The following is a 57,671-nucleotide window of genomic DNA, read 5'->3' as shown; positions in this document are numbered from 1 at the left end:
TTCGGGCGCAGGCTATCCGCCGCCGCCGCCGGAACTGCCGATTTCAAGGCCTGTCGGCAAGATCCTGCCGCATCACGTGCTCAACATCAGCTTTTATCATGCGGTCCAGCCCTTTGGCCGTTTGATGTTCCCGCACTATCGCCACTATTACACCGCTTCGCCGTGGAGGCAGTGCGTGGGCCATGTGCGGCGATATCTGGCCCTCGCCGTATCAGGCGCCCAGGCCAAGGATGTGGGGCGCCTTCAGGCCAAGGGCGATTTCTTCATCGCCTGTCTGCAGCGGGACGGCGACGCCCAACTGCTGCGCTACTCCGAGATTCACGACAATCTGTCCTTCCTGGATCGGGTGATGGCCAGCTTCGCCCGCTCGGCGCCTGCGTCGATGCGGCTGCTTGTCAAAAACCATCCGCTGGATCCCGGCGTGATCAACCTGGGCCGTGAGACGCGACGCCTTGCGGCCAGGCATGGCCTGACTGGCCGTGTCGACTTCATCGACGGGGGCAATCTGGCTCAGCTGTGCCGGGCTTCGCGCGGCATGGTGGTCAATAACTCTAGTGCGGCCCTGTCGGCGCTTGGTTTCGGTACGCCGGTCAAGGTGCTGGGGCAGGCGTTCTTTGATTTCGAGGGGCTCACCGATCAGAAGTCCCTGGACGCCTTCTGGGGCGCGCCCACGCCTGCGGATCGCAGCCTGTTCACGGCCTTCCGCGCCTATGTGATCAGTCGGACCCAGATCAACGGCAACTATCATGAGCCCCGTGCGCTGGACGCGACCGCCGAACGCGTGGCGGACGCCCTGGCCACACGCCTAGCCTAGGTCGCCAACCGCCCTCTGTACGGTGTGGCTCTCAGGTCACCCTTGGGCGCTGTCATCGTTCTGTCATCCAGTTGTCGTCCGAGCGTCCGATGGGGGGCCTAAAGCCGCCTCATCAATGACCGCGCTGATTGTCGTTCTGGCAAATGCGTCGAAAAGGATCACAGCACCCATGTTGAACCGCAACCTCGCCTATGGGGTTTCCGCCGCCGCTATCCTGTTGGCGACCTCCAGCGCCGCCTTCGCCCAGGAAACCACGGGCGGCATCCGGGGCGTGATCACGGACGCGGCCGGCGCGCCGGTGGCCAATACGGCCGTCGTCGTCACCCACATTCCGTCGGGCACCAGCACCACGACGGTCACCAATGAAGACGGCCTGTACACCGCCCGCAACCTGCGCGTCGGCGGCCCGTACTCGGTGACGGTCATGGTGGACGGCCAGACCGAGACGGCTCAACTGGGCAGCGTCGGCATCGGCGCCCCGACCGTGTTCGACGTCACCGTCTCGGCCATGGCGGCCGACACGGGCGCGACCGAAGTGGCTGAAGTGGTCGTGCGCGGCGTGCGTGCTGTGCGCACCTCGCCGACGGCTCGCCTGAACCTGGAAGACATCGAGACGCTGCCGTCCATCAGCCGCGACATCAAGGACATCGTGCGCACGACCCCGTTCGCCACGGTGGACCCGACGAACAACGACGCCCTGTCGATCGGCGGCCAGAACACCCGCTACAACGCCATGCTGATCGACGGGATCAAGCAGGGCGACGACTTCGGCCTGAACGGCAACGGCTATCCGACCCTGCGTTCGCCGATCTCGCGTTCGGTGCTGCAAGCGGTCAGCGTCGACGTGGCTCCCTACGGCGTCCAGTACGGCAGCTTCACCGGCGGCGTGATCAACTCGGTCACCAAGTCGGGCGGCAATGAGTTCCACGGCGAAGCCTTCTGGGAAGTCACCAACGACAGCCTGCGCGGCGACAGCTTCAGCTATAAGGACTTCGTCTCGGGCGAGCGTCAGAACCGCTCGCTGACCGGCGAGTTCGAAGAGAAGACCTGGGGCGCGACCCTCAGCGGCCCGATCATCAAGGACCGCCTGTTCTTCCTGCTGAACTACGAAAAATATGAGTCGACCCAACCGGTCCTGTCCGGTCCGGAAGGCTCGGGCGCCGTCAACCAGGTGCCGGGCATCACCCAGGCCCAGGTTGACCAGGTCCGCAACATCGCCAAGAGCGTCTACGGCTACGATCCGCTCGACTGGTCGGCCGACGCCCTGACCGTTCAGGACGAGAAATACTTCGCCAAGCTGGACTGGAACATCAACGACCAGCACCGCGCGGTCTTCTCGTACCAGCAGACCAAGGGCAGCGATCTGCGCCTGAACAACACGGTCACCAGCGGCAACTACGTCAGCGTCGGTCTGCTGTCGTCGGCCTATCAGATCGACCAGAACCTGACGGCCTACAAGGCCCAGCTGTTCTCCGACTGGACCGACACCTTCTCGACCGAGTTCTCGGTCAGCCGCAAGGAAACCGAAGGTCTGTCGACCGGCCTGGGCGGCAACGACTTCGCCGCCATGCAGGTCTATCTGGATGATCCGACCGGTCCGAACACCGGCGTGCGTCGTTCGATCCGCTTCGGTCCCGAGCGTTCGCGTCACGCCAATATGCTGACGGTCGACACGATGCAGTATCGCCTGGTCGGCAACTGGGAAGCCGGCTTCGGTCACCGCTTCACCGGCGGCTATGAGCGCGAAGAACAGGACATCTTCAACCTGTTTGTCCAGGTCGCCAACGCTGAATACGAGTTCGCGTCTCTGGCCGATTTCGAAGCCCGCAGGGCGTCCTCGGTCGGCTACACCAACGCCGCCAGCAACAACAAGAACGACGGCGGCGCCAGCTTCAGCTACGCGCTGAACACCTTGTTCCTGCAGGACGAATGGTCGGTCAGCCCCAACCTGACCCTGACGGCCGGCCTGCGCTACGACTGGTACACCTCGGACGACAAGCCGAAGTACAACCAGGCTTTCTATGACCGCTTCGGCTTCGGCAACGACACCAACCTGGACGGCATCAGCATCCTGCAGCCGCGCTTCGGCTTCAACTGGCGCCCGGATCCCAGCCTGACCGTCTACGGCGGTTTCGGTCGCTTCCAGGGCGGTTCGCCCAACGTCTGGATTTCGAACTCCTACTCGAACCCCGGCAACCTGACGGGCTCGTTCCAGTGCAAGTCGGCCGCTGACTACCAGTCGCAGTTCGCCGGCGGCTTCGGCGTCTGCCCGGACGGCTCGTATCTGACCAACGTCGATGGCCTGAATCCGAACCAGCAGCTCAAGGACAAGGTCACCGAGAGCGCTGAACTCGGCACCGGCAACATCAACCTGATCAGCCCGGCGTTCAAGACGCCGTCGATCTGGAAGACCTCGCTGGGCGTCAACAAGATCTTCGATCTGAGCCGCTTCAACATGGGCTCGGGCTGGAGCGTGACGGCCGAGTACGTCCACTCGGAACTGGAGAACGCCATCGGCTGGGTCGACCTCAGCATGGCTCAGACCCAGAACGGCACGGCGCCTGACGGTCGCCCGATCTTTGGGCCGAACCCGGTCCGTCGCGGTCAGCAGGTGCTGATGCTGACCAACCTGAATGGCGGCAAGACCGACCAGTTCGCTATCGGTCTGGATAAGGCCTGGTACGACGGCTGGCTGGACGGCGCGGGCTTCAACCTGTCCTACACCTATCTGGACAGCACGGACCGTTCGCCGGCGACCTCGTCGACGGCCAGCTCGAACTTCGGCAACATCGCCCTGTCGGACCCTAACGACCCGACCCTGGCGGACTCGAACTATGAGATCGAGCATGCGCTGAAGCTGAACCTGACCTACTCGCGCGCCTTCTTCGGCGACTACCGCACGCGCTTCAACCTGTACGCCCAGCGTCGTTCGGGCCTGCCCTACAGCTATACCTTCGGCACCAGCCCGGCGAACCTGTACGGCGAACACGTCACGACCCAGCGTCAGCTGCTGTACGTGCCGGCGGCCGACTCGGCCGGGAACGTCACGGCGACCAGCGATCCGCTGGTCACCTATGGCCCGAACTTCAACGTCGGCGCCTTCAACGACTTCCTGCACTCGACGGGCCTGATCAAATATGCTGGCGAAATCTCGCCGCGTAACGCCTTCAAGTCGCCTTATGTGACGACGGTCGACCTGCACATCTCGCAGGAACTGCCCGCCTTCTTCCCGGGCGGCGCGAAGCTGGAAGGCTATGTCGACGTCAAGAACCTCGGCAACCTGATCAACGACGAGTGGGGCACGATCCAACAGATCGGCTTCCCCTACACCTCGAACAACGTCGCGGCCTCGATCGTCGACGGCAAGTACAACTACACGGGCTTCTCGACTCGCAGCCCGAGCACCTTCGGCACCGAGTCGGTGTGGCAGGTGAAGGTCGGCGTCCGCTATCGCTTCTAAGCGACGCTGAACGAAGACTAGGGGAGGGCGGTCCGGCGACGGGCCGCCCTTTCTTTTTGGTGGCCTACCGCGCATTCGCGCTGCTTGAGGCCATTCTAGGTCGCCTATCGCGCGGTCGCGCTGCTTGAGGCGAGTTGAGCAGGCCTGCTGCGTTGAAGCGGCTGACCCGCCGAGGCCCGCCGCCATTGAACCCGAGGCCTTCAGGGCCTATCTCGCCCCCTTCGTGCTTCATCCCTTTTATGTGGACGTTTTCGGCCCATGACTTCGCCCATGATCCCGCCTATCCCTGCTGAATGGACGCCGCATCGCGCGATGTGGGTCGGCTGGCCCAGTCACGCCGATCTGTGGGAGGACAACCTCGAACCTGCCCAGGCCGAGGTTGAGGCTCTGGTGCGCGCCCTGGCCGGGCCGGGCCGCGAACAGGTCAAGCTGATGGTCGGCAATGACGAGGCCCTGGCCAACGCTCAGGCGCGCTTCGCTGACGTGGCCGGCGTCATCGTCGTGGCCGGGCGTTTCGGCGACATCTGGCTGCGCGACACGGGGCCGATCTTCGGCGCCGGATCGGCGTCGGCCCAGGCCTTCGTCTTCAACGGCTGGGGCGGCAAGTACGACCTGCCGCACGATGATGAGGTCGCCGACCAGATCGGCCAACAGACGGGCGTCGCCCTGACCCGCCATGACTTCATTCTGGAAGGCGGCGCCGTGGATCATGACGGCGAGGGCACGGTGCTGACCACGCGCCAGTGCGTGCTGAACCGCAACCGCAACACCGGCTGGACCGAAGAAACGGCCGAAGCCGCCTTCGCCGATGCCCTGGGCGCCAGGAAGGTGCTGTGGCTGGGCGACGGCCTGCTGAACGACCATACCGACGGCCACGTCGACAACCTGGCCCGCTTCGTCGCGCCCGGCGTCGTCGCCTGCCCGATCGGTTTCGGCCCCAAGGATCCCAATGCCGACGTCTATGACGAGACGGCCCAGGCCCTGTCCGCCATGACCGACGCCGCCGGTCGCCCGATCCGGGTGCTGCGCATCCCGTCGCCGGGCCTGACCCTGGACGAGGACGAACGCCCGGTCCCGGCCAGCCACATGAACTTCCTGATCGCGGACGGCGCCGTCATCGTGCCGACCTACGGCAACGACATGGCCGCCCGTCTGGCCTGCGAGGCCCTGGCCACTGTCTTCACCGATCGCGAGATCATCCCCCTGCCGTCGATCGCCATCCTGTCGGGCGGCGGTTCCTTCCACTGCATCAGCCAGCAGGAGCCCGCGTGATGACCCGTCAAATCACTCTCGCCGCCATCCAGACCTCGTACGGCGAGGACATGCAGGCGAACATCGACAAGACCATCGGTTTCATTCGCGACGCCGCAGCCAAGGGCGCCCAGGTCATCCTGGCGCCGGAGTTGTTCCAGGGGCCGTACTTTTGCGTCTCTCAGGAAGAGAAGTGGTTCGGCGCCGCCTATCCGTGGCGTGAGCACCCGGCCGTGACCCAGCTCCAGCCGGTAGCCAGGGAACTGGGCGTCGTCCTGCCCGTCTCCATCTTCGAGCGCGAGGGACCGCACTACTTCAACAGCCTGGTGATGATCGACGCCGACGGCGAGCTGATGGGCGTCTATCGCAAGAGTCACATCCCCGACGGCCCCGGCTATCAGGAGAAGTACTATTTCCGCCCCGGCGACACCGGCTTCAAGGTCTGGGACACGCGCTTCGGCCGCATCGGCGTCGGTATCTGCTGGGATCAGTGGTACCCGGAAACGGCGCGGGCGATGATGCTGCAGGGCGCCGAGGTGCTGCTGTATCCTACCGCCATCGGCACCGAGCCGCATGACGATACGCTGGACACCGCCGCTCCGTGGCGGCGGGCCATGCAGGGTCACGCCGTGTCCAATGTCGTGCCGGTCGTCGGCGCCAACCGCATCGGCCACGAGCAGGTGACGGACGCAGGCCAGACCTACTACGGCCACTCCTTCATCGCCGACCATCGCGGCGATCTGGTCGAGAGCCTGGATCGGGAGGAGGGCGTGCTGGTCCACACCTTCGATCTGGACTTCCTGGATCGCCACCGCGCAGCCTGGGGTTTCTTCCGCGATCGCAGGACGGATCTTTACGGCGCCCTGGCCACGGGACGCCCGGCCTGATCCGGTCTTCGTAAAAATCCGATCCCAAAAGAAAAGAGGCGGAAGACCGGGGTCTTCCGCCTCTCTCATTTTATGCGTTGAACGCTATCAGAACTTCAGCGTGGCGCCGAAGGTGAAGTAGCGACCGATCGCATCGTAGGTCTGCGGGAAGGTGTTCCCGTTGTTCGCAGCCGTGGTGCCGATCTGCGAGCCGACGATCGGCGGCGACTTGTCGAACAGGTTGTTGATCGTCGCCGTCAGACGCACCGTCTGGGTGATGTCCCAGCGGCCGCTCAGGTCGAAGTAGTCGTAGCTGTCGATCTGGGCGTAGTCCGGGAACCACTTGGTGGCGCTCGGCTCGACTTCAACGCCGGACAGGTGACGCCAGTTCAGCGAGGCCGAATAGTCGCCCAGCGTCCAGGTCGCGCGGCTGTTCCAGCGTTGCTTGACCTTGGGCTCGCCGCACGACACCGAGTAGTAGCCGACGCAGTCACGCAGCACGGAGGCCGGGGTGGCCTGGGTTTCGTGCTTGGTGAGGATGCTGCCGTTGACGCTCAGGTCGAGGCGGCCGATGTCGCCCCAGCCGAAGTCCGACAGTTCGACGCGGTAGTTGGCCGCGATGTCGAAGCCCGAGACGCGCTCGTTGCCGGCGTTGGTCGACGGGCGGATGACGCCCTTGGCGTCGACGCCGTTCAGAGAGCCGTTGGCGGTGCTGCGCTGGATGGCCTTACAGCTGTCGTTGAACGCCAGCGTCGGGTTCAGGGCCTTGTCGTAGCAGCCGTTCATGACATCAGCCAGGCTGGGGCTGTTGATCGTCTTGTCGATCTTGATGTCGTAGTAGTCCAGGCTCAGACGCAGGCTCGGCACGAAGGCCGGTTGCCAGACGGCGCCGATGGTCCAGGTGTCGGCTTCTTCCGGACCCAGGTTCGGGTTGCCGCCGGTCTGCTGGTTGACTTGGCCCGAGTTCGGCGCAGCCACATAGCCGATCGCGCCTTCCGGCACGCCGGTCAGACGGCACAGGTTGCTCAGCGTGCCGGCCGTATTGGCGTCAGCCGAGTTGATCAGGTTCAACTGACACGGATCGATCGCCATATTGCCCAGGCCGGTGACCTGCGGGTTGAACAATTCGCCGATGTTCGGGGCGCGGGTGGCGCGCTGATACATGGCGCGGACGCGGACGTCCTCGATCGGCGACCAGTCGCCGCCGATCTTGTAGCTGCCGTAGTTGGTCTTGGAGCTGCCGGCCTTGAACTCGGTCTGGCGATAGCCGGCTTCCAGGTTCAGGCTGTGGATGAACGGCAGGTTCTCGATCACCGGCACCGCCAGTTCGGCGAAGGCTTCACGCATTTCGAACTGACCGTTGCGATCCGGAACCGGCGCGCCGGTGCCCAGGATTTCGCCGTTGGTCTGCGAAGCCGCGTCGCCGCGCGTCGAGGCGCCCGACCGACGCCATTCGGCGCCGAAGGCGACAGCGATCTGGCGCTCGCTCCACGGGCTGGACAGATGCTCCGGCAGCAGGCCCGAGATCGAGCCCGAGGCCACGTCCTGCTTGATGGTGGTTTTGCTCATCGACGACAGGTTGATGTAGTCGATCATTTCCTGGGTGATCGTGCCTTCGGGCCCGAAGACGTTGATCGGCACGCAGCCTGCGACGGCGGTGGTGGCGCCCGGAACCAGGCACTCGGTCGCCGAGACCGTATTCAGGGCGTTGCGCAGCTTGGACAGCGAACCCCAGTTACGGCGCGTCAGCAGTTGCTGGGTCTCGCCGTGCGAGATGTAGGCGTCGTAGTTCCAGTCGGCGTTGATGTCGCCACGGACGCCAGCCAGCAGCTGGACCGTTTTGTTCTCGATGTCGACCGGACGGGTGCCCATTTCGGTGAAGCGACGGTTGATGGTCAGGTCCATCATGGTGTCGCCGCCGGCGCCGGCGACGCACTTGGCCGGATCGATCAGCAGGGCGCCGCAGAATTGCTGGCGCATGGCGTCCGGGATGAACGGGTTGCCGATCGGCACCTGATAGGTGTTGCCGAAGGTGCCGCTCGACGCGTTGTCCAGCGAAACATCGCTCTGGACATAGGTCAGGTGGCTGTAGACTTCAGCGGCCGAGTTGATCTTGAAGCTGCCCAGACCGTTGATCTGATAGCGGCTCAGCGGCGTCTGATACAGGTTGTACGGGTTGTAGTTGTAACCGGCCGAGTTGTAGTTCGGGTGGTTCGAGCCGATCAGAGCGCCCGTGGTGGGATCCAACTCTGCGCCCTGCGGCAGAGCCGTGCCCTGACGGATGATGTTGCCGTCGGCGTCTCTAATCGTGGCGGGGGTCAGGTCGAAGCGACCGGGAACCGAGGTGCCCGAGCCCAGCGGGTTGCCGGTGGTCGAGGAAAGAGCGACCTCGCCCCACGGACGACGCACTTGGTACAGCGGGTCGGTCTTGGTGTAGCCGAAGCTGACGACGGCGTTGCCGCGGTCATCGGCGAAGTTGCCGCCCAGGGTGACGTCGAACTTGCGACGCACGGCGTCGTCTTCACCTGAGAAGCCGTAGGAGGAGTTGACCTCGACGCCTTCGAAGTTGTTCTTCAGAATGAAGTTGACCACGCCGGCGACGGCGTCAGCGCCGTACACGGCCGAGGCGCCGCCGGTGACGGTGTCGACACGCTCGACCAGCGCCAGCGGGATGGTGTTGGTGTCGACCACGCCTTCGAGGTTGAACGGCACCACGCGGCGGCCGTTGATCAGCACCAGCGTACGGTTGGTGCCCAGGCCGCGCAGGTTGATGGTCGCGCCGCCGCCCGAACCGTTGTTGGTGGCCGAACCGACAGCCGGCACGGCGGCCGGCAGGTCCTTGACCAGCTCTTCAACAGCCACCGGCTGCGACATCGCGATCGCTTCAGAGCTCAGCGACGTGATGGGGCTGGAGGCCTCGTAGCCGGGCTGGCGGATGCGCGAGCCGGTGACGACGATGGAAGCGACTTCTGCAACATCTTCATCGGCCGACTGGGCGAACGCCGGGGTGGCGGCCATGAAGCTGAGGGCGGCGCCCCCGATAATGGTCGAAGCGAGCAAGGACTCGCGAACAATTCTCTTTTTCAAAAGAGACCCTCTCCTGAACAAAACAAGCCGCCGTCGGCCCTTGAACGAAGAGACCGATCGACAGCTCGCGGCACATCAGGGCCGTTCGCCCTGCGGTGGGGACATTACGGCGAGGCCTGCCACAAGCAAGTCGGAATTACGTCAATAATGGCACAGTGCAGAAAAAAATACTGACAAATGAAGAAAATTCGGGATGAGGCGCAAAAAATACGCTCAATTCCCAAAACTGTAACGAACGACGTTGTGCGAGGAGCCGTCCCGATCATCGGCGCTGCTGCCCCAGGGGTAGCCCTTGTCGTCGCCGCAATATGAACGTCGGCCCTGGCGAGCGTTCTCCACCACTAGGCGAGGGCGCAGTCGGGCTGCGCCGCTGAAGAGGTTGTCGGTGATGGTGTTGTAGGATGGCGTCTGGTGGCGGATGACGCCGCGCTCGCCGCAGTTGCGATAAAGGAAGACGCCGGGCCGCCCGCCCAGTTCGAAGCGGTTGCCGATGATGCGATTGCGGGCCGAACCGTCGATCGCGATCATCTCGCGCTGCGTTCGGGTGCGGATCAGATTGTCCTCGATCCGGTTATCGGCGCTTTCGGCGTCCAGATAGATGGCGGTCGAGACGCTGTCGCCGTCCAGGGTCGAACCCAGCAGGCTCAGCCGGGTGACGCCGGGTCCGACATAGAGGGGGATCGTCCCGGCGGCGCGGATGGTCACCTGTTCCAGCGTCACATGACTGGGCGCCGTCGCCTGAAGGCGGTCGGTGTGATCCTTTGTGCGCGAAGAGGCGCGCAGGTCGTCATAGCTTCCATCGGCGCCCATGCCCCAGACCCGCACGGCGCCGTTGATCCGGCAATTGCGGATGCGGACATCGGTCGGACGGCTCCAGAGGGCGGCGTCGATACGGCGTGACCAGATGGCGATGGTCGGCGCTGAGGCCGCGACCGGAACGTCCGGGCGGCCGACCGTGCCGCCGCCGCAGTCCAACTGGGCGCCTGAAGCTTCTGCGCCGATGATGCGCACGGGGCGGACGATCGTCTGGTCAGGCGTCAGCGTCGCGCGGCAGGCCAGCAGATAGGGCGTATCGGCGTCGGCGGTCAGGGCGGCGATGTCCTGCGCGTCGCAGGGGCGGGCGGCGGGCAGGGACCAGGCCTCGGCGGAGAGCAGCAGGAAGGTCGCCAGAACGCTCATCGCACCGTCGTCATCAGGGCGCGGCCATCAGGGCAGAGGCGTGGCCAGCGCTTGCGCCTCGGCCGCGCAGCCGGGGTTGCCTGCGCCCGTCGCTCGAACGGCGGCCAATTCCGCACGGGCGGCGATCAGATCGGCCTGGAAAGCGGGCTGGGCGGCAGCGGCCTGAAACACGGCGCGGCCCAGGGCGTCGCCGGCGGCCACATCGCGCGGATAGTGCATGGCGCAGACCAGTCGGCTGCGGCCCAGTTCGTCGCCCATGCGGCGGGCGGCCTCGGCGCGCGTTGGATCAAGGGCGGCGAAGGCTTCGCCATAGACGGCGCCGACCGTCGAACTGCCGGATGGATAGGAGGCGCTGCGTCGGCCCGCCTCGGTCAGCCGCTGGCAGGCGTTGCGCTGAAGATCGTCGCCGACGGGGCGCGAGCGATGGGCGCGGGCCTTGACCCGCTCGGCGGCGCTGTCGGCGTCATGAAACAGCCGCTGCATCAGCCGGGTCAGTTGCGGAATGGCGGCCGGATCCAGGCGCGCGTCCAGGGCGCAGTCGAAATGCTGCAGCGCCAGCGGCGGGCGCAACTCGGCATGAGCCGTGGCCAGCAGCCAGCGGTCGGTGTCTTCCAGGGCGATGAAGCGGGCGGAACGGGCCTTGTCGTCCAGATCTTCGGCCGAGCCGGGCGCAGGCGGCGGAGGGACGGCGTCGGCCAGGGCGGCCACGACGGTTTCGTCCAGATAGCCCGCCACGACAGGCGCGCGGGCGGCGTCGGGCCGCAGGGCGGCGGGGGTTCCGGCGCAGGCGCTCAACAGGACGGCCAGGACGGCCGCCGTCGTTATGGCGCGCGGGCCGCCCGGCGCGCGCATCAGGCCCCGGCGCTCCAGGACAACTGTACTGAGGTCAGACCGTCTTCGCCCGGCGAGGCGACGACCTGAAGGCTGGCGCCGCGATCGCCGGATGCGGCGGCGCCATAGGCGCGGGCCTCGCCCTGATTCATGGCCATGATCGAGGCCAGCCCGGCCTTCTCCGCCCGATGACGATAAAAGGCGACGACGGTTTCCGGGTCTGCATCGGTGCTGAAGGTGATCAGTCCGCCGGGCCCGCTCGGCCCATTGGCGGCGATCGGCGCGCCGTCAGCCTCGGCGCCGGGATAGAGGGCGGCGAAGGTCGGGGCACCGTGGATGACGGCTGCCGAAGCTTCTGCGGCGCTGTCGCCCGTAGCCGCCTCCGCGCCCGCTTCGACCGATGGGATCGCAGCCGCTTCGCCCTGGGACGCGGCGGGACTGTCGCACGCCGCCAGCCCGATGCTGAACGCCAGGACCCCGATCGCCACGCAACGCCTCATTCCCACTACATCCTTAATGTCTCTACTTGGATGCACCGTGGCCTATCCGTGCGGCGGCAGCAAGGCGGTTCAACCGGTAGGGGCGTCAACGTCGTCGCCGGGCTGGCCGGTGGACTTGCGCGCCTGTTCAGGTCCGCCGGCGGGGCGGGTGGCGGCGTCACGCGCGGCCAGGCCTTCGCGGGCGAGCGCGTCGTTGATGACGTCCTGGTCCGGATCGATCTCGGAGCCCGACGCCGACCCGCCGCGCAGGGAGCCGGCGCGGGTGTCAGAGCCCGAATCGGTGCCCTCCAGCGCCTTGTTGAGGGCGTCGCGAAGGTGGCCGCGATCGGTCTTCTCGCCCATGGCGGCGGCTTCGCGGCTTTCGTCGTTTTCGGTCTTGGGGTCGGTCATGGAGCTCTCCCTTGGCTGGACTAGAAACAATCGACAGGAGGGCGGCCCGGTTCCGTGCGCGGGCGCCGCTGATGCAGTCCGGGCATGAAAAAAGGCCGGAAGCGTGCGCTTCCGGCCCTTGATGCGTCCGGCGAACCGAAGGCCTCTTCTTACTTGCCGAACAGCTTGGCCCACTGGCGCGGCTCGCGCTTCTTCCACGAGTCGCGGTGATAGGCGTCTGAACCGATCAGCGGCACGACGGTGGTGGCTTCGGCGTAGACCATCTGTTCGTAGGTGGTCGAAACCTTGCCCCACGAAGCGGCTTCCTGCAGCGTCGAGGACGAGCAGGCGCCGTCGCGCACGTCGGCGACGGTGATCTGCACGGCGTATTTGTGCATCTCGGCGTCTTCACCGAGGATTTCGGCGCAGACGACGGTGTCCTGGGCGAAGTTCTTGGGCACGCCGCCGCCGACCATGAACAGGGCCGTGGTGCCGGCCGCGATCTTGATGTCGGTCAGTTCGCGGAAGTCCGCGACGGCGTCGATCATCATGTACGGCTTGCCGGCCTTGGCGCGTTCCTTCTGGTGCTTGACCAGACCGAAACCGGCCGAGCTGTCGACGAAGGCCGGGCAGAAGATCGGCACGCCCTTCTCATAGGCGGTCTGGATCAGCGAGCCGGGCTTCTTGGCGTTGCCTTCCGACAGCCACTTGCCCATTTCCCAGATGAACTCGCGCGAGGAATAGCCGCGCGGCTCCAGGCGATTGGCGATCTCATAGATCGCGTTGTCGCAGTCCTGCAGTTCTTCTTCGTCGATGTAGGTGTCGTAGATGCGGTCGATGTAGTTGTCGCGCAGGATGTTGTCGTCGACCGGGCCCGCAGCCTGATAGTGCTTGTAACCAAGGGCTTCGAAGAAATCCATGTCGACGATGGAGGCGCCGGTGGCGACCACGGCGTCGATCATGTTGAACTGAACCATGTCGCGATAGACGTGCATGCAGCCGCCGGCTGAGGTCGAACCGGCCAGGATCAGCCACGGCGAGCAGGTCTCGTCTTCCAGCGCCATGTTGAAGATGTCGGCCGCGCGGGCGGTGTCGCGCGAGCTGAACGACATCTTGCGCATGGAATCGATGATCGGGCGGGCGTCGAAGCTGGTGATGTCGACGTGCTCGACGGTGGTGGCCAGCAGTTCGGCTTTTTTGTTCGACTGAACGGGAGCGTTCATTTCAGCGGTTTCCCTCGGATTTGAGCGCCCGTCGTCAATAAGGAACAGCGGCCCGGACGGAGCGACGGGCCGCTGCTTGTACCAAAGCCTTGAGACATTTTTCAGTTCAAGGCGTGATGTGATGGATCAGCGCTTGCGCTTGCGCTGGCCCGCCTTGCCCTTGGGACGCGACAGGCGGACGACCTTGCGGGCGTTCTCCTCGGCCGTGGTGCGCACGGTCGGGATGGATCGCGGCGCCAGGCCGTACATCGAACCCATCGGAGCGTCCTCGACCACGGCGATGTCATGCTCGCCATAGCCGTTGAAGCCCGTCGTCATGGCCACGCCATAGGCGCCCAGCATGCCGATCTCGATGAAGTCGCCTTCCTGCACATCGGCGGGCAGCCAGAACGGGCCCGGCATGTGGTCGATGCTGTCGCAGGTCGGACCATAGAAGCGGAAGGGCTTCAGCTCCGACGAGGATTCACCGTCCCGGACCAGTTTGGTCGGGAAGGGCCAGCGCGAGTGGGTGGCGTCGAACAGCGAGCCGTACGACCCGTCGTTCAGATAAAGGGCGTCGCCCTTGCGCAGGTCCACGCGGCACAGCACCGACGACGATTCCGCCACCAGCGCCCGGCCGGGCTCGCACCACAGCTCGGTCGTTTCCGACACCGGCATCTCGTTGAAGCCGCGATGGATGGCGTCGGCGTATTCGCTCAGGTCCGGCGGGACCATGCCCGGATAGACCGACGGGAAGCCGCCGCCGACATCGACGATATCGACGAAGACGCCCGCCTTCTTGATGGCGCGGCCGACCTGGGTCATCGCCGCCTCATAGGCCGAGGGGCGCATGCACTGCGAACCGACGTGGAACGACACGCCCATCAGGCCGTCCTGGACCGCCTGGCGCGTGGCCAGCAGCAGGGCGGGGGCCTGATCCGGGGTGACGCCGAACTTGCCCGACAGCGAATAGGCGGCGCCGTCGGCCGACACGCCCATGCGCACGATCAGGTTCAGATCCTCGGCGTGGCCGGTGGCCTCGAGGATCTTGTTCAGTTCGTCATGGCTGTCGAGCACGAAGGTGCGCACGCCGTGGTCGGCATAGGCCGCACGGATGGCGCCGCGGCTCTTGACCGGGTGCATGAAGGCCAGACGTGCGTTGGGGCTGACCGACCGAACCAGTTCGATCTCGGCCAGGGACGCGACGTCGAAGGCGTTGACGCCCTGTTCGACAAGGGTCTCGATGACCCAGCGCGAAGGGTTCGCCTTCACTGCATAGAAGACGTCGGCTTTCAGATTATCCTGGAACCACTGCGCCGCTACGGCAACGGAGCGGGGACGCACGAGTGCGACCGGACGCTCCGGGGACCGCTGACGGACCAGGTCCAGGGGAAGCTGGTACGTGTGCAACTCACGTAACCCCCTGATGATTGTTAAACCCAGACCCGGCGTTAGCGGCGCAAGTAGGACCTACGGGGTCCGCCGGAACGCGCGATATGGGGGCATTGGACTGTCATGTAAAGCGGAAAAATTGCGGCGGGTCCTCGATCCGGGGCGGCGTCGCGTCGCACGCCCGGCTGCGGCAACCCGCACGGCGCCCGTGCGTTGGGCGGTGCGGGAGGCGTGGGCATGAACCGCTGGCTGTTTCTGATTCGACGGGCGTCGCGCCAGCTGTGGTGGCGCGCCAGCCTCTATGCGCTTTTCGGCGTGCTGGCGGCTCTGCTGGCCGCGCTCGGCGCTGACTATGTGCCGGACGCATTGGCTGACCGTCTGGGCGGCTCCTCGGTGGAGGCGGTGCTGACCATTCTGGCGTCCAGCCTGCTGGCGGTGGCGACCTTCTCCCTGGGGGCGATGGTGACGGCCTACACCAGCGTCTCCTCCTCGGCGACGCCGCGGGCGGCGGCGCTGGTGACGGGGGATGAAAGCACCCAGAAGTCGCTGTCCACCTTCGTCGGCGCCTTTCTCTATTCCGTGGTCGGGGTGACGGCGATCAACGCCGAATATTACGGGCCGGGCGGTCGGGCGATCCTTTTCATTCTGAGTCTGGCCGTGGTGGCTCTGGTCGCCTTCCGCCTGTTGTCCTGGGTCAGCCGCCTGACCAGTCTGGCGCGTCTGGGCCACACCATCGCCCAGGTCGAGGCCCGCACCGCCGCCGCCATGCAGGCCTATGCCCGCTCGCCGCGTCTGGGCGGACGCGAAGGGCGGGTCGTTGACGGCGTCGAACTGGATTGCGCGGCGGCCGGGCATGTCCAGAACATCGACGTGCGCCTGTTGCAGGCGCTGGCCGAGGCGGACGATCGTCAGGTCGAGATCCTGGTGCGCCCCGGCGCCTTCATGATGCGCGGCCAGCCCCTGGCCCGGCTGTCGGGGGATCGGCCTGATGAAGACCGGCTGAAGACCTATCGCGACGCCTTCACCCTTGAGGCCGACCGCACCTTTGATCAGGACCCCCGCTATGGGCTGATCGTTCTGGGCGAGATCGCGGGCAAGGCGCTGTCGCCGGGCATCAATGATCCGGGCACGGCCATTCAGGTCATCGGCGCCGGGGCCCGCCTGCTGGACGACTGGGCCATGACCTGTCAGGCGGCCGAAGGCGACAGCGGCCAGCTCGATCGCCTGTTCATCGCCGCCGTATCGGCCCGCGACATGGTCGAGGACTTCTATGCGCCCATCATCCGCTACGGCTCGGCCGATGTTTCGGTGGCGGTGAAGGTTCAGAAGACGCTGGCGGTTCTGTCCACCCGCGACGGCGCCCTGGGTCAGGCGGCGGCGCAGACGGTCCGCTGGGGCCGCGAGGCAGCGCTGCGGCGGCTGGACGATCCGGTCGAACGCGCGGCTTTCGAGGCGGAGGCGCCGTGCTGAAAAGGCTCACCCACTGGACGTAATCGACGCAGACATGCCATTAAGACTTGCCCTTGCGCCCATCTCGCGTCATGCGGCGCCCCCTTTGTCGCAACCTCATCCATGGGTTCATGAGTTCTTCAACAGCCGCCGTCGCCTCTGTCCGCGACGTCTCGAAGACCTACGGGGCCAGAAAGGCGCTCGACGGCGTGTCCGTCGAGGTCGGCGCCGGTGAAATGGTCGCCCTGATCGGTCCTTCGGGTTCGGGCAAGTCCACCCTGCTGCGGTCGATCACGGGTCTGCACCCGATCGATCCCGGCGGGACCATCTCGGTTTTCGGCGATGTCGTTCAGCAGAACGGCCGCGTCACGGGCGCCGTCCGCCGCGCGCGCGGACGGCTGGGCATGATCTTCCAGCAGTTCAACCTGGTGGGTCGGCTGAGCCTGTTCTCCAACGTCATGCTGGGCGCGCTCGGCCGTCTGCCGTCGTGGCGCGGCCTGTTCGGCGTCTGGCCGGGCGCGGACAAGGACAAGGCCATGGCGGCCCTGCACCGCGTCGGCGTGTCCGAATACGCCGCTCAGCGCGCCAACACCCTGTCCGGCGGTCAGCAGCAGCGCGGCGCCATCGCCCGCGCCCTGGTCCAGGGCGCCAAGGCCATTCTGGCCGACGAACCCGTCGCTTCGCTGGACCCGGTGTCGGCCCGCAAGGTGATGGAGCTGCTGGTCGAGCTGAACAAGCGCGACGGCCTGGGCGTCATCGTCACCCTGCACCAGGTGGACTACGCCATCCGCTACTGCGACCGCGTCGTCGCCCTGCAGAAGGGCAAGGTGGTTTATGACGGGCCCTCGACCGGGCTGGACACCAAGCGCCTGATTGAAATCTACGGTCCCGAATACGAGGACGCGTTCTGGGAAGCCAAGGCATGACCCATTCCAAACTGACCCGCCGGATGCTGGGCCTGGCCGCCGGCGCGGCCCTGGCCGTCAGCCTCGCCGCGTGCGGCCAGGGCGACAAGGCGGGCGCCGCCAAGGGCGCTCCGTCCGAGATCAGCTTCGCCATCCTTCCGGCCGAGGGGCAGGCGTCCTCCGGCCCGCTGTGGCAGCCCCTGCTGGACGACATGACCAAGGCCGTCGGCGTGCCAGTGAAGCCTTATTTCGCGTCCAACTACACCGTGCTGGTCGAGGCCATGCGCGGCAATCAGATCCAGGCCGCCTGGTTCCCGGCCAAGACCGCGATCGAGGCGATCGAACGCTCCAAGGGCGAGGTCGTCGCCCGCATCGTCGACCCTGAAGGCCGCGATTCCTACCAGTCGACCCTGATCGTCAAAAAGGGCTCGGGCATCACGCTGGATGACGTGCTGGCCTGCGGCAAACGTTACGACTTCGGCATCGGCGACGCCCTGTCGACCTCGGGCACCCTGGCGCCCATGACCTTCCTGTTCAACGCCAACAACGTCGTGCCGAACGAGTGCTTCAAGACGGTGCGCACGGCCAACCATCAGGCCAACTCCTTCGCCGTGGCCAACGGCCTGGTGCAGGTGGCGACGTCGAACACCATCAACACCGTCTTCATCGGCCGCTCCAATCCGCAGATCGCCGCCCAGATCGAGGAGATCTGGCGCTCGCCCCCGATCCCCGAAGCCGGCATCGTCATCCGCGAAGACCTGGACCCGGCGATCAAGGAAAAGATCCGCGGCTTCTTCCTGACCTATGGCCGGGGCGAGGGCGCCGAGGCTGAGCGTCAGCGCAAAATCCTGAAGGACCTGAACTATTCGGGCTTCAACCCGGCCGACGAATCCTATCTGAACCCGGTGCGCGAGATGATCGCCGACCAGACCCTGACCGAGGCCAAGGCCAAGGGGGACGCCGCCGGCGCTGCGCGCGCCGAGGCCGAGCTGCAACGTCTGCGTCGTCTGCGCGAGGTCCAGCCTTGACCGACGCTTCGCTTACCGCCGCCGCCTCCGGCATCCCCAAGGCGCCCGCCAAATCGGCCGGGGCCTGGGCGCTGGATATCCTGATCTGGGGCGGTCTGGCCGTCCTGCTGCTGATCAGCATCGACGCGGTCGATCTGGGCAATCTGTCGCGCCTGATCACCAACTCGGCCAATATCCAGACCTTCGCCGCCGACCTGCTGCGTCCGGACTTCTCCGACTGGCGCCTGTTCGTCGCCAAGATGTGGGAGACGATCCAGATCGCCCTGTGGGGCACCTTCCTGGCCATCTTCCTGGGCGTGCCCATGGGTCTGGCCGCCGCGCGCAACATCGCCCCGGTCTGGGTGGTTCAGCCGGTGCGCTGGATCATGAACATGCTGCGCTCCATCCCCGACCTGGTGATGGGTCTGCTGTTCGTCGTCGCCGTGGGCCTGGGCCCGCTAGCGGGCGTCCTGGCCATCGCCCTGAACACGGCGGGCGTTCTGGCCAAGCTGTTTTCGGAAGCGGTCGAGTCGATCGACAAGGGCCCGGTCGAGGGCGTGCGCGCCACCGGCGCGTCCAAGCTGCACGAGATCGTCTGGGGCGTGATCCCCCAGGTGGCGCCGCTGTGGACCTCGTTCGCCCTCTACCGCTTCGAATCGAACAGCCGTTCGGCCACCGTGCTGGGCTTGATCGGCGCGGGCGGCATCGGCCAGGTTCTGTTCGACCGCATGAACGGCTTCGCCTTCCGCGACGTCTCGGCCGTGGTCATCGTGGTCATCGTCGCTGTGACCCTGATCGACTTCCTGTCGCAGGCTATGCGTCGACGTTTGCTCTGACTGTCACAAAGGTCTGGCCGGACCGTCACATTCTCCTGCTTTAAGCGTCGTGCACTGACGACTGGAGAAGGTCCGGCCATGATCCGCACACTGAAGTTCACGGCCTGCGCGGCCGCCCTGCTGGCCCTGGCGGCCTGCGGAAACAACGAGGGCGGCGCCCCCGGTTCGCAGAAGGCCCGAACGGGCATCTGGGCCGCCGGCTCCTCCACCGTCTTCCCCTTCTCAACCCGTGTGGCGGAAACCTTCGCCCGCAACGGCGGCGGATCGTCCCCTCGCGTCGAGGCCCTGGGCACCGGCGGCGGCATTCAGGCCTTCTGTTCAGGCATCGGCCCCTCGACCCCGGACATCGCCAACGCCTCGCGTCCGATGAAGGCCAGCGAGTTCGACCGCTGCGTCGAGAACGGCGTCACCGACATCGTCGAACTGAAAATCGGCTATGATGGCATCGTCGTCGCCACCGCCCGCACCGGCGCCAGCTTCAATCTTGAACTGAACGACCTCTATGAGGCCCTGGCCAAGGAAACGCCGGGCGCCGACGGTCAACTGGGCGCCAACGCCGCCAAGACCTGGAACGACGTCAACAAGGCCCTGCCGGCCACCCGCATCCAGGTCTACGGCCCGCCGCCGACCTCGGGCACGCGCGACGCCTTCCTGGAGCTGGGCATGGCGCCGGGCGCCAAGCTGATCCCGGCTGTCGCCGCCATCGAGAAGCAGGACAAGACCCGTTTCGAGACCGTGGCCCACACCCTGCGTGAAGACGGCGCCTGGATCGACGCCGGCGAGAACGACAACGCCATCGTCCAGACCCTGACCCGCACGCCGGGCTCGCTGGGCGTGTTCGGCTTCTCCTTCCTTGAGCAGAACATGGACACGGTGAAGGCCGAGACCATCGACGGCGTGGCCCCCTCGGTCGCCACCATCGCCGACGGCTCCTATCCCCTGGCCCGCAGCCTCTACATCTATGTCAAGAAGGCCCATATCGGCGTGACGCCCGGCCTCGAACAGTTCGTGCAGGAGTTCATGTCCGACGGCTCGGCCGGCCGTGGCGGCTATCTGCAGGACCGCGGTCTGGTGCCGCTGCCCGCCGATCAGCTGGCGGCCGAACGCGCCAAGGCCTCGGCCATGACCTCCATGTCGCGCCCGAACTGAGACGGTGCGGGTTGTAGGCCTGAGGCCAACCTTGCATGATCCTGCCGTTTCAGAGGCAGGATCATGCTCGCTCTTTTATTTTTCACCCTGTCTATCGGACAGTCCTTTGCGGACGGGGCAGCCGCACCTCAGGGCGTTGTAGAGCCGCGCTGGCTGGCGCCTCTGCGGGTCGATACCTCTCCCTGGCGCTATCGCCGCGGACTTGAATCGGCCACAGCGACCATAATCTGTAGAGCCAAGGCTGATGGCCGCGTGGATCAGTGCCAGATCGCTGCCGAGAACCCACCCGATTCGGGCCTCGGTCGGACGCTAATCATGGCGGCGCGCAAGGCGCGGGTCGATACGGCTACGCTCGGGCCTTCGGGCAGTGAAGCCCGGATCGCATTCACTGCGAATTACCAGCTAGAGTATTATTAAGCCGCCGCTCGACGTCTCAGGCGCGCCACGCGGCGCAGGCGACGCCAGAAGCGGCCGCGCGCGGGCTCGGGATAGGGCTGCAGGTTCTCGATGAACTGCTCGGCCGAGGCGCGCCAGCTGAACTTCTCCGCATAAGCGCGCACGTCCTTGCGGTCGAGCTCGAGGCATTTCAGGCAGGCGGTCTTCAGGTCGTCGTCGATGAAGCCGGCGCCCGAGCCGGGGATCAGGTCGATCGGCCCGTGCGCCGGATAGGCGGCGACCGGCGTGCCTGTGCCCATCGCCTCCAGAATCACCAGGCCGAAAGTGTCGGTCCAGCTGGGGAAGACGAAGACGTCGGCATCGGCGAAGCAACGCGCCAGCTCCTCCCCGAACTTGGCGCCGAGGAATTTGGCGTCCGGGTATTTCTCTTCCAGCTCGGCGCGGGCCGGGCCGTCGCCGACGACGATCTTGGTGCCCGGCAGGTCCAGGCCGAGGAAGGTCTCGATATTCTTCTCGACCGCCACGCGGCCGACGTTCAGGAAGAAGGGACGGGGCCACTCATCGCCGCCCATTTCCTTGTAGATCGGTTCAAGGTCGGGGCGGAACAGCTCGGTGTCCACGCCGCGCGTCCACGGCGAGACGTTCTTGAAGCCATGCTCGACCAGTTCGTCGCGCAGGGTCGGGGTGGCCACCATCAGTCGCCCTGACGGTTTGTGGAACCACTTCATATAGGCGTAGCCGACCTGCACCGGGATCGGGAAACGGGCCGAGACGTATTCGGGAAATTTGGTGTGATAGCTGGTCGTGAACGGCAGCTTCCACTCCACGCAGATGCGCCGCGTGGCGATGCCCAGCGGACCTTCGGTGGCGATGTGGACGGCCTCAGGCTCGAAGGCGCGCAGGCGTTCGCGGATCTCTTCCTCGGCGCCCAGGGCCAGGCGGATTTCCGGATAGGTCGGGCAGGGAATGGTCTTGAACTGGCTGGGTTCTATGACCTCCACCTCATGCCCCATGGCGCGGCACTCGGCCACGGTGCGGGTCAGGGTGCGGACGACGCCGTTGACCTGAGGCTCCCAGGCGTCGGTGACCAGAACAATGCGCATGAAGTCGATAGGGCCTTGAGCCGTTCGCGAAGGTGAAACTTCTAGACGCTCCGCATGACGAAGGCGAGACGGCATGATAATGCTCTGTGCAGAGGGTTTTGCTCTCGGTAAATGATCATCTCCGCGCGCGCCCCTGTCCGGGCGCCGGTTTCCCCTGGAATGACGAGCGTATCCCGAAGCTTACGCGGAGTTATGGGTGATCATGCGATGCACATTCGGGCGCACTGACCATATATCCGGAAATTCACAGGATGGATTTCATGACGCCGACCGATCTTCGCCATTGGGATGAGCTGGACCGGAACAAGTACCGGGACGAACGTGAGGTGGTGGCCGATCTGCTGGCCGCCGAACCCCTGACGCCTGATGGTCGCGCGGCGGTCCTGAACGACGCCATCGGCCTGGTCGAAAGCGCCCGCAAGAGCCAGAAGCGCCAGGGCGTGGTCGAAAGCTTCCTGCAGGAGTTCTCCCTGGGCACCCGCGAAGGTCTGGCGCTGATGTGTCTGGCTGAGGCCCTGCTGCGCACGCCCGATGCGGACACCCGCGACCGCCTGATCGCCGAGAAGATCGGTTCGGCCGACTGGGCCTCGCACCTGGGCCAGTCGGACAGCCTGTTCGTCAACGCCTCGACCTGGGGCCTGATGCTGACCGGCAAGCTGGTCGACGTCGACGATGAGGCCCGCAGCGACCTGCCGAACTTCCTCAAGCGCATCGCCGGCCGTCTGGGCGAGCCGGTCATCCGTCAGGCCGTCGCCACGGCCGTCAAGATCATGGGCGAGCAGTTCGTCGTCGGTCGTACGATCGAGGCGGCGCTGAAGCGTTCGGACCGCGAAAACTGGCTGTGCAGCTTCGACATGCTGGGCGAGGGCGCCCGCACCGCCGCCGACGCCGAACGCTATGAAAAGATCTACGCCGACGCCATCGAGGCCGTGGGCAGGACCGCCAAGGGCGAAGGCCCCGAGCGCGGCCACGGCGTCTCGGTCAAGCTGTCGGCCCTCTCGCCGCGCTATCAGGCGGTGCAGGAAGATCGGGTGTGGGAGGAGCTTTATCCCCGCATCCTGCGTCTGGCGCTGATCGCCGCCAAATACGACATCAACTACACCATCGACGCTGAAGAGGCCGACCGTCTGGCCCTGTCGCTGAAACTGCTGGAGCGGCTGGCGCGCGAACCGGCGCTGGGCGACTGGCAGGGCCTGGGCCTGGCCGTTCAGGCCTATCAGAAGCGCACGACCGAGACGGTGGCCAAGCTGGCCGAACTGGCCAAGTCCTCGGGCCGTCGCCTGATGGTGCGTCTGGTCAAGGGCGCCTATTGGGACACCGAGATCAAGCTGGCTCAGGTCAACGGCCGCACCGACTATCCGGTGTTCACGACCAAGCCGGCGACCGACCTGAACTATCTGGTCTGCGCCAAGGCGCTGATCGAGGCCTCTCCCCACATCTTCTGCCAGTTCGCCACCCACAACGCCCACACCCTGGCCGCCGTGCACCGCATGGCCGCCGATCGCGGCGTGACCATCGAGTTCCAGCGCCTGCACGGCATGGGCGAGGCCCTCTACGACGGCGCCAAGGTCGAGTGGGGCGACGTGGTCGTGCGCGCCTACGCCCCCGTCGGCGGCCACGAAGAACTGCTGCCGTATCTGGTGCGCCGCCTGCTGGAAAACGGCGCCAACTCCTCCTTCGTCCACGCCCTGCTGGACGAGCGCGTGCCTGCGGCCGATGTAGCCGCCGATCCCATCACCTCGGTCGAGGCCCAGCCCGATCGCCATCCGAAGATCCCTGTGCCCATGAACATCTACGGTGACCGCAAGAACTCCCTCGGCCGCGACTATTCGCAGGCTTCCGACCGCGAGCTTCATGCGGCGGCCCTGGAGCGCGTCGACAGCGAGAAACTGACCGCTGGTCCGATCATCGGCGGCAAGCTGCGCGCCGGCGTGAACCCGCAGGACGTCACCAATCCCTATGACCGCAGCCGCGTGCTGGGCCACGTCTCCGAGGCCTCGGTCGAGGACGTCGACGCCGCAGTCAACGCCGCCGCCGAGGCCCAGGTCGCCTGGGACCGTCTGGGCGGCGCGGGCCGCGCGCCCGTCCTGCGCGCCATGGCCGACGCGCTCGAAGCCGACCTCGACCGTCTGGTCGCCCTGCTGTCGCGTGAAGCGGGCAAGACGCTGAACGACGGCGTGGCCGAGGTGCGCGAAGCCGCCGACTTCTGCCGCTACTACGCCCAGCTGGCCGAGCGCGACTTCGGCGGCCGCCAGACCCTGAAGGGCCCGACCGGCGAGACCAACGAACTGGTCCTGCATGGCCGCGGCGTCTTCGCCGCCATCAGCCCGTGGAACTTCCCCCTGGCCATCTTTACTGGCCAGATCGCGGCCGCCCTGGCCGCCGGCAACGCCGTGGTGGCCAAGCCCGCCGAGCAGACGCCGCTGATCGCCGCCGAAGCCGTGCGCCTCTACTACAAGGCCGGTCTGAACCCCGACCTGCTGGCCCTGGTCCCGGGTCGCGGCGAGACGGTCGGCGTCGCCCTGACCAACCATCCGGGTATCGACGGCGTGGCCTTCACCGGCGGCACCGACACCGCCAACGCCATCAACCGCGGCCTGGCCGCGCGTCCGGGCGCCATCATCCCGTTCATCGCCGAGACGGGCGGCCTGAACGGCATGTTCGTCGACACCACGGCGCTGAAGGAACAGATCATCGACGACGTCATCCTGTCGGCCTTCGGCTCGGCCGGTCAGCGTTGCTCGGCCCTGCGCATCCTTTACGCGCCCAAGGATTCGGCCGACGCCCTGATCGAGGGCCTGAAGGGCGCCCTGGCCGCCCAGGTGCTGGGCGATCCGACCGACGCCAGGACCGACGTCGGCCCGGTGATCGACGCCGAAAGCCGCGTCAACCTGGAAGCCCACGTCGAGCGCCTGTCCAGGGAAGCCAAGATCATCGCTCGCGCCGAACTGCCGGCGGGCGCCGACAAGGGCGATCTGTTCGCCCCGGTCATCGCCGAAATCCCGACCCCGGACTTCCTGGAACGCGAAGTCTTCGGCCCGATCCTGCACGTCTACCGTTATGAGCCGAAGGATCTGGAGACGGTGGCGGGCAAGCTGGCCGCGCGCGGCTTCGGCCTGACGCTGGGCGTCCACAGCCGTATCGACGCCTTCGCCAAGGAAGTGATGGAACTGGTCCCGGCGGGCAACGTCTACGTCAACCGCTCGATCATCGGCGCGGTGGTCGGCGTCCAGCCCTTTGGCGGCGAGGGCCTGTCCGGCACCGGCCCCAAGGCCGGCGGGCCCAACAGCCTGATCCGCTACGCCGCGGAAAAGGCCATCAGCATCAACATCGCCGCCCAGGGCGGAGACCCGGCCCTGCTGAACCTGTAAGCGCATCAGGCGCTTGGCGGGCTTGCTTCCCGCCAAGCGCCGTTTATGTTTGCGCGCGGCGGCAACATCATGCCTCCCACTCAGGAGGCCAGATGCTTGGCGTTATTGATGAAACTTCACTAGGCATGGGTCGCTCCTTCATTGTTCGCCAGGCGAACATCATCGGCGCATTAATGATGCGCGAGATGGCCACGCGTTATGGACGTCGGGGGATTGGCTTCCTTTGGGTCGTAGGTGAGCCGCTTCTATTTTGCGTCGGCGTTATTCTGATATGGACATTTATCCGTAGCCATAGCGCACATGGTGTGAATGTGGCTGCCTTCGCCATGTCGGGCTACATGTGTCTCATCCTATTGCGGCACAGTATCAGCTTCAGCCTGAATGCTGTCAGCGCTAATCTCGGCCTGCTCTATCATCGGGCCTTGGGGCCCTTGCATTTTTATCTAGCGCGAGCTGTGCTGGAATTCGCGGGGGCGACGGCAGCGTTTTTGCTCGTCTATCTTTTGCTTCTTCTCTTTCAACAGGTCACTGTTCCGCACGATTATATATTGCTTTATGGCGGCTGGGCTCTGATGTGGTTCATGGCTACTGGGACAGGATTCGTATTCTCGGGGCTGGCGATGCGGTCGGACGTCATGGAGCGCATCGTGCCTCTCCTAAGCTATTCGTTGATCCCTCTTTCAGGGGTATTTTTCATGATCGATTGGCTTCCTGTGGCCGTGCGTGAAACCTACCTGCTAGTCCCATTCCCAAATGCTATTGAAATGGTGCGAGCCGGAGTATTTGGCGGCCAAGTCACTACTCATTTCAGAACTGGCTATGCGATCTCGTGTGCTCTTGCTTTGATGCTCGCGGGATTGCTTCTTATCAAGAACGCAGAAGGCTATGTCGATGTTGACTAATGCCTCGAGGATCGACGGTCACTATGACTGAACAGTTGCGTTATATTGGCCCCGTTGAGGGGGCGTCCGGTGCTCGTCGTTCACGGTTCGCGGCGCTGCGGCGTATCTCCTTGTCGTTCGCCTTGGTGGTCTTGCTGCCTACAGTTCTGGGCGCTCTCTATTGGGGGTTGATCGCGACGCCGCGTTACGTATCCGAAGCTCACTTTGTGGTGCGCAAAACGGATGAGGCGCGTCCTAGTAATCTCGGGTTGATGCTCCAAAATGTTGGTTTGTCGGCGGGTGTCGCCGACTCTTTTGCAATCCAAGAGTACATGAGTTCACGCGACGCGGCCGCGGCGCTGAACACGAAGTTCGACTTTTCGGCAGTGTTCGGTCGAAAAGGCGTCGATCTATTCTCCCGTTATCCGGCGCCATTCGTATCGCCTTCCGATGAAGCTCAGTATGATGTTTTGAGACGCTATGTATCCGTCAGCTATAATGGAGGCAGCGGCATCACCACGCTTCGAGTCCAAGCTTTCACGGCTCAGGATGCTCAGACGATTAGCAGGGCGCTTTTGTCGTCCGGTGAAGATCTTGTGAACCGTCTGAATGAAAGAGCTGCTGCTGATGCTGTGAGGGATGCAGAACTTGCTGTGACTGAGGCGACGGCCCGTCATGCGGAAGTTCAGCAATTGCTAACGAACTTCCGAAACAAGGAACGCTTTATCGATCCGCAAATGGCGGCGGCTGAGTCTAGTCAGCTTGTATCTGGCCTATTGGTAGCCGCGGCCCAGCTGCGTGCTGAGCTAGCTCAGCTGCAGCAGAGTGCGCCACAGAGTCCCCAGATCCCCGCACTTCAAGGGCGCATTGAGGCCTATAATTCGCAGATAGCAGCCGCGCGTTCCGATCTGGCTGGTGCTTCAGGGTCTCTTGCACCAAAGGTGTCTACCTATGAGGGCTTGATGTTGCAGAAGGAACTTGCTGATCGGGCCTTGACGGAAGCATCTGCGGCGCTCGTGACTGCACGGCAGGATGTGCGTCGCCAGAAGCTCTATCTAGACCGCATTGTTGAGCCGAACCTTGCGGACATGCCCACCGAACCCCGGCGGGCGCGGGCGATCTTGATTATCTTCCTCAGTAGCTTGGGCGTCTATCTCTTAGGACGGCTCCTGTGGGCTGGATTGCGCGAGCATCGTCAAGAGTGACCGATCTCTCTCCTTCTCCGGATCCGATAGGCCTTAGGGTCAGAGGGTTGGCCAAGGCATATCGCCATGCCGATCGCACTCTTTTTAGCGGGCTCGATTTTGACCTAGAGCGCAATGGGAGGCTGGCTATTCTCGGGCGAAACGGTCAGGGGAAATCAACTCTGATTAAGATGCTGGGGGGGGCTCTCCCGGCGAGTGAGGGCAGCATTGATTGGCGAATGAGTTCGTCCTGGCCGATCGGATTTGCTGGCGGGTTTCAGGGTAGTCTAAGCGGATTGGACAATATACGTTTCCTGTCTCGCCTATATGAGCGCGACTATCAGGAAACCCTGGCTAGAGTAGACGATTTCGCTGAGCTTGGGCACGCGCTCAAGGAGCCGGCCAAGCATTACTCTTCGGGCATGCGAGCTCGACTTGCATTTGGCCTTTCTCTTGCCATCGAGTTTGACTGTTACTTGGTCGACGAGCTTGTTGCGGTCGGAGACGCGCGCTTTCAGAAAAAATGCAACGAAGAGCTTTTTAAGAAACGGGCGGATCGGGCTTTCATGATCGCCTCTCATAATACCACGCTCATTACGAAAATCTGTGATCGCGCCCTGCTTATAGAAAGCGGACAGGCGCGTATTTTCCACGACGTGGAAGAAGCAGTGGATATATACGCATGGCTGAAAGCAGTCTGATTTCGCCTCCCAAGAAAAAGACGATCCCGCCGGGCGCTATTTTGAACTGGCCGCCAGAACGCTTTCGCTACGATATGCGTGAGGCAGAGACGCGGGATGTGTTGCACAGAATGAACGTCGCGGGTCGAGCACGCCATCTTGTATGGGGGCCGTATGACGTGCTTCCGGCAGGACGTTGGCGCGCAACCTCTCGTCTAATTTTTGACAAGTGGTCGTGTCGACACAAGTATTATTTCGAGTTCGGAGCGGTGGCGGATTTCGTCCGGCACGAATTCTGCCCTGGACGAGAGGGCGTTTTTGAGTTCGAGACGGAACATGCCTGGACCAAAGGGTCCAAGACTGAACTCCGTGTGGTGATGATCGAGAGCTCGTTAGGGGGACGGTTCGATTTCCTGGGCGCTCGAATTGAAAGACTGAGTTGACACACGGTGTCCTGCCGCTATTCCCAAAGGCGGTCGTGCAAGTGAGGTTGGCATGGGCTTCGAGGGTCGGTGCTTCTGTGACGATTTTTTTTAAAGTCGCACCTCCGCGTCCTGTCTAGGTATTATTGATGCATAACTTTGACAAACAAGTTGATCTTATTCGTTCGTCCGATCTGTTTGATGATGATTGGTATAGGCGTAAATATAAAGAAGTAGTTCGATCGGGCATGAGTCCGGCTGAACACTATGTGTTTTTAGGGGCGTCGCTCGGTTATAGCCCGAGTGCGAGTTTCGATGCGGCAGACTACGTGCGCCGAAACCCTGATGCGCTGGCTCTCGGAACTAACCCACTCTTACACTTTGAAGCGCGATCCGGATCCTTGCCGCGCTCGAAGTCGTCGGCGGGCTCGACAAAACCCGTCCTTAACGGCTCTGCCGAAACCAGCACCAAGAGCGCGCGCGAAGCGGCTGTTCGAGGAGAATGGGAAAAGGCGAAGGCGGCCTGGGAACATGTATTAAATCTGCGTGTCGAGCCTTATTTAGGCTTGAGCAAGGCGTACGCCGAGATGGGGGACTGGGTCCGAGCTGAAACGGCGATCCGAGATGGACTGAGCGGGGCTCCCAATTCGGCGGCCCTGCTTTTCGAATATTGCAGGCTTGCCTATGTTCGGCGGCATTGGGTGGAAGCTGTCGCGCGTTGGGAGCGCGCTACGGACGCTGGCGGTGAGCGACCGAGGGGCCTACAGGCGTCAATCTGTGAAGCCTTGATTCATGTGGGCGATGTTAACGGCGCTCGAGCGCTCGCTGAGGAAGGTGTCGCTCATTCGCCGAGAAGCGGGCTGTTGTGGCGAGCCTTAGCTTTGGCTGCTGACGCTCAAGGCGACTGGGCTGCCGCATCCCAATACTGGGTCCAAGGCGCCGAGCTTCGTCAAGGTCCCGACCAGATCAGGTTCTTTGTTAGTGCCGCCAAGTCCTTGATCAAGGGAGGAGACTCGGTTGGTGCGGAGCGTCTATGTACGCAGCAACTGGCAGTTCATCCCGACAACGTCGACTTGCTTCTTCTCAATGCTGAAATCGCGCTGGAGCAGGGGGCATGGCCCATCGTGCTTGAGCGTTGGAAGAGGGTTGAAGCTCAGGAACCGTCTCGTTGTGGGCAGATGCCGACGAACTGGATCTATCGGCTGGGTCTGAACAAAACCATAGAGGAAACTCAGGCTATGGGCCCTAGCCAGTCGCAAGGCATAGCCTATGTGACGTTGGCGGCCTTGTTCAGCGCCGTGAACCACGTGAAAGCAGCTAGTTTCGCTCGTAAGGCGCGGCGTTTTTATCCGCTTCAGGCTGTCGAGCGCATCTGTCAGTTGCTGATCCAGAATGGACGACAAAGCGCAAGCATTTGGTGGCTGCGGCGTTTGATCGACAAGTACGACTCGCCAACCTCCTACACTCTCCTCATCGAGGCATTGATCGAAAGCTCTCGATTTGATGAAGCGGAGGGCGTGGTTGGCGAGTATGTGGAGCGGTTTGGGAAAGATAGCCTTTGGCTGCGGGCCCAAACTGAGATCGCGCATAGACGGAACGACTATGCCGTATTGGCGGATCTATTAAGCGCTTCGCTGAAGGTACGACTTCCGAGGGCGAAGGGGGTATCAAGTCTGCGGTGGCTGTACAGGATTATACAAGTCCATGATCGCCCTGAAACATTCCTACCGCCCGAGATCAATGACTTGGTGGTGCGGGTTTCGGCTATCTATGACGGCCGGGTTGTGGCGCGGTCCTTGGCCAATTTGCTCGACGCCAGGGCGGGCGAGGTTACGCACAGTGAGTATCTGGAATTAATTGAGACGGGTGGCGATCTCGATTTGGGGACAAGAGCGGAAATAGCCCGCTTCTTCCTACAACGACGCTCGTGGGAGCCTCTTGAAAAGCTAATGGCAGGGGCGACCTTCGAGAATTTCGACCCAACCAAGCCCTCGGCCGCCTGGACGTTCGCTCGCTTCAAGGCTGACTTTCTCATGGGACGAGGCCGAAAGCATGAGGCAGAGGGGGTCATTGTCGAATTCCTTAACCTGATGAAGGATAGCGGCAACGATCAGTATGTTCTGTCCATTCTAGATTCGATCATGCTTAGGCTGCCGACTTGTGAAGACATTGTGGTGCGCTTGGAAGCTGCTGCGCGCCGCCTCGAGCATAGCGGCGTTGCTCGCGCGCTCGCGGACTGGCGCACGCTGTATTGCTTGGAGTTCGATAATTCGATGCCCCCCGCGGTGGAGGGCGGGCGGTGCTTCATCGTTGGCAATGCGCCTTCGCTCGCGACGCTTCCGCTTCATCTTCTGGAAGGCGAGACTCTGTTCTGCGTTAATCGCGGACTGCGTTCGATGGAACTCGGCTTGCCTTGCCCAGATTATCTGGTGATCGGAGACGCCCTTGTTTATAAGAGCCACTGGCAGGAACTTTATGCTGATACGCGACTAGTCAAGCAGGCGTTCATCGGCAGCAACTGCCTTTGGCGCGGCAAAGTCATCGATGACGCCATTCCTTACGGAAGTTCCGGTCTAAAGCTTTCTCTTGCCCCGTTTGCGCACGGTCGATGGACCCTTAACCGTGGCGAGACGGTTGTGATAGTCGCCGCTCAGATCGCGCATCTGCTTGGCTACAAAGAAATTTATATCATCGGAGTGGATCTCGACTACGACGGCCCTACGACGCACTTTTACGGAGGGGGGGCCAAAGAACGAGAGCGCTTGGCTAATTTCCGACCGGGCGGCACCGGCGCTGAAGCGGTCAATGTGGCGTTCGCCAATCTGCAGGAGGCAATTCACGCATCAGGCGCGCGCCTTTTCAACGCTTCGCCATCCGGCAAGCTGGAATCCTTGCCCCGGGTAAATTTTGAGGAACTGCTTGGTGAAAGGTCCTATGAGGCCACTTCGCAGCATGGCAGCGAGGAAATGGGTTGATGGAAAAATTCACTGGGCGCTTGGACGAGACTCGTTCGCTTATGGCGGATTTGAGCGAGCTCATCATGAAGAGCCTGCCGGAGGTCAAGCAGCGTCGTTATGATGTGGCCTGGAAAGAAGATGGAAGTCCTGTGACCGCAGCGGATATCTATCTAGAAGACGTTATTCGGCGATTTCTAGAAGATCGTATCGCCAACTTGGCTTTCGTGGGAGAGGAAAGCTATTCAGATCTGATCGCTTCTGATGCAAATATGGGCTTCTACGCGATCGTTGACCCGATTGATGGCACGGAAAATTTTTGCTCCGGACTCAAGGAATGGGGCGTTGGCTTCACTCTGTGGAAAGATCAACGGCATCTGGGCAGCATGCTCCTGATGCCGGAACTGAATGATCGGTTGATGACGGGGGACAGCGTGACGCCCGTCCTATCCCGTATCCGCGGGTTTTCATCCTCCATTTGCCCGGAGATAGTTGAAGGGATAGCTGAGGGTGGTGAAAGCCGTCTCATGGGGTGCGCAGTATATAACCTCTATAATGTTGTTCGTGGCGCATATGCTCGTTTTACCAATCCTCGCGGCGCCTATGCGTGGGATTTGCTTCCGGGCCTTATGCTAGCGCTGGAGCATGGGTGTGAGGTCCTTCTAGATGGTGGGCCTTATGATGGGCAGATCCTGGCGTCTGATCGGAAATATCGGGTCGATATTGTTAATCGTCGGGCGATGAGGTCTTCGTTTTGACCTCGATTGAGACGCTTTATGATGGATAGTGCAGAAATAGACGCGATCCTCGATAATGATGAGGTGAAAAAATACTCCCTTTATCGGCTTTATTACTCTGCTAGCCGTAGCCGTTCTGAACTGGCGGTGGCGAAGGAAGAGCTGCGGAAGCTAAAGGCGAAGCTTGCGCGTCAGTCGCTCGACCTGGCGCGGACGGAGGCGTCGGTGCGCGCAGCCCTTCTGGCTGTACCCGAGGCGAAGCGGCAGGTAAGGAATCAGTTTTCCTACCGTCTTGGCAAAACAATCACCCGCATACGCTCGCTCCTCGATTTAATCCGCTTACCTTGGGCCTTAGCCGAAGAGCGCAAGGTCTACTTGGCCGAGCAAACATCACTTGATAAAATCTTGCTGCCCGCGCCCAACTTTCGGAGCGGTGAATCATACTTAGCTGACAAGAGTCCAAGGTATGCAAACGTCGCCTCGGGGCGAGGCGCTGAGATCAAGGTGGCAGGGCGCGTTATTTTCTCTGGAGGGGACCCTGATCAAAGCGTCCATCTTCGAGTGAAGGATATTGATGCAGCCCCTGGAGCGGATGAGATCGTCCCTATTGTCGTTAAGGGGGGCGAGTTCAACATTGCATTCTTTGGCAGGGAAGGGGGCACGGCCGTGATGTTTTTTGCGTCAGGTGAATATCCTGCAATCGTCAGCGTACGGTCAGTTAAGGTTAGTGAGTCGAGATAGATGAACAGATGCGGGTTAACGTGGCCCGCAGTCTGGTGTATCCTGAAGCTAGACTTGGCGATTGCGTAGCGCGTGGGAATTGAAGCGTCGCCAACGCAACAAAATGATGACACGCAAAAGGGTAAAATCTGATGGATAGGCTTACGCGACAGGTGCGGGATATCGCGTCGATCTACGGTACCGACACGATATTCATTCTGGGCAAAGGTCCCTCGGTTGATCGGATAGACCCTGCCGTGATGGCGAACGCCTTGGTAATAGGGGTTAATGATGCGGAGCGTATCGCTCCCTGCGACATCACGCTTTTCCACGATGAATGGGTGCATGACGCTCTTAGTGCAAGCGGCTGGCGCTCGCGACTTTACATCACCTCGACCGACCTGCGCCCTAAGCGTGGCAGTCTGGCGGGCGCGCGGTATGTGCCGGGCTCCCAGGAGGGGACTGATGTAATGATGAGCCGCCTCGTGAGCGAACAGCCCGAGGCCGATTTTGTTCTTGAGGACATCCTCTTTTTGTCGGCGCTGCGACTGGCGCGTATTATTGCTGCCGCGCGGGGCCGCCCGCAGACGGTTTACATGCTAGGTTTCGACTTCTCGCCAGAACATGGATATGCAAAGGCGATTGGGCACGACTATGCGCCGCCGTCGCGCGGTGAGCGAGAGGCAAGGATTGTTCCTCAGGAGTTCTATTTCCTCAACACCCTTTACATGCTTCGCGATAGCGAACTGTCAGTTCAGCATGTGGGCGATCGGGTGTTCTCGGCAATCAGTCCCGAAGACCTGACCGCACAGTTCTTGCCTTCGGCCGCGCGTGGCGCCCCTGTTTCCTCGAGCCAGGTTCTGATTACCGCAGAACTGACAACTAACCACTTTGGCGACCGCCATAGACTTGAGCGGATGGTGCGCTCTGCCAAAGCTGCCGGCGCCGATTTCGTCAAAGTCCAGAAGCGCGATGTGGAGACGTTCTACACGCACGAGCAACTGGACAAGAAATATGTGTCGCCCTTTGGCACAACTTTCCGCGACTATCGCCATGCGCTTGAGCTGGACCGGGACGACTTTGATTGGCTTGATCAGCTTTGCAAGAATGTCGGGATTCGTTGGTTCGCATCCGTGCTGGACGAAACCTCATTCCGGTTTATGCAGCAGTTTGATCCCGAACTGGTGAAGCTGCCGTCGACGATCTCGGAACATAAGGATTATCTGCAACTGGTGGCTAGAGAGTATCGCGGCGGGGTGGCGCTCTCGACCGGCATGACCGACGGCGATTACGAGAAATGGGTCGTTGAAACGTTTACCCAGTGTGATCGTCTTTATTTGATGCAATGCAATTCCGCCTATCCCACACCGCTACATGACTGTGATGTGGGCGTAATCCGCCATTACCGCGATCTGGCGCGAGAGCACGGTCATATCATTCCTGCATATTCGAGCCACGACTTCGGTTGGGTCGCTTCAGCCCTGGCGGTAGCTGCGGGCGCGCGGATGGTCGAGAAGCACGTTAAACTCGGTAATACTGAATGGGCCCATTTCGACGCCGTTGCTATGGATCTCACTACTTCGGAGTTTTCGGACTTTGTTACAAAAATCCGCGAGGCTGAGATGATCATCGGCTCAGAAGAAAAAAAGGTGAACGACAGCGAACACCATAAATACTTTAAGGCGGCTGGCTGATAGGAGGTTAGCGTGAACATTTGTGCGCTCATGATCGGTCGAGGAGGAAGTTCCCTCAAGAACAAGAATGTGCTTCCGGTCCTAGGCGTTCCGCTTCTGTTGTGGGGATGTTCCGCGGCGAGGCGGAGTCGATACATCAACCACTACTATATTAGTTCGGATGACTCTGGTATCCTTGCCACAGCTGCACTGGCAGGATTTCAGCCGATCCAACGGCCGGATCACCTTGCTACGGACACAGCCCGCAGCACCGACGCTGTGCGGCATGCGCTGGATTTGATCGAGACCGAGGCGGGGGCCATGGATATTGTCGTGGTGATGCACGCTAATGTCGGCACGGTCACGGACGAGTTCATCGATCACTGCATTGAGCGTCTCCTTGAGAATCCGGGAGCGTCGTCGGTCATTCCTTCCCACGAGAATGCCGAGTATCATCCAATGCGGGCGAAACAGGTGCAGGAAGACGGATCGCTGTTGTCCTTCTTCGACGGTCCGATCTCACCCAATCGGCAGGAACTCCCCACTGCGGTCTTCTTCGATCATTCGTTTTGGGTGTTGCGAGGCCGTTCCGCCATTTTTGATTCCGAGGGGCAGGAGCCTTGGCCTTGTATGGGGCGCCGAATTTTACCTTTCATGACGCAGGGCTGCCTTGATGTTCATACACTTGAGGACCTTGATCGAACGGCGGCATGGATTATGAATAATAAGGTTGCTTTGCCGGATTTTGACCGACCAAAATAACGCCCGAGGTGACTGATGTCGCACATCGGATTTGTTCTGGCTAGGGCAGGTAGCGAGCGAGTGCGGCATGAGAACACTCGTCCATTTTCTGGCTTCTCCAAAGGACTCTTGGAGCTTAAGCTGCCTCAACTCGCGCAGGTTTCACGGCTGTCGAGGATCATCATCTGTACCAATGATCCGGCTGTGCTGGAGTATGCTGCAACGTTTGTGCGCGAACGCGACGGCCGCGTTGAACCTAAGAACTGACCTGACCAATATGGGAGGGGGCGAATTCAATGGAGACGTTCATCAAGGATTATATCGCCCACCTGTCCAAGGATGGACGATACTCTAGACACACGTTACTAACCCTTCGTTCGCGCAGATACCTACAATCGTGCGCTAGATGAATATGAGCGGGCCCGAACATCCGGATGCGACAGTCTTGTAAGCGTGAGCAGGGTTCAAAAATTTCTATGGAAAGATGGGCGGCCGTTTAACTACAATAATACTCTGGAGAAGTGGCCGAGGAGCCAGGATTTACAACCCCTCTGGGATATCAATCACGCGATATACCTCATGCCGTTCGATGTGATGCGTGCCGCAGGAGATCGTATTACCGCCAAGTCGCACTTCTTTGAAATCAGTGAAGATGTGGCGATGGATATCGACTGGAAAGATCAGTTTCTTCTGGTGCAAGAGATTGCGCGCGCGAGGCTAGAGCGGGGTTATTCTCTCTTGTAGACTGGCCTTGCTTTATCTCGATGTCTCCTTTGATCGGAATGCCGCTGCTCGAGCGTTCTCGATATAGTCGATGAAATCCTCCAGCTCGACACGGCTTGCGAGGTCGGGATTATAGTAGACGCTCGACTGGATATAGGCGCGGTAGAACACATCCTCGATGCTACTTTGATGATTGCGCCGCGGCGTTGGGATTATGTCCGTGGTCAGGCCCCATCCAGAATAGAAAGGTGCACCGTAACAACGGACCGCTTTACCGGCCATTAGCGCCTCGAAGCCCATGCCGGAGGTCGCCACATATACTTCATCGACCAGGTCGAACAGGGCGAACGGGTTGATGTCGATCCGCACTGGGTGAAGGTTGTCGTACTTCTCTTGGAAACGCTCCAGCAATTCATCGCTCAGGTAGCCAGAACGACCAGCTCCTATGACGTCCGGATGCAATTTCACGATGATATCGTGATCAGGATGTCCCTTGGCGGCATCCTGAAGCATATTCGCGAAGGCAGTTTCGTCAGCCAAGCCGGAAATCACGGATTGGTCGCGAAGCCGCTGATCGATAACTAAAATCTTAGGTCGGTCTTGACAACCAATTTCGATCGGATGGTCGGGAGCGTGATTATATTTCGAGATCCGAGCCGTCACGATTCTATCTATAGCAGCCCGGGCGCGTTGGTGCTGTGCCTGGGTTAACCCGGGACTATGCTTGATCAGGCCTTCTAAACGTGAAGCCTTCGTGGCGTCGTAATAGGCTGTTGTGTCGTCAAGAATGATAGAAAGGCCCGGTGCGCCGGAAAGGCCGATGTCTATCGAGCGGATGAACCCGTCTTCAACGATTATCATTGGCCGCCCCAGCGCGCGCGCTGCAGTGTTCTGAGCCTCAACCGCTTCATCGTTCTTGATGCCCCATTGAAGGAACACCTCGGCGGAGGCCAGCGCTCGGATGCCTTCAAGACCAACTGCGCCATCGACGATCGTGCGCGCGTTAAGCTGCTTCAGCAGGTACTTTTGATAGGAAGACAGCACTGTCTCGCCACCTGGGATGCTGACGACATCTAGCTCTCGTGACGCGAACAGGCGTTCCACCGGGGAGGCCAGGGGGTGAAGCGCGGTCGTCTTGTCTGCTATTCCGGTTAGAAACGCGCGAGCCCGACTGGCAGCGCGACCGTCGAAACTTCCAACGCCGAACTGATCTGCAGCCCATTCCATACCTTCCACGGAATGTGTGAGGCGACCAGAGAGGGCTTCATCTAGCAGCGGAACCGCTTCGACAATGTTGGATGCTGACCGGATACCGGCCTGTTCCCACACCTGCTGAAATTCGATGTATTTCATCGATAGCGAGGGGCGGCCGGCAAGCATGGCTTCGAATAGCATGGTGCTGTTCATCGAAGTCACGACATCAGCATGATGCACGGCTTCTTCTGCATCCACCAGATAACATTCGGCATCGTCTATAGCGGCAAGACCGGAGACAAGAATATGCCTGGTAAGTTCCTGGCCGACAATATCGTCTTTCGATGGCGGGAGGCGCACCAACAACTGGGCGTGTCGGTCTCTTGCGTATTCGAGGAGGTCGGCGATAGCCGCGCGCTGCGCTTGCCTCGCAAGCGCCGTATCAGTTTGAGAATCGAGGGGCTGAGAAGCAAATAAGATCGTCTTCTTCGCGCTGTTCAAGCCGAATATGCGATGGAAGGCGTCACGATCGAGGCTGGGCTGATAGTTGAAGTAGCGGTCGAACTTAGGAGCGCCAACGGCATGGAAGCGTTCAGCCGGATAGCCGCGTTCAAGAAATATGGTACGCTGAAGTTCACCCCAACCCAAAATCACGTCGCATAGGGGGCGTGACGCTTTACTGACCGGATCCACATAGTAGAGGTCGCGGTTTACAAAGACGGATTCATGAGGAATCAAGATGGTGGGAATGCCAAGTTGCTGGCAGGCTTCGACTATGAGCCGCATTACGGGGGCCCAGTCGAAAGTAAAAATAAAGCCAGAAATCTGATTTCGTAGAGGAATCAGGCGTCTGATCACCATCTTTCTATATAGGTGGGGCTTGGATCGAGCGAAATGCAGTACGTTGCGACGAACTTCATTGTCGTCCACATCCTTGATGAGGTCGAAGCGGACAAGTTGATAGGCCGGATCGGAGAGCGACTCGATCAGCCGGTCACCATGCTCAGGGATCCAGGGCATATAGAGAAATTTTGGGCGCTCTTTGGACAGGCTTGAGGCCAGGTTCGGTCCGCCGCTGCGTTGGAACCATGACGGCAGGGGCGGCCTAGTGTCTCCGCCTGTCTGCGGCTGCGGAGATGCCTGTTCTTCTTCTACCGCTGTGATCTCTGACAGTGGCACTCGATATGCTCTGCTGAAGTGCTTCAAGAAAGACGGAGCATCTCCCTCTACCAAAACGATAGAACGGCGATCGGAAAGTATCCAAGGCGCGATGGAGGCATAAAACTCAAAGGCGCTGATATGGATGGTTCGGAAAACAAACCGGCTTTCTGGATGCGATGCCAAAACCTCGGCCCACCGTCTGCGGGGACCAAAGAAGAAAGCTCGCGGTTTCCCTTTGGGCCGCCAGCGGGAGATGGGCGCGGCTGCATATCGATATGCGGCCTTGAAGATTTGCAGTGGATTGTCAGGGTGCATGAGTTTGCCGAATGGGGCGGGACGCGTGATCTTCGAGATTGGCGTCTGTAGATTGTACGTGCGTCAGATAAAAATACTCGAAGCAGGCTAACGCCCGTGAAGGGTGCGATCGTTTAGCAGGCCACGAAGTGCGGATTTCATAGATGGCGTTCCGGCTGCCCCGGAAGGAGATGGACTGCTTTCCAAAAGCCGGTCGGGTAATGGTGTGGGCCGCGTCTTGCCGATGCTCAACCCATTCGATTTTCAACTCAGAGTGGTGATTGTGAGGCCGCATCAAAAGGATATTGTAAAAAAACGCCCAGACATTTGAGAGGCGTTGGGGCCGAATGCGCCAATGTAGCATCCAGTCCCCTGGAGGTACGTGGATGAATGGGCCATAGAGCCCATGGGTCGAAGCGGTAGATATTTCGATTCCTCTGGAGATTCGTCTTCCGAGCGGAGCCTCTAGTGCGTCCGCGGGAATTCGCCAGTCGCGATACCTGAATTCTGTAGCTTCTGATAGACCGTGCTGAGCGCCGGCTGGCAGGGAGCCAAAAATGAGTACTAGTTGAGTGGCGCATTCCGGAGTGCGCAAACGACCGTCCTCTTGGCCGACAATATTCAGTTCGGCGTATCCGGCTAGTGCCGCCATTTCCCTGACTGCGGCAAGATCGAAGTTTTGAATGGTGTTGTGGGCGCCATCATCTGAAACGTGAACCTGCAGCACCAGGACCTCGTCTGCGTGCTGCTCAAGAATGTCTTGCAAGGCCCGCACCGGATCGATGAGATTCTCGAGCCGCAGGTCGCTATAAGCGGCCGACAGCCCCAGGATAGGATCAAGGTCGGGCGCCGGCCGTGGCGCGTAGCTGCTGCGGGGTGTTGATGGCCCACCGAAGCGGTAATCTTTAAGCGCTTCAAGATCTAAATGACTAGCTAAGGTCGCAAAATGACGGGGAGGAAGGGCGTCCAGGGCCATGTCTAGGCGCCCGCGGATTCTCAGTGCTGCCTCGAGAGACCATGCCGCTTGAGCCAAGGCATTTACGGTTACGCTATACCAGGGCAGCCGCGACGCTTGGGGGAAGCCGGCTCCGCTCTGCGCGATGCGTTGCTTGAGCGTTTCCACATCCCCGTCCGCAATCAGCGCCTCGCTCAGTACCTGATCGAGCAGGCTGAGAACGGCGTTGTCTTGTGGGGTTGATGGTGTTCCTGCTTCTAAGACTCGAGTGAGGTCACGTGGATGATCCAGATCAATTGTCAGCCCCTTTGAAGAGTAGATTGGTCTTCCCAGACAGAGGACAGGTTTGCCTATGAGCAGCGCCTCCAGGCCTACGTTGGAAGAGTGCGTCAGCACCGCGTCGCAGGTCTCAATCGCATCATGAATATCGATATTGAGGGATAGGAAGCGATCGTCGCCTACCTGAATATCCGCAAGAGAACTTCCAGTCTCAAGAGGATGAGGCTTATAAAGAATTCGCCAATTTGGGGGGGTCGCAGCTATTGCCGCGCGATAGAGGTCGTCTAAAGTGTTGAATGTCCTCAGGCCAACCACAGCATTGGCGTCCGTGGCTACCTGTCCGGGCAGAAACAAGATAGGGCGTGAATCGTCAGCTAACCATCTGGCGAGCTCAGCTTCACCTGAGGTTTCCTGAACGTACTTACTGCACCGTTGATTCCGCCAAGTCTCTCGAAAAGCTTGAGCTTGGTCTGTTGGCGGTTCTTTAGGGAGTGGGTGAAGATCAATTCGAGCTGCGCCCCGAAAGAAATGTGGAGCTTGAGGGTCGAGGTATAGATATTCAGGGAAAAAACCACTTTCCCAGAATAGTACGCGTCTATTTAGGATTGATGCGACCTGGGCGAGAATTCGCGATATTATTTCCGCGCCGTGAGGGACGAATATAATGTCTGCACCGCTCTCTCGAATGAGAGTGATTGCTATCGACGCGACGCCTCTCAATCTTTGCCGCCAAACGGTTTCTGGGAGCAGGAGATCAGGGGTCAGTTGTTCTGTAGCGAACAGGTGCGCGGACAATTCCGCCCAATCCAGCTGGAAGCCATGAAGCTGCTCGAATGCGAATAGTGATAGGCGAGGCGCCGAGCTGATATCGACTTCCAGCAAGGGGGTCTCGTCGGGCCAAATCGTTTCGCCGTCCGGCCAATAAGGCGATAGATAGACAAGTAGTCCAGCCTTAGCGGCGGTCAGCGCCAAACGATAGGCATTGGTGGCGGACTCGTGCCCGGGGAGGCGAAAAAGGAGAGCTCGGTCGGAGCGTGCCTTCACAACCGCAGAGTTGTCGACCGCTTGAATCAGGGGGTCGCTCCGATCTTGGCGTAGAGGTCGATTAGTCGGTTCTGGTAAGCTTGAGGGGTGAAGCGCGCCGCTTGCAGTTTTCCTCGCATGACGAGTTCGTCGCGTAAGGCTTCGTCGAAATCTAAGGCCTGGATGCCTCTAGCAATCGCCTGGGTGTCGTAGGGATCGACAATGACCGCTGCATCGCCAGCTACTTCTGGCAGCGAGCCGGCTGTAGACGTTAGTACGGCCGTAGAGAGAGCCATTGATTCCAACACGGGCAATCCAAAGCCCTCGTACAGCGAGGGAAACAGTGTCGCCTTGGCTCCGCGGATTAGACTGATCAGTAGGGAGAACGGCATGTATTCATACTGCCGGATGCGATCCGCGTTAGGACCCCCATCGCGCTTGACCTGTGATAGTAGGGCTGTCTCGCCTTCGTCGAGCCATGCCCGTCCGCCAATGAGCACTAGAGGGGTTTGGGAGCCTGAAGCTAGATAGCCCTCGATGATGCGGCCAAGGTTCTTTTTCGGCTCGATAGCGCCAAAATGAAGGAAGTAGTTCTTCCATCCAAGGCGGAATATTCCCTCGAGTTCAAGCGTTACATCTTCTTGGGCGCGCGTGACCAATTGCGACGGGAGCGACACGGCTTGATACGTATTGGTGATACGGTCGGACGATACGCCAAGAATTCGTTCGACGTCCTGTCGAGTTGTCTCTGACACAACGGCGATATGATCGGCGTTTCGTACCGCCTGACGGCAGAGGTTAAGGTAGACGGCCTTGTTATCCATCGTCGTGTGCGGCAAGCGCAGCGGAATCAGATCATGGAAAGTCACTATGTTCGGTATGTTCTTGGCCCGAACAGGCAACGGGGTCGTCCAGTGCATGACATCGGGTGGAGGTGCCTCTGGCGTCTTTCTAAATGTCAATGGAACGCCGACACCATAAGCCGCCATCGATCTGTTGGCTTGAGCGAATAAGGACGAAGATGCCCAGAAGCGGTCGGCGTCAGGCTGTCCCCCTCCGTGGCTTGGCCAAATGACTTCGCCGGAAGGCGCTATTGGGTGCGCGATCCTACCAAACCGCGCGTCAAACGTTTTGATGAAACGACGCGCCTTCTCCTTGCGGTTAAGTTTCCTCGGCGGTCTTTCAACATCCACGAGCGCAGTTTCATTGAGCAGGCTGGTCGCGTTCTGGGCGGCATCGGGACCGTAGAGAACCTCGGTGTTGAAACCAATGGCTTGCAGGTTGGACAGCAAGTTGCGTCCGTAGGTCGCGATACCAGTTCCTCGCCTAAGGGCGAGATTGAAGCCATCGATGCAGATACGAGTCATGATTGCTCAGTAAGCGATTTGTTAAACGCGCGGGCTAGTTGCAGAACGATCAGGCGTTTGCGCCGCGCCGGACAATGATGCCGAACGAAGTGGTCGAGTAACCGGACAGGGCCATGTAGAGGTGTGGCTGTGGTCGGTAGGGTGGAACATCGATATATCGATCGATTGGTCCGTCCCCGAGATTGAAATCAAAGGGGGTTACCTTGTGACCTTTGGCCTTGAGACGTGCGGCCAGAGCCAAGAAATCTTTCTTGCGAAATAGAACTGTGCCCATGTTGTCAATAGTGTCATCATTTGATGCTGTATTGAATTCAGTTGTGTGAACAGCCCATCCACCTGGTTTAAGACATTCGATTGACCGCTCAATGAACGATAGGCCATGGTCGATGGACCCTAGGTGTTCGAGTGCGCACGCTGACCAGCAGAAATCGAAATCAACGAACTCCTCCGGTACGTTGTTCATGTCGCAGGGCCGGAATTCGACATTCCGTTCGAATATTTCCTCTGGGCAGATTTGGGGCTTGCTCAAGGCGTTCTTGCCCACAGCATGTTGATTGGTCGCTGTCCAGCCCATGCGCTCCGCAGCGGCGACATCCATGTCCGTCGCCAGAATTTCACATTCTTGCGACGCGAAATAGGCGCTCAATGGTTCGGAGCCAACGCCGAAACCTAGACCTCTCGCGCCTGGTTTAAGGACTTTCCGCTCATGAAGAGCTTGGCAGATGAAGACGAACTCCCAGAGTTTGCGATGATACCGGAGGGGTTCGCATAGACGTTGCGACCAATAGGCGAAATATGGCTGTTCGAAACTGTCTTGCCGACACAGCGTCGAACGAGGAAGGGCCGATTTGGCAGGACCACCTTCGATTAAGGGAGGTTGACCGCGCCACAGCGAATTTTCCGGAAGGGCTCGGCTATTGTACAAGACACGCATCTCGCGCCTGTGCTCTTCAAGCATAGAGTGTAAAGTGTTCAGCTGCGTCTGCATCCGATACACTTCTCGCTGCAGCGCCGGCAGCTTCTTAAAATAATCTCGAAGAGATTGAAGGGCGGGGACCAAAATTTTCTCGACAAATGAGCCGACACTTTGTCGACGGGGAATCTGCAATCTATCTATATCGATAGAGGTGAATTGGAAGTGTTCTTGGGGCGTTTTGAGCCCTCAGCGCCTATTCGGCCATCCGCCCGCACGGCTGAGCGCGCTGGGGTTGGGCTTGCCGATCTGGGCGCCGATCCAGCGAGCGGTTTCGATCAGCGTGTCCAGATCGTAGCCGGTCGAGTACCCGGCTCGCTCCAGCATGTAGACCAGATCCTCGGTGGCGATGTTGCCGGTCGCGCCGGGTGCGAAGGGGCAGCCGCCGATGCCGCCGACAGAGGCGTCCAGAACGTCCACGCCCGCCTCGACGCCCGCATAGGCGTTGGCCAGGCCGGTGTTGCGGGTGTCGTGGAAATGCAGGCGCAGGGTCGCGTCGGGCGCGGCCTTGCGGGCGGCTTCGACCTTTTTCGTCACGCTCCAAGGATCGCCGACGCCGATGGTGTCGGCCAGGGCGATCTCCTCGACGCCCAAGGCGGCTATGCGGGCGACCAGGTCGCTGACCTGCTGGACCGAGACCTCGCCGTCGAACGGACAGCCCCAGATGCAGGACAGGGTGGCGGACAGCTTCGGCGTTGCGCCCGGCGCGCCGTCAGCATTGGCGCGGCCGGCGACGATGTCGGACAGCATCTGCACCTGCTGGTCGACGCTGAGGCCCTGGTTCTTCAGGCCGAAGCCGTCGGTGGCGGACATGGCGACATTGACCTCGTCCACCGCCGTGCCCAGAGCGCGGTCGTAGCCCTTGCCGTTCAGGACGAGGCCGATGCGGCTGCGGCCCTCGAGGCGGGGCAGGGCGGCCATGACCTCTTCGGCTCCGGCCATCTGGGGCACGTATTTAGGGTGGACGAAGCTGACCGCCTCGATGCGTTTCGCCCCGGCCGCCTCCAGCCGCTGGACGAAGTCGGCGCGAACGGCGGGCTCAAGCACCGCCTTCTCGTTCTGAAGGCCATCGCGGGGGCCGACCTCGACGATCTGAATGAAACGGCTCATTGGCGGATGCTCCGCTCGCCCGCCCCAGCCGGGGCATAGACGGTCAGGCGCACGTCGTCGCCCGAGGAATAGTTGTGGCCGCTGACCACGCCCACGGCGCGCCCGGCGGCGCCCAGTTCGGCCAGGGCGCGGCGGAAGGCCTCGTCGTCGCGGGCCTCGACGATGGCCGGACGACCCTCGGCCAGGGCGCGGGCGGCGCCGGCGCCGTCGGTCAGCTGGGTGTCCTTGCCGGTCAGGAAGACGAAGCTGGGCTCATGGAAGGTGGTGATGGCCACCGGCCCCGGATAGCGGCCCTGGGCGGGGTTCAGCTCGGCCGAGTCCAGCGTCTGCACCAAGCGCGGCGCGATCGAGAGGGGACGCAACTGGCGGATGGTCCCGGCGAGCCCCGCGTGGGCCAGAACGCCGAAGACGACGGCGATCAGCACCCCGGTGATCGCCGCGCGGTTGACCAGCAGGAACCCGCCCACGGCGGCGGCCATGACGGCGAAGACGATGGTGACCGTAGCCCAGGTCTGGGCGGTCGAGCGGCCGAACTCGGTCAGGCCGTAGACGGTGATCAGACAGATGATCACGGCTGCGAACAGGCCCAGCAGGGCGCCCGTCACGCGCGAGACCTTGCCGATCGGCTGGGTCAGGGCGGCGGCGGCCAGCAGGGCGATCGCCCCGAAGGTCGGCAGGGTGTAGTGCCACAGCTTGGTCGGCGCCAGTTCGAACATCAGCCAGGCCGGGACCAGCCAGCAGACGGCGAAGCGCACAGCCGGTTCCGCCCGGCGATGCCAGCCCGCCGACAAGGCGGCGGGCAGCATCAGGGTGACGGGAAACAGCAGCAGCGGCGACAGCAGCAGATACATGCCGGGGAAGCCGCCGTGGCTTTCATGAGCGCCCGCGATCTTGGGCGCCAGATCGCCGCCGATGGCCTCGCGCCAGAAGCCGCCGTCGGTGGCGATGGTGATGGCGATGGCCCACGGCCCGACCAGCAGGGCGACCAGCGGCAGGCCCCAGCCCCAGCCCAGCTGCCCCAGCCACCGAATGTTCCGGTCCCACAGCGACAGGGCGATGATAGTCAGGGCCACGACCAGCAGGCCGATCGGTCCCTTGATCAGGATGGACAGGCCGATGCCCGTCCAGAACAGCAGCTTATGCAGCCGATCGGCCTTCTCGCCCGCTCGCGTGGACATATAGATGCGCGCCAGCGCCGCCATCGACAGGGTGGTCAGGCCCGCCAGCATGGCGTCGGTCTTGGCGATGCCCGCCTCGGTCGACAGCAGGAAGGTCGCGCCCAGCATCACGCCCGCCAGAAAGCCCGCCCTGTTGCCGAACAGGGCCGCGCCCGCCCAGGCCACGGCCCAGGCCGCGAGCATGGCGCCCAGCAACGACGGCAGGCGATAGGGCTGGATGTTGCGGTCCTCGACGTCCGATGTCGCGGCGACGGCCGCCGCCTGCATCCAGTAGATGCCGATGGGCTTCTTCCAGCGCGGATCATCCTGGAAGCGGATGTCGACATAGTCGCCGCCCTCCAGCATCTGGGCCGTCGCCTGAGCGAAACGGCTCTCGTCCCGATCGAGCGGCGGCAGCAGCAGCAGGCCGGGCAGGCCCGCAATCAGAGCCAGCAGGGCCGCAAGGACGGGGCCGCGCCAGCCGGCGATGTAGCGATCCAGGTTCGGGCGGTTCATGCCGCACTCGTATCACGCCCGGTGCGGCGCCCGGAAGCTTCACCTTGTGCGACGGCTGTGGACGCGCCGTTTCGCCGAGGCGCGGCCTGCGCTAAAGAGCGTCGATGATCGACCGCTCCGCTTCCTCGCCCGACATTTCCGTCGTCGTGCCCGTGCATGACGAATCCGGCGCCGCCGTGCCCCTAGCGCGCGAAATCGCCGAGGCTTTCGCCGGGCGGTCCTATGAGATGATCTTCGTCAACGACGCCAGCCGCGACTCGACGCTGGCCGAGCTTCAGGCGGCGATGGCCGAACTGCCCGCCCTGCGGGTGCTGTCGCATGGGACCAATGCGGGGCAGAGCCGGGCGGTGCGCACCGGAGTGCTTGCCGCGCGGGCGCCGATCGTGGTGACGCTGGACGGCGACGGCCAGAACCCGCCCGCCGATGCGCCGCGTCTGGTCGACGCCCTGCTGGCCGCCCCGCCCAGCGTCGCCCTGGTCGGCGGGGTGCGGGCCAAGCGTCAGGACAGCAACGCCAAGCGCCAGGCGTCGCTATGGGCCAACCGCATCCGCAGGAAACTGCTGGGCGATGACGCCGACGACACGGGCTGCGGGCTGAAGGCGTTCCGCCGCGACGTCTTCCTGCGCCTGCCCTACTTCGATCACATCCACCGCTACTTGCCCGCTCTGATGATCCGCGAGGGGTATGAGAACCGCTACCTCGACGTCGATCACCGCCACCGCGAGACGGGCCGGTCAAAATACACCAACTGGGGTCGGTTGCGCGCGTCCTTCTCGGACCTGCTGGGCGTGATGTGGCTGAAGTCCCGCTCGCGGCGTCCGGGGGCGATCAGCGAGTTCTGAGGCCCCTAGCTGAACGCCAGAAAAATCACCGCCACCACGGTGGCGTCGAACAGGCGGGCGGCGAGGCTGAGAACGGCGGGCATGGCGCGATCCGAAGACGGTTGAGCCTGCGTCCTCGCAATTCAGGCGCCAGTCGCCGTCAGATCTCGGTCTTGCGCGCGCGTCCCGGCGAGGGGCGCCGGTCGTGCCGTCCCGAATACTCCCGGCCCAGATAGGTGGTTCGCGCCGCATCCAGCACCGGGACGCCGCCCTTCAGCCCGCGCTTCTGCCCCGACTGGCCCAGCACTTGGGCGGCGAAGGCGGCGGGCGGGGGAGGCGGCGTGACGGCAGGCTTTGCCGGGGAGGCGGCAGGATCAGCCGCCTCTTCCGGTCCCTCGGCCTCGGTCGGTACCAGCGCGCGCGCGCGACGCCGCTCACGGCGACGGCGGTCGTTCTCGCGCCGATCCTCGACGACAGGATCGTTCATCGGACCCGCTGCGCCCACCGGACGGATCTCGTCCGTCATGCCGGTTTCAGCCCTTGGACTGGGCGAGGCGGTCGATCTGGACCCGCATCTCGTCCATCTGGCGGCGCATCTCGTCCAAGGCGGCGTCTTCCTTGGCCGGTTCCGCCTTGGCCGCGGCGGGCGGGGCCTCGGCCGCTTCGCCCTCCGGACGAGCGTGGGCGAAGCCGGGGAACATCCGCATGGCGCGTTCGAACATGGCCATGTTCTGGCGCACGGCCTCTTCCATCAGATTGCCGCCGGGCGCAGCGGCGAAGGCGCGGGTGAACTGGCCGCGCAACTGCTCCTGCTGGCGGGTGAAGGTATCCAGCGACATCTCCAGATACGACGGCAGCACGCCTTGCATGGAGTTGCCGTAGAAGCCGATCAGCTGACGCAGGAACTGCACCGGCAGCAGGGCCTCGCCCCGGCTCTCCTCCTCGAAGATGATCTGGGTCAGGATCTGGCGCGTCAGATCATCGTTGGTCTTGGCGTCATAGACGGTGAATTCCACGCCTTCGCGCACCATCCGCGCCAGATCGTCCAGCGTCACATAGGCGCTGGTGGCGGTGTTATAGAGCCGCCGGTTCGCATATTTCTTGATGACGACCATGCCGTCACGGGTTTTTCCGCCCTCGGATTTCTTGTCGGCCACGCTTGTTCTCGCGATGTTGCAACGCCCAAGCATCCCGCATTGCGGCGGCGAAGGCGAGTCCCGTCTTTCGTTGCGGCCTCAGCCGTTGACCAGCACCACGCCGATCAGCACGGCGGCCCAGTGGACGCCCGCGCCCGTCACCACAAAGCCATGCCAGATGGCCCGGCGGAACTTCACCTTCTGGCTGATGAAGACGAAGACCCCGGCGGTGTAGATCAGCCCGCCCGCGACCAGCAGGCCCAGCGCCAGCGGATGCACCGTCTCGATCATCGGCTTGAGCGCAAACACGGCCACCCAGCCGAACAGGACGTAGATCACGCTCCAGAAGGCGTCGGACAGGCGCGGCGCCAGCATCTTCACGCCCGCGCCGACAAAGGCCATCGTCCACACGGCGATGGTAAAGCCCACGGACCAGGCGCCCTCGAACCGCACGGTCGTGAACGGGGTGTAGCTGCCCGCAATCATCAGGAAGATCGCCGCCTCGTCCAGCCGCCGCAGCACCGGCCGCGCCGCACACGGGTGGGTCAGGTTGTAGATGGTCGAGGCCGTCAGCATGCCTACCAGGCAAAGGGCGTAGATGGCCGTCGAAACCGCCGCGCCGACGCCCGCATAGACGCTGGCCAGCACCGCCAGCACCACGCCTCCCGCCGCCGCCAGCGCCAGACCCACGGCGTGGACCCACAGATCGGCCAGTCGCTCGGCCCGCGTCTGATAATGCTCGATCATGTCGAGCTCGTCCGGGGTGCAGATGCGGCGGGTCAGACTTTTCAGCATGGGCGGGCTTTCGACACGGCGACGTCTCCTTCCCCTTGTGAAAGCGCGGCTGCGGGCATCGTTCCTTCACCATGCTGCGGCGCGGCGATGACGTTTTGCTGATTGCTGCAACGCAACAGGTGACGGCCGCATTCGAATGCGGCACAACCTCGCGCGAAAGATTTCTCCAGGGAGTGAATAAAAATGACCGACGTCGTCATCGTCTCCGCCGCCCGCACGCCGGTCGGCTCCTTCCTCGGCGCCCTGTCGACCCTTCCGGCCTCCAAGCTGGGCGAGGTCGCCATCAAGGCGGCGCTGGAGCGCGCGGGCGTGGCCGCCGCTGATGTGGACGAGGTGATCCTGGGCCAGGTGCTGCAGGCGGGCGCAGGCCAGGGCCCGGCGCGTCAGGCCGCCATCGGCGCCGGCCTGGCCAATGAGACTCCGGCCTGGAGCCTGAACCAGCTGTGCGGGTCGGGCCTGCGCGCCGTCGCCCTGGCCTATCAGCAGATCGTGCAGGGCGACGCGAAAATCGTCGTCGCCGGCGGTCAGGAAAGCATGAGCCAGTCGCCTCACGCCCAGCAGATTCGCACCGGCCAGAAGATGGGCGATCTGACGCTCAAGGACACCATGATCCTGGACGGCCTGACCGACGCCTTCCACGGCTATCACATGGGCCAGACGGCCGAGAATATCGCCGCCAAATGGTCGATCGACCGCGAGGCCCAGGACGCCTTCGCCGTCGCCTCCCAGAACAAGGCCGAGGCCGCCCAGAAGGCTGGAAAGTTCGCTGACGAGATCGCGCCCGTGACGATCTCCACGCGCAAGGGCGACGTGGTAGTCGATGAGGACGAATACATCCGCCCCGGCGCCACTCTCGAAGCCATGCAGAAGCTGAAGCCCGCCTTCGTCAAGGACGGCACGGTGACGGCGGCCAACGCCTCGGGCATCAACGACGGCGCCGCCGCCCTGGTGCTGATGAGCGCCGATGAAGCCAAGGCGCGCGGGCTTGAGCCGCTGGCCCGCATCGCGTCGTGGGCCACGGCGGGCGTCGATCCGGCCATCATGGGCACCGGCCCGATCCCGGCGTCGAAGAAGGCGCTGGAGAAGGCGGGCTGGACCGTCGCCGACCTGGACCTGATCGAGTCCAACGAAGCCTTCGCCGCCCAGTCGCTGTGCGTGGTCAAGGAGCTGGGCCTCGACCCGGCCAAGGTCAACGTCAACGGCGGCGCCATCGCCATCGGCCACCCCATCGGCGCGTCCGGCGCGCGCGTCCTGACCACCCTGCTGCACGAGATGAAGCGCTCGGGCGCCCAGAAGGGTCTGGCGACCCTGTGCATCGGCGGCGGCATGGGCGTGGCGATGTGCGTCGAGCGCTAAGCTCGGCAGGCTGAAACGGCAAAGGCCGGTGAGCGATCGCCGGCCTTTTTGCTTTCCTCCCCATTGCGTGGGGAGGAAAGACAACGGGCCTCAGAACCCCCGCCGCCAGCTGCCCAGCAGGGCGTAGCCGGTCGGGGCGTCGGCGCGATGCTGCTCCTCGCGGCTGGCCACGGCCTCCAGTTGCAGCGACGACCCGCCGGGCAGAGCGTGCAGGCTGCGGACGCTGAAGTCGATCTGCCGCCCCGACGGCGCGGCCGAGAAGCGCCGCTCCGAGAAGGTCACCGGGTCGAAATATTCCAGCGGCGCATCGGCCAGGAAGGCGCTGAATGTGCCGTCCTCGATCCGCAGGGGCTGGGAAATCTCCCAGCTCAGGCTGCTGCAGCCCAGCGCCTTGGCGATTGACCAGGACGGGCAGGCCGATTGCAGGGCGATGCGCCAGGTCGAGCTGAGCGCCGGGGCGGACAGATGCAGGAACCGCCCCTCCAGTTCGGTGCGGCCGAAGCCCGCCTCGCCCGACAGCGTCAGGCCGCGTCCCAGCGCCACATCCGCCCCGACCGCCGCGAAGCGGGTGCGCGACGGCAGGGCGAAGTCCGAGCGGGTCGGCAGATAGGCGCCCAGCGGCCCCATCCGCTCGTCCAGCGACCCGAGGCTGAACGAAAGGCCGCCACGATCCTGTTCCTCGTCTGCAAAACGCCAGTCCAGCCCGGCGCGGGCGTAAGTCGAGGCGTCGCGCTCCACCGGGCGCAGCGGGGCGCGGCGGTCGCCCGATCCGCTCTCGGCGCTGAAGGTCAGGGCGCCGAGCTTCATGGCTCCGCGCAGAGCGTGATCCGCCTGGGTCAGGGCGACAAAGCCGTCGCCGGACCCGCTGCGGAAAGGCGAACTGGCTCCGCCCTGACCCTGCCAGGCGGTCAGGGACAGCCGCCCCGCCTGCACGTCGAACAGGGCCTCGCTGCGCGTCTCGTCGCCCAGCCACGGCGCGTCGAACGGGGTGTAGCGCGCGACCACCGGCTCGGGCACGGCCACCGGCGTGGCGGCGGCCAGCGACAGCCGCGTCCCGCCCGGCGCGTCCAGCGTCACCTGCGACTGCTGCATCGGCGTCGGATTTCTGGGCTGATAGCTGTGGCGCGGCGCCGGACCGTAGGCGGCGCCCAGATCCACGCGGAACAGCCGTTCATACTCGTCATAGGCGATGGTGCTCAGCGCCCCGGTGCGGCCCAGGGCGTCGCCGAACGGTCCGCCCACATGTGCGCCCGGCTCCAGCGCGATATTGACCGCCGCGCCGTTCGCCATCGGCGCCGAGGTCGCGCCCACCGGCTGGAAGGCGCGGGCGATGTCCAGCAGGCCGCGGCCGTAGACGATGTCGGTTCCCGGATCTCCCGCCTCGCGCCCGGTGCGCAGCAGGATGTCGACGGCTTCGCGTCCGGTCAGGTTGGGAAAGGCCTCCAGCAGCAGGGCCAGCGCCCCCGCCACGGCGGGCGAGGCGAAGGAGGTGCCGCCGACGCCCCAGCATCTGTCGCCCTCGCAATCCACCACCACGCTCACGCCCGGCGCCGACAGGAAGACGTTCTGCGACACCCCGGCGCGGTTGGAGAATTTGGCGATCTGCTGGGCCTGATCATGCGCCCCGGTGACGATGATGGCGCCGGCGAAGCGTGAATCGCTGGCGTAGCGGCCGGGCCATTCTGGATTGGCACCCTCCTCATTACCGGCGGCGATGGCGAAGACCACGCCCGCGTTGATCGCGCGCAGCAGGGCCGCCTCGAATTGGGCGCCCAGCGGGCCTTCGCCGCCGAGCGACAGATTGATCACGCGCGCTCCGTTCTGCACCGCGTAATCCAGCGCGCGCGCCAGGTCGCCGCTTTTGAAGCAGATCTTGTCTTCGGGTTTGGTGCAGTCGCTGACGTCGGCGCGGATCGACAGGATGGTCGAGTTGAAGGCCACGCCCACGGTGCCGTAGTCGTTGAAGGGCGCCGCGATGACGCTGGCCACTCGCGTGCCGTGGCCGTCCTGATCCTCGCGCTCATTGCGTCCGGCGACGATGTCCGTGGACAGGGGCGAGACGTTCACGCCCAGGTCCTGATGGTTCATGCGGATGCCGGAATCGACCACCCCGACCGTGATGCCGCGCCCGGTCGCGCCTGTGCGCCAGGCGGCGAAGGCGTTGGTGTCGCCGACGCCCCAGTTGCGCTGATATTCCCGCGACGCCTCTGACGGGATCGGCGGAGGAGGTGGCGGAGGAGGTGGCGGCGGTGGCGGCGGTGGCGGCGGCGGAGGGGGCGGCGTTGGCGTGACAATGCCGCCTCCGGTCCCCCCTCCGCCTCCGCCACAGGCCGCCAGCGGCGTCGCCAGCAGGCCCAGGACGCTGACCGAAATCGCGATACGGCGCAGTCGATGAACAGCCATGGTTCCCTCTCCCGAAACCCATCCAGCCATTAGGCCTGTTTCAGAGAGATTGACGAGCCTGTTTCGTCTGCGCCTTTTCGCGGTCCTGGCTCAGGATCAGTCGCGCAGCAGTTCGTTGACCCCGGTCTTGGCGCGGGTCTGGGCGTCGACGCGCTTGACGATGACGGCGCAGTACAGGCTGGGGCCGCCGCTCGGATCGGGCAGGGCGCCCGGCACCACGACAGAATAGGCCGGGACCTCGCCGCGGAAAATCTCGCCGGTCGCCCGGTCGACGATCTTGGTCGAAGCCGACAGATAGACGCCCATGGCCAGGACCGCGCCCTCGCGCACGATCACGCCCTCGGCCACCTCGGCGCGGGCGCCGATGAAGCAGCCGTCCTCGATGATGGTCGGATTGGCCTGCAGCGGCTCCAGCACGCCGCCGATGCCGGCGCCGCCCGACAGGTGGACGTTCTTGCCGATCTGGGCGCACGAGCCGACCGTGGCCCAGGCGTCGATCATCGAGCCCTCATCGACATAGGCGCCGATGTTCACGAAGGACGGCATCAGTACGACATTCTTGCCGACATAGGCGCCGCGGCGGACGATCGCGCCCGGCACCGAGCGGAAGCCCGCGGCCTGATAGTCAGCGGCGCCCCAGTCGCCGAACTTGTTTGGCACCTTGTCCCAGAAGGGGCCGATGGCGACCGGATGATCCGCCGACAGCGGGAGGGTCGGCGCGTGGCCCGCGCGCATGATGACGTTGTCGTTCAGGCGGAAGGACAGCAGCACCGCCTTCTTCAGCCATTGGTGCGTGCTCCAGACTCCGTCCTCGCCGCGCGAAGCGACGCGCGCCTGGCCTGAGTCCAGTAGGGCCAGGGCGGTCTCCACGGCGTCGCGCACCTCGCCGCGCGTAGCGGACGACACTTCGGCGCGATCTTCCCAGGCGGCCTCGATCACGGATTCCAGATGGGTCAGGTCGGTCATTGCGCGTCTCCGTCAAGCACGGCGGTGGTCAGGAAGGGGCCCAGGGAGGCGGCCCGGTGGTGAATATGCTCGCCCTCGGCGATGAAGGCCTTGGGCCCGACCAGCACGGTAGTCATGCCCAGGTCGTGCGCCGGCTCAAGGTTCTTGGGCGTGTCTTCAAAGAAGCAGGCGGTCGTAGGATCGACGCCGAAACGTTTCAGCATCCGATCGAAAGTGCGCGGGTCTGGCTTGGGGATTAGATCGGCGTCTTCGAGCGCGAACACCCCGTCGAAAAAGTGCGTCAGCTCCAGCTTCTCCATCACCCGTTCGGCGTGACCCGTCGAGCCGTTGGTGAAGACCAGACGCGGGCCCTGCAACCGCTCCAGCGCCGCGTGCAGGCCCGGATCGGGCGCAAGCGCGTCCAACGGCACGTCGTGGACCTCGGCCAGGAAGTGATGAGGGTCGATCTCATAGTGCATCATCAGACCGGCCAGAGAGGTGCCGTAGTCGTGCAAATAGCCGCGCTGCACCGACAGGGCCTCGGCCGATTCCAGACCCGACGTCCGCACGACATACTGGTTGATGCGCTGCTCCACCTGACGCAGGAACTGCGTCTCGGGCGGGTACAGGGTGTTGTCGAGATCGAACACCCACGCCCGCACATGACGCAGGTCCGCGCCGATCTCTGTCGGAGCCGCGTCAGGCGCCGCCTGCGACGCCGGGCCCGTCACTTCCTTTTGACCAGTGTGCCGGCGCCGTGCTCGGTGAACAGTTCGACCAGCATGGCGTGCGGACGGCGCCCGTCCAGGATGACCACGGCCTCGACGCCCGCGCGCACGGCGGCCATCGCCGTCTCCAGCTTGGGGATCATGCCGCCGGTGGCGACGCCCGCGTCGATCAGGCCTTGCGCCTCGTCCAGCGTCATCTGGCGGATGATCTCGCCGTCGGCGCCCTTGACCCCCGGCACGTCGGTCAGCAGCAGCATCCGCTTGGCGTGCAGGGCGCCTGCGACGGCCCCGGCGACGGTATCGGCGTTGACGTTATAGGTCTGGCCGTCCTCGGCCACGCCGATGGGGGCGATGACCGGCACCCAGTCCTCGGTCTCCGAGGCGATCAGTCCCTTGATCAGCTTGGGGTCCACCTTGGTCGGCTCGCCGACGAAGCCCAGATCGACTTCGTGCTCGATCATGCTGTCGGGGTCGCGCTTGGTGCGGCGCGTCTTCTCGACCGTCAGCAGGCCCGCGTCCTTGCCCGACAGGCCGACGCCGCGCACATCGGCTTCCTTGCCGGCGACGGTGATCCAGTGGGCGATCTCTTTATTCACGGCGCCGGACAGTACCATTTCGGCCACCGCCATCGTGTCCTTGTCCGTCACGCGCAGGCCATCGACGAAGGCCGACTTGACCCCGGCCTTATCCAGCATGGCGCTGATCTGCGGCCCGCCGCCGTGCACGACCACGGGGTTCACCCCCATCAGTTTCAGCAGCACCACATCGGCGGCGAACTGCTTGGCCACGGCGCTCTCGCCCATGGCGTGGCCGCCGTATTTGATGACCACGGTCTCGCGGTCATACACCTGGATATAGGGCAGGGCCTCAGCGAGCGTCTTCGCCGTCTCCCAGCCGCGTTCCTCGGATTGCCGATCAGTCTCTATCATGGTGCGCGCTCGATAGCGGGCAAGGGCGCGGGAGTCACGTCAGAAGGCGCTTTGGGATTTGCAATATTGTTGATCCTGAGATGGTACTGCTGTTCCCCCCTCGATTCAGACTAACATTCGGATCTATGCGATTTTATCCTGTCATTATGTGTGGTGGCGCAGGGACGAGGCTTTGGCCAGCCTCCCGACCCTCGAGACCCAAACAGTTCATTCCTCTTTCCGGCAATCGCTCGCTGTTCCAGGAAGCTGCTCTACGTATTCAGCCGCTAGTCTCTGATGGGGGCCGTATTATTGTTATTGGGGGAAGAGCGCATCGGGCTGCCATTTTAGATCAATTGGATGAAGTCGGCGTCCTCGCTCAAGTCTTGCTAGAGCCGGAAGCGCGAGACTCTGCAGCAGCGATGGCAGCTGCAGCCGCCTGGACGCATGAGCATGACCCGGACGGTGTGAACGTTTTTGTCGCCTCAGATCATCATATACTTGATCGTCACGCGTTCTGCTTAGCTGTACGAGAAGCGGGCCGCGCCGCACTGGATGGACATATAGTCACGTTGGGGGTTAAGCCGACAACTCCGTCCGTGGCTTATGGATATATTCAGCCTTCTGATGATTCGTTGTCTCCTGTTTGCAATTTTATTGAAAAGCCGAATTATAGTGTAGCAAAAACGTGTATTGAGGATGGCTATCTTTGGAATAGCGGCAATTTTATTGTCTCCTCTCACGTTCTTTTGGCCGAGCTTGGGCATTATGCCCCAGGTGTCCTTCAGGCGGTGAAGGGAGCGGTGAGCGGCTTGCGAGGCGACGTCATTGAGTTGGGCCCGGCTTTCTGTTCAGCGCCCAAGGTATCCATTGACTACGCCTTGATGGAACACACTCAGCGCGCCTGGGTGCTGCCGGTTGATTTCCAGTGGTCCGACCTTGGGGCTTGGGACGCGGTTGCGGCGACCGGCGAGGGGGAGTTTGGGGGGCATATTTTTGAGGATGCCGAAGGTTGCTTGGTCCGCGCGCCAGAAGGAGTTGTCATCGCGGCGCTAGGAGTGAAGAACTTGGCGATCGTGGCGGAAAACGACGCCATTTTGGTTTGCGATCTTTCTCGTGCCCAAGATGTCAAGAAGGTGGTGAAGCGATTACATAAATCGTCGCCGCAACATATAGATTTCGTCAGGCCTCAGGCCGAGCAACTCAAAGCAGGCGCCAGCCGCCTTGGAGATTGGTTGCGCCTGCGCGCATTGCCGCTGTGGGCTTCGGTGGGGCAGGCCGAAGACGGAGGTTTCGCGGAGCTTCTCAATCTCGACGGGAGAGAAGTGGCCGCTGAGCGGCGCGCGCGCGCTCAAGCGCGTCAAATTTATGTTTTCGCTCAGGCTGGCTTGTTGGGATGGCAAGGGCCTTGGCGCAGGGCTGTCCTCGACGGGTTCGACTATTTAGAGCGCAGGTTTCTGCGGCCTGATGGGCTGATGCGGATGCTGCTATCTCACGACGGCGAACCGCTTCAAGAAGAGTTTCGCGTCTATGATCAGGCCTTTTTCCTACTGGCGTTGGCGACGGCCAAAAAGGCAGGGATTGATCTTGGAGGGCGAGCGGAGGCTATCGCTCACGGCGTGCGGAGGCGCCTGCTTGAACGAACAGATGGCTACGGCGCCGTCATTGAAACAGGGTCGCGGCCTTATCAATCAAATGCTCATATGCATCTGCTCGAAGCGGCCTTGGCTTGGGTTGAGGTCAGCAGAGATCATGCCTGGGTTATGCTGGCTGAGCAGACGGCTAGTTTGGCGACGAACTTCTTCATGGACGCCGAGACCGGTCGCTTGAAAGAGTTTTTTGACTCCAATTGGTCTCCTCTCCTTGGGGAGGGCGGGCGAGTGGTTGAGCCCGGCCATCAGTTCGAGTGGGCTTGGCTGTTGGCGCGTTTGCACAGCGGTGGTGGTGATCCAGGGTGGTTGGAGGCAGCGAAGACGCTGTACCATCGCGGAGAAGAGGGTGTTGATCCACGCGGTCAAGTTGCGGTGGATGCGCTGGATGAAGTCGGGAACGTTCGTATACGTCGCGCGCGGCTTTGGCCTCAGGCTGAATGGCTCAAAGCTGCGCTGCTGCTTGCTGACATGTCGCCATCTAATGAGAAAGGGCGCTTCATGTCGGGAGCCGAAAAAGCACAACGCGCTCTGTGGCTTTACTTGACGGATGAGGGTCTATGGCGGGACAAGAGGTTAGAGAATGGCTCATTCATCAATGAACCCGCCCCTGCCAGTTCGCTTTACCATATCATTTCTGGCTTTTCTCAGGTCGTCGCCTCGGACGTTCTCGAGAGAGGGGCAGGGCGTGCTCCCTTGAGCTAAACGCGGCGCGTGGCTTTCTGTAGCATCCTGAACACGCCGAATCTCCAGAAGCCGATTTTCGCTGTTTCACGCTCGACCCGATAAGGTGACGCTGATAAGGAGCGCCTAGGCGTCACAATATGTCGCCAAGTTCTGCTAACAAACCTCGGAGGGCCGCATCACATGCGTGTCAAGAGTTTGATCCTGGCGTCGAGCGCGGCGGCTGCCCTGGCCCTGTCGGCCGGCGCAGCATCGGCTGAGCCCGATGGCTGGTACGGCGCGATCGACGCCGGCTACCACATCATCGACGACATCAATACGGAAGCTTCGGCGAC

The 57,671-nt window shown here is 62.8% G+C and carries 44 protein-coding genes (1 of these 44 running past the window's edge); 23 read left to right on the top strand and 21 right to left on the bottom strand.

Annotated elements, in window-relative coordinates:
• The 4 genes from H556_RS0115310 to aguB all read left to right on the top strand — a co-directional run.
• Window positions 1–814 carry the 3' portion of a capsular biosynthesis protein gene (locus tag H556_RS0115310; protein WP_245559520.1) on the top strand. The gene continues 350 nt to the left of window position 1, outside the view, so the window shows 814 of its 1,164 coding nt (coding positions 351–1,164); its start codon lies beyond the left edge, outside the window; the stop codon is at window positions 812–814.
• Between the two features lie 169 nt (window positions 815–983).
• A complete protein-coding gene (locus tag H556_RS0115305; RefSeq protein ID WP_024355270.1) occupies window positions 984–4,274 on the top strand; it encodes a TonB-dependent receptor in 3,291 nt (1,096 codons plus the stop codon).
• A 270-nt stretch (window positions 4,275–4,544) separates the two neighbouring features.
• Entirely contained in the window at window positions 4,545–5,546 is a 1,002-nt protein-coding gene (locus tag H556_RS0115300; RefSeq protein WP_024355269.1) for an agmatine deiminase family protein, read from the top strand.
• Entirely contained in the window at window positions 5,546–6,412 is an 867-nt protein-coding gene (gene aguB / locus H556_RS0115295; RefSeq protein WP_024355268.1) for an N-carbamoylputrescine amidase, read from the top strand. Before H556_RS0115300 ends, aguB begins: the two co-directional genes overlap by 1 nt.
• Before the next feature lie 87 nt (window positions 6,413–6,499).
• Here the strand turns inward: aguB and H556_RS0115290 are convergent, their stop codons facing one another.
• From H556_RS0115290 to H556_RS0115260, 7 genes are all read right to left on the bottom strand, one after another.
• On the bottom strand, window positions 6,500–9,478 hold the full coding sequence (locus tag H556_RS0115290) for a TonB-dependent receptor domain-containing protein (RefSeq protein ID WP_035303209.1): 2,979 nt from the start codon (window positions 9,476–9,478) through the stop codon (window positions 6,500–6,502).
• 213 nt (window positions 9,479–9,691) lie between these two features.
• Window positions 9,692–10,657 (bottom strand): right-handed parallel beta-helix repeat-containing protein, encoded by a 966-nt coding sequence (locus H556_RS0115285; protein WP_024355266.1) that lies wholly within the window; start codon window positions 10,655–10,657, stop codon window positions 9,692–9,694.
• 27 nt (window positions 10,658–10,684) lie between these two features.
• A complete protein-coding gene (locus H556_RS0115280) occupies window positions 10,685–11,509 on the bottom strand; it encodes a phosphatase PAP2 family protein (protein WP_024355265.1) in 825 nt (274 codons plus the stop codon).
• Window positions 11,509–11,976 carry a hypothetical protein gene (locus tag H556_RS0115275; RefSeq protein ID WP_245559519.1) on the bottom strand — a complete coding sequence of 156 codons (468 nt, stop codon included), beginning with the start codon at window positions 11,974–11,976 and terminating at the stop codon, window positions 11,509–11,511. The genes H556_RS0115280 and H556_RS0115275 overlap by 1 nt, the downstream gene beginning before the upstream one ends.
• An 81-nt stretch (window positions 11,977–12,057) precedes the next feature.
• On the bottom strand, window positions 12,058–12,378 hold the full coding sequence (locus H556_RS0115270) for a hypothetical protein (RefSeq protein WP_003168675.1): 321 nt from the start codon (window positions 12,376–12,378) through the stop codon (window positions 12,058–12,060).
• Window positions 12,379–12,527: 149 nt separating this feature from the next.
• Window positions 12,528–13,580: a 1,9-bis(guanidino)-5-aza-nonane synthase gene (locus H556_RS0115265; RefSeq protein WP_024355263.1), complete on the bottom strand. Its 1,053-nt coding sequence runs from the start codon at window positions 13,578–13,580 to the stop codon at window positions 12,528–12,530.
• A 126-nt stretch (window positions 13,581–13,706) separates the two neighbouring features.
• Window positions 13,707–14,969, bottom strand: a complete 1,263-nt coding sequence (locus tag H556_RS0115260) for a type III PLP-dependent enzyme (RefSeq protein ID WP_024355262.1) — start codon at window positions 14,967–14,969, stop codon at window positions 13,707–13,709.
• Window positions 14,970–15,188: 219 nt separating this feature from the next.
• On the opposite strand from H556_RS0115260, the gene H556_RS0115255 reads away from it, so the two are divergent.
• The 5 genes from H556_RS0115255 to H556_RS0115235 all read left to right on the top strand — a co-directional run bounded on the left by H556_RS0115255 (window position 15,189) and on the right by H556_RS0115235 (window position 20,297).
• Window positions 15,189–16,421 (top strand): DUF2254 domain-containing protein, encoded by a 1,233-nt coding sequence (locus H556_RS0115255; protein ID WP_024355261.1) that lies wholly within the window; start codon window positions 15,189–15,191, stop codon window positions 16,419–16,421.
• A gap of 110 nt (window positions 16,422–16,531) precedes the next feature.
• On the top strand, window positions 16,532–17,326 hold the full coding sequence (gene phnC, locus H556_RS0115250; RefSeq protein WP_024355260.1) for a phosphonate ABC transporter ATP-binding protein: 795 nt from the start codon (window positions 16,532–16,534) through the stop codon (window positions 17,324–17,326).
• A complete protein-coding gene (gene phnD, locus H556_RS0115245; RefSeq protein ID WP_003168683.1) occupies window positions 17,323–18,333 on the top strand; it encodes a phosphate/phosphite/phosphonate ABC transporter substrate-binding protein in 1,011 nt (336 codons plus the stop codon). Before phnC ends, phnD begins: the two co-directional genes overlap by 4 nt.
• The gene (gene phnE, locus H556_RS0115240; protein ID WP_003168685.1) at window positions 18,330–19,148 is read left to right on the top strand and encodes a phosphonate ABC transporter, permease protein PhnE; all 819 of its coding nucleotides are present in this window, start codon (window positions 18,330–18,332) and stop codon (window positions 19,146–19,148) included. Before phnD ends, phnE begins: the two co-directional genes overlap by 4 nt.
• A 78-nt stretch (window positions 19,149–19,226) precedes the next feature.
• Window positions 19,227–20,297 (top strand): substrate-binding domain-containing protein, encoded by a 1,071-nt coding sequence (locus H556_RS0115235; protein ID WP_024355259.1) that lies wholly within the window; start codon window positions 19,227–19,229, stop codon window positions 20,295–20,297.
• Between the two features lie 413 nt (window positions 20,298–20,710).
• Here H556_RS0115235 and H556_RS0115230 read toward each other — a convergent pair whose 3' ends face one another.
• Window positions 20,711–21,796, bottom strand: a complete 1,086-nt coding sequence (locus tag H556_RS0115230) for a glycosyltransferase family 4 protein (RefSeq protein WP_024355258.1) — start codon at window positions 21,794–21,796, stop codon at window positions 20,711–20,713.
• A gap of 260 nt (window positions 21,797–22,056) precedes the next feature.
• Here H556_RS0115230 and putA point away from each other — a divergent pair, with 260 nt between their 5' ends.
• The 11 genes from putA to H556_RS16405 all read left to right on the top strand — a co-directional run bounded on the left by putA (window position 22,057) and on the right by H556_RS16405 (window position 35,903).
• Window positions 22,057–25,167: a bifunctional proline dehydrogenase/L-glutamate gamma-semialdehyde dehydrogenase PutA gene (gene putA, locus H556_RS0115225; protein WP_024355257.1), complete on the top strand. Its 3,111-nt coding sequence runs from the start codon at window positions 22,057–22,059 to the stop codon at window positions 25,165–25,167.
• A gap of 92 nt (window positions 25,168–25,259) precedes the next feature.
• The gene (locus H556_RS0115220) at window positions 25,260–26,069 is read left to right on the top strand and encodes an ABC transporter permease (RefSeq protein WP_024355256.1); all 810 of its coding nucleotides are present in this window, start codon (window positions 25,260–25,262) and stop codon (window positions 26,067–26,069) included.
• A gap of 23 nt (window positions 26,070–26,092) precedes the next feature.
• Window positions 26,093–27,253, top strand: a complete 1,161-nt coding sequence (locus H556_RS0115215) for a KpsE/RkpR family capsule polysaccharide export protein (protein ID WP_029673705.1) — start codon at window positions 26,093–26,095, stop codon at window positions 27,251–27,253.
• Window positions 27,250–27,933 (top strand): ABC transporter ATP-binding protein, encoded by a 684-nt coding sequence (locus tag H556_RS0115210; RefSeq protein ID WP_155802503.1) that lies wholly within the window; start codon window positions 27,250–27,252, stop codon window positions 27,931–27,933. Before H556_RS0115215 ends, H556_RS0115210 begins: the two co-directional genes overlap by 4 nt.
• Window positions 27,915–28,355 (top strand): hypothetical protein, encoded by a 441-nt coding sequence (locus tag H556_RS16410; protein WP_155802502.1) that lies wholly within the window; start codon window positions 27,915–27,917, stop codon window positions 28,353–28,355. The genes H556_RS0115210 and H556_RS16410 overlap by 19 nt, the downstream gene beginning before the upstream one ends.
• 125 nt (window positions 28,356–28,480) lie before the next feature.
• Window positions 28,481–31,309, top strand: a complete 2,829-nt coding sequence (locus H556_RS0115205; protein ID WP_155802501.1) for a hypothetical protein — start codon at window positions 28,481–28,483, stop codon at window positions 31,307–31,309.
• Window positions 31,309–32,046, top strand: a complete 738-nt coding sequence (locus tag H556_RS0115200) for an inositol monophosphatase family protein (RefSeq protein WP_024355252.1) — start codon at window positions 31,309–31,311, stop codon at window positions 32,044–32,046. Before H556_RS0115205 ends, H556_RS0115200 begins: the two co-directional genes overlap by 1 nt.
• Before the next feature lie 18 nt (window positions 32,047–32,064).
• A complete protein-coding gene (locus tag H556_RS0115195) occupies window positions 32,065–32,766 on the top strand; it encodes a hypothetical protein (protein WP_024355251.1) in 702 nt (233 codons plus the stop codon).
• A gap of 131 nt (window positions 32,767–32,897) precedes the next feature.
• Window positions 32,898–34,439 (top strand): N-acetylneuraminate synthase family protein, encoded by a 1,542-nt coding sequence (locus H556_RS0115190; protein WP_024355250.1) that lies wholly within the window; start codon window positions 32,898–32,900, stop codon window positions 34,437–34,439.
• 30 nt (window positions 34,440–34,469) lie between these two features.
• The gene (locus H556_RS0115185) at window positions 34,470–35,180 is read left to right on the top strand and encodes a cytidylyltransferase domain-containing protein (protein ID WP_081650977.1); all 711 of its coding nucleotides are present in this window, start codon (window positions 34,470–34,472) and stop codon (window positions 35,178–35,180) included.
• A gap of 432 nt (window positions 35,181–35,612) precedes the next feature.
• On the top strand, window positions 35,613–35,903 hold the full coding sequence (locus H556_RS16405) for a hypothetical protein (protein ID WP_155802500.1): 291 nt from the start codon (window positions 35,613–35,615) through the stop codon (window positions 35,901–35,903).
• A 12-nt stretch (window positions 35,904–35,915) separates the two neighbouring features.
• On the opposite strand, the gene H556_RS16195 is transcribed toward H556_RS16405, so the two are convergent.
• The 6 genes from H556_RS16195 to H556_RS0115135 all read right to left on the bottom strand — a co-directional run bounded on the left by H556_RS16195 (window position 35,916) and on the right by H556_RS0115135 (window position 45,911).
• A complete protein-coding gene (locus H556_RS16195; RefSeq protein WP_081650976.1) occupies window positions 35,916–38,552 on the bottom strand; it encodes a capsular polysaccharide export protein, LipB/KpsS family in 2,637 nt (878 codons plus the stop codon).
• Entirely contained in the window at window positions 38,542–40,737 is a 2,196-nt protein-coding gene (locus H556_RS16190) for a capsular polysaccharide export protein, LipB/KpsS family (RefSeq protein WP_162140921.1), read from the bottom strand. The genes H556_RS16195 and H556_RS16190 overlap by 11 nt, the downstream gene beginning before the upstream one ends.
• Before the next feature lie 98 nt (window positions 40,738–40,835).
• Window positions 40,836–42,155 carry a glycosyltransferase family 4 protein gene (locus H556_RS0115145; RefSeq protein ID WP_024355246.1) on the bottom strand — a complete coding sequence of 440 codons (1,320 nt, stop codon included), beginning with the start codon at window positions 42,153–42,155 and terminating at the stop codon, window positions 40,836–40,838.
• A gap of 49 nt (window positions 42,156–42,204) precedes the next feature.
• A complete protein-coding gene (locus H556_RS16185) occupies window positions 42,205–43,143 on the bottom strand; it encodes a class I SAM-dependent methyltransferase (RefSeq protein WP_081650974.1) in 939 nt (312 codons plus the stop codon).
• Between the two features lie 174 nt (window positions 43,144–43,317).
• Window positions 43,318–44,238, bottom strand: a complete 921-nt coding sequence (locus H556_RS0115140) for a hydroxymethylglutaryl-CoA lyase (RefSeq protein WP_024355245.1) — start codon at window positions 44,236–44,238, stop codon at window positions 43,318–43,320.
• A complete protein-coding gene (locus tag H556_RS0115135) occupies window positions 44,235–45,911 on the bottom strand; it encodes a phospholipid carrier-dependent glycosyltransferase (RefSeq protein WP_024355244.1) in 1,677 nt (558 codons plus the stop codon). The genes H556_RS0115140 and H556_RS0115135 overlap by 4 nt, the downstream gene beginning before the upstream one ends.
• Window positions 45,912–46,015: 104 nt before the next feature.
• Between H556_RS0115135 and H556_RS0115130 the strand changes: the two genes are divergently transcribed.
• Window positions 46,016–46,753 (top strand): glycosyltransferase family 2 protein, encoded by a 738-nt coding sequence (locus H556_RS0115130; RefSeq protein ID WP_024355243.1) that lies wholly within the window; start codon window positions 46,016–46,018, stop codon window positions 46,751–46,753.
• Between the two features lie 139 nt (window positions 46,754–46,892).
• On the opposite strand, the gene H556_RS0115125 is transcribed toward H556_RS0115130, so the two are convergent.
• From H556_RS0115125 to trhA, 3 genes are all read right to left on the bottom strand, one after another.
• A complete protein-coding gene (locus tag H556_RS0115125) occupies window positions 46,893–47,258 on the bottom strand; it encodes a hypothetical protein (protein ID WP_024355242.1) in 366 nt (121 codons plus the stop codon).
• 7 nt (window positions 47,259–47,265) lie between these two features.
• Entirely contained in the window at window positions 47,266–47,847 is a 582-nt protein-coding gene (gene phaR, locus H556_RS0115120; RefSeq protein WP_081650979.1) for a polyhydroxyalkanoate synthesis repressor PhaR, read from the bottom strand.
• A gap of 120 nt (window positions 47,848–47,967) precedes the next feature.
• Window positions 47,968–48,663, bottom strand: a complete 696-nt coding sequence (trhA, locus tag H556_RS0115115; RefSeq protein WP_024355240.1) for a PAQR family membrane homeostasis protein TrhA — start codon at window positions 48,661–48,663, stop codon at window positions 47,968–47,970.
• Between the two features lie 183 nt (window positions 48,664–48,846).
• Here trhA and H556_RS0115110 point away from each other — a divergent pair, with 183 nt between their 5' ends.
• Window positions 48,847–50,019 (top strand): acetyl-CoA C-acetyltransferase, encoded by a 1,173-nt coding sequence (locus tag H556_RS0115110; RefSeq protein WP_024355239.1) that lies wholly within the window; start codon window positions 48,847–48,849, stop codon window positions 50,017–50,019.
• 90 nt (window positions 50,020–50,109) lie between these two features.
• On the opposite strand, the gene H556_RS0115105 is transcribed toward H556_RS0115110, so the two are convergent.
• The 4 genes from H556_RS0115105 to argB all read right to left on the bottom strand — a co-directional run bounded on the left by H556_RS0115105 (window position 50,110) and on the right by argB (window position 55,024).
• Window positions 50,110–52,422, bottom strand: coding sequence for a S8 family peptidase (locus tag H556_RS0115105; protein WP_024355238.1), 2,313 nt, complete (start codon window positions 52,420–52,422; stop codon window positions 50,110–50,112).
• Window positions 52,423–52,518: 96 nt separating this feature from the next.
• Entirely contained in the window at window positions 52,519–53,388 is an 870-nt protein-coding gene (gene dapD, locus H556_RS0115100) for a 2,3,4,5-tetrahydropyridine-2,6-dicarboxylate N-succinyltransferase (protein WP_024355237.1), read from the bottom strand.
• A complete protein-coding gene (locus H556_RS0115095) occupies window positions 53,385–54,098 on the bottom strand; it encodes a pyrimidine 5'-nucleotidase (protein WP_081650973.1) in 714 nt (237 codons plus the stop codon). Before H556_RS0115095 ends, dapD begins: the two co-directional genes overlap by 4 nt.
• Window positions 54,095–55,024 (bottom strand): acetylglutamate kinase, encoded by a 930-nt coding sequence (argB, locus tag H556_RS0115090; protein WP_024355235.1) that lies wholly within the window; start codon window positions 55,022–55,024, stop codon window positions 54,095–54,097. The genes H556_RS0115095 and argB overlap by 4 nt, the downstream gene beginning before the upstream one ends.
• Window positions 55,025–55,104: 80 nt before the next feature.
• Here argB and H556_RS0115085 point away from each other — a divergent pair, with 80 nt between their 5' ends.
• Window positions 55,105–57,357: an AGE family epimerase/isomerase gene (locus tag H556_RS0115085; protein WP_245559518.1), complete on the top strand. Its 2,253-nt coding sequence runs from the start codon at window positions 55,105–55,107 to the stop codon at window positions 57,355–57,357.
• Window positions 57,358–57,671 lie beyond the last annotated feature (314 nt).

It is taken from the genome of Brevundimonas naejangsanensis DSM 23858, from assembly GCF_000421705.1.
In the GTDB taxonomy this organism is placed as follows: Bacteria; Pseudomonadota; Alphaproteobacteria; order Caulobacterales; family Caulobacteraceae; genus Brevundimonas; species Brevundimonas naejangsanensis.
Note: the sequence above shows the minus strand (reverse complement) of the source record. Positions and strands in the feature narration are given on the sequence as shown.

Coding starts and splice junctions, on each gene's coding strand:
- H556_RS0115285 (WP_024355266.1), bottom strand. CDS start 10,657: ATGAGCGTTCTGGCGACCTTCCTGCTGCTCTCCGCCGAGGCCTGGTCC.
- H556_RS0115145 (WP_024355246.1), bottom strand. CDS start 42,155: ATGACTCGTATCTGCATCGATGGCTTCAATCTCGCCCTTAGGCGAGGA.
- H556_RS0115200 (WP_024355252.1), top strand. CDS start 31,309: ATGGAAAAATTCACTGGGCGCTTGGACGAGACTCGTTCGCTTATGGCG.
- H556_RS0115220 (WP_024355256.1), top strand. CDS start 25,260: ATGCTTGGCGTTATTGATGAAACTTCACTAGGCATGGGTCGCTCCTTC.
- H556_RS0115255 (WP_024355261.1), top strand. CDS start 15,189: ATGAACCGCTGGCTGTTTCTGATTCGACGGGCGTCGCGCCAGCTGTGG.
- H556_RS16195 (WP_081650976.1), bottom strand. CDS start 38,552: ATGCACCCTGACAATCCACTGCAAATCTTCAAGGCCGCATATCGATAT.
- H556_RS0115235 (WP_024355259.1), top strand. CDS start 19,227: ATGATCCGCACACTGAAGTTCACGGCCTGCGCGGCCGCCCTGCTGGCC.
- H556_RS0115140 (WP_024355245.1), bottom strand. CDS start 44,238: ATGAGCCGTTTCATTCAGATCGTCGAGGTCGGCCCCCGCGATGGCCTT.
- H556_RS0115135 (WP_024355244.1), bottom strand. CDS start 45,911: ATGAACCGCCCGAACCTGGATCGCTACATCGCCGGCTGGCGCGGCCCC.
- H556_RS0115270 (WP_003168675.1), bottom strand. CDS start 12,378: ATGACCGACCCCAAGACCGAAAACGACGAAAGCCGCGAAGCCGCCGCC.
- H556_RS0115105 (WP_024355238.1), bottom strand. CDS start 52,422: ATGGCTGTTCATCGACTGCGCCGTATCGCGATTTCGGTCAGCGTCCTG.
- phnD (WP_003168683.1), top strand. CDS start 17,323: ATGACCCATTCCAAACTGACCCGCCGGATGCTGGGCCTGGCCGCCGGC.
- H556_RS0115215 (WP_029673705.1), top strand. CDS start 26,093: ATGACTGAACAGTTGCGTTATATTGGCCCCGTTGAGGGGGCGTCCGGT.
- H556_RS0115190 (WP_024355250.1), top strand. CDS start 32,898: ATGGATAGGCTTACGCGACAGGTGCGGGATATCGCGTCGATCTACGGT.
- argB (WP_024355235.1), bottom strand. CDS start 55,024: ATGATAGAGACTGATCGGCAATCCGAGGAACGCGGCTGGGAGACGGCG.
- H556_RS0115085 (WP_245559518.1), top strand. CDS start 55,105: ATGGTACTGCTGTTCCCCCCTCGATTCAGACTAACATTCGGATCTATG.
- H556_RS0115265 (WP_024355263.1), bottom strand. CDS start 13,580: ATGAACGCTCCCGTTCAGTCGAACAAAAAAGCCGAACTGCTGGCCACC.
- H556_RS0115110 (WP_024355239.1), top strand. CDS start 48,847: ATGACCGACGTCGTCATCGTCTCCGCCGCCCGCACGCCGGTCGGCTCC.
- H556_RS0115195 (WP_024355251.1), top strand. CDS start 32,065: ATGATGGATAGTGCAGAAATAGACGCGATCCTCGATAATGATGAGGTG.
- putA (WP_024355257.1), top strand. CDS start 22,057: ATGACGCCGACCGATCTTCGCCATTGGGATGAGCTGGACCGGAACAAG.
- H556_RS0115305 (WP_024355270.1), top strand. CDS start 984: ATGTTGAACCGCAACCTCGCCTATGGGGTTTCCGCCGCCGCTATCCTG.
- H556_RS0115125 (WP_024355242.1), bottom strand. CDS start 47,258: ATGACGGACGAGATCCGTCCGGTGGGCGCAGCGGGTCCGATGAACGAT.
- trhA (WP_024355240.1), bottom strand. CDS start 48,663: ATGCTGAAAAGTCTGACCCGCCGCATCTGCACCCCGGACGAGCTCGAC.
- aguB (WP_024355268.1), top strand. CDS start 5,546: ATGACCCGTCAAATCACTCTCGCCGCCATCCAGACCTCGTACGGCGAG.
- H556_RS0115300 (WP_024355269.1), top strand. CDS start 4,545: ATGATCCCGCCTATCCCTGCTGAATGGACGCCGCATCGCGCGATGTGG.
- H556_RS0115130 (WP_024355243.1), top strand. CDS start 46,016: ATGATCGACCGCTCCGCTTCCTCGCCCGACATTTCCGTCGTCGTGCCC.
- phaR (WP_081650979.1), bottom strand. CDS start 47,847: ATGGTCGTCATCAAGAAATATGCGAACCGGCGGCTCTATAACACCGCC.
- H556_RS16410 (WP_155802502.1), top strand. CDS start 27,915: ATGGCTGAAAGCAGTCTGATTTCGCCTCCCAAGAAAAAGACGATCCCG.
- dapD (WP_024355237.1), bottom strand. CDS start 53,388: ATGACCGACCTGACCCATCTGGAATCCGTGATCGAGGCCGCCTGGGAA.
- H556_RS16185 (WP_081650974.1), bottom strand. CDS start 43,143: ATGCAGACGCAGCTGAACACTTTACACTCTATGCTTGAAGAGCACAGG.
- H556_RS0115230 (WP_024355258.1), bottom strand. CDS start 21,796: ATGCGCATTGTTCTGGTCACCGACGCCTGGGAGCCTCAGGTCAACGGC.
- H556_RS0115280 (WP_024355265.1), bottom strand. CDS start 11,509: ATGCGCGCGCCGGGCGGCCCGCGCGCCATAACGACGGCGGCCGTCCTG.
- H556_RS0115185 (WP_081650977.1), top strand. CDS start 34,470: ATGATCGGTCGAGGAGGAAGTTCCCTCAAGAACAAGAATGTGCTTCCG.
- phnC (WP_024355260.1), top strand. CDS start 16,532: ATGAGTTCTTCAACAGCCGCCGTCGCCTCTGTCCGCGACGTCTCGAAG.